This is a genomic window from Roseibium sp. SCP14 (genome assembly GCF_040329475.1).
Taxonomy (GTDB): Bacteria; Pseudomonadota; Alphaproteobacteria; order Rhizobiales; family Stappiaceae; genus Roseibium.
In genome coordinates, this window is the sequence record NZ_JBDZYH010000001.1 from 574290 (window position 1) to 631960 (window position 57671).

The 57671-nt window shown below is 56.3% G+C and carries 53 protein-coding genes (1 of these 53 only partly in view); 20 read left to right on the forward strand and 33 right to left on the reverse strand.

The features are described from left to right. Nucleotides 1–88: 88 nt before the first annotated feature. From ABLQ08_RS02595 to ABLQ08_RS02610, 4 genes are all read right to left on the reverse strand, one after another. Nucleotides 89–484 (reverse strand): GFA family protein, encoded by a 396-nt coding sequence (locus tag ABLQ08_RS02595; protein WP_352939192.1) that lies wholly within the window; start codon nucleotides 482–484, stop codon nucleotides 89–91. Nucleotides 485–487: 3 nt separating this feature from the next. Next, nucleotides 488–1969, reverse strand: a complete 1482-nt coding sequence (gatB, locus tag ABLQ08_RS02600; RefSeq protein ID WP_352939194.1) for an Asp-tRNA(Asn)/Glu-tRNA(Gln) amidotransferase subunit GatB — start codon at nucleotides 1967–1969, stop codon at nucleotides 488–490. Between the two features lie 201 nt (nucleotides 1970–2170). Beyond that, nucleotides 2171–2455: an EscU/YscU/HrcU family type III secretion system export apparatus switch protein gene (locus ABLQ08_RS02605; RefSeq protein ID WP_352939196.1), complete on the reverse strand. Its 285-nt coding sequence runs from the start codon at nucleotides 2453–2455 to the stop codon at nucleotides 2171–2173. Nucleotides 2456–2464: 9 nt separating this feature from the next. Then, nucleotides 2465–4951, reverse strand: coding sequence for a flagellar hook-length control protein FliK (locus ABLQ08_RS02610; RefSeq protein ID WP_352939199.1), 2487 nt, complete (start codon nucleotides 4949–4951; stop codon nucleotides 2465–2467). A 276-nt stretch (nucleotides 4952–5227) separates the two neighbouring features. Between ABLQ08_RS02610 and ABLQ08_RS02615 the strand changes: the two genes are divergently transcribed. Continuing rightward, the gene (locus tag ABLQ08_RS02615; RefSeq protein ID WP_352940502.1) at nucleotides 5228–5470 is read left to right on the forward strand and encodes a DUF6455 family protein; all 243 of its coding nucleotides are present in this window, start codon (nucleotides 5228–5230) and stop codon (nucleotides 5468–5470) included. Between the two features lie 33 nt (nucleotides 5471–5503). On the opposite strand, the gene ABLQ08_RS02620 is transcribed toward ABLQ08_RS02615, so the two are convergent. Continuing rightward, nucleotides 5504–5806: a phosphatidylglycerophosphatase gene (locus tag ABLQ08_RS02620; protein WP_352939202.1), complete on the reverse strand. Its 303-nt coding sequence runs from the start codon at nucleotides 5804–5806 to the stop codon at nucleotides 5504–5506. Between the two features lie 300 nt (nucleotides 5807–6106). On the opposite strand from ABLQ08_RS02620, the gene ABLQ08_RS02625 reads away from it, so the two are divergent. Continuing rightward, nucleotides 6107–6361: a hypothetical protein gene (locus tag ABLQ08_RS02625; RefSeq protein WP_352939205.1), complete on the forward strand. Its 255-nt coding sequence runs from the start codon at nucleotides 6107–6109 to the stop codon at nucleotides 6359–6361. 290 nt (nucleotides 6362–6651) lie between these two features. Continuing rightward, nucleotides 6652–6909 (forward strand): YjhX family toxin, encoded by a 258-nt coding sequence (locus tag ABLQ08_RS02630; RefSeq protein WP_352939208.1) that lies wholly within the window; start codon nucleotides 6652–6654, stop codon nucleotides 6907–6909. Between the two features lie 43 nt (nucleotides 6910–6952). Here ABLQ08_RS02630 and soxR read toward each other — a convergent pair whose 3' ends face one another. Continuing rightward, on the reverse strand, nucleotides 6953–7414 hold the full coding sequence (gene soxR, locus ABLQ08_RS02635; protein WP_352939211.1) for a redox-sensitive transcriptional activator SoxR: 462 nt from the start codon (nucleotides 7412–7414) through the stop codon (nucleotides 6953–6955). A 95-nt stretch (nucleotides 7415–7509) separates the two neighbouring features. On the opposite strand from soxR, the gene ABLQ08_RS02640 reads away from it, so the two are divergent. Further along, on the forward strand, nucleotides 7510–7902 hold the full coding sequence (locus tag ABLQ08_RS02640) for a VOC family protein (protein ID WP_352939214.1): 393 nt from the start codon (nucleotides 7510–7512) through the stop codon (nucleotides 7900–7902). 47 nt (nucleotides 7903–7949) lie between these two features. Here ABLQ08_RS02640 and ABLQ08_RS02645 read toward each other — a convergent pair whose 3' ends face one another. The 8 genes from ABLQ08_RS02645 to ABLQ08_RS02680 form a co-directional block, all read right to left on the reverse strand. Then, the gene (locus tag ABLQ08_RS02645; protein WP_352939217.1) at nucleotides 7950–9191 is read right to left on the reverse strand and encodes an HlyD family secretion protein; all 1242 of its coding nucleotides are present in this window, start codon (nucleotides 9189–9191) and stop codon (nucleotides 7950–7952) included. Then, nucleotides 9192–9701, reverse strand: coding sequence for a hypothetical protein (locus ABLQ08_RS02650; protein ID WP_352939219.1), 510 nt, complete (start codon nucleotides 9699–9701; stop codon nucleotides 9192–9194). 178 nt (nucleotides 9702–9879) lie between these two features. Beyond that, nucleotides 9880–10647, reverse strand: a complete 768-nt coding sequence (locus ABLQ08_RS02655; protein WP_352939221.1) for an SDR family NAD(P)-dependent oxidoreductase — start codon at nucleotides 10645–10647, stop codon at nucleotides 9880–9882. Between the two features lie 165 nt (nucleotides 10648–10812). Then, on the reverse strand, nucleotides 10813–12168 hold the full coding sequence (locus tag ABLQ08_RS02660; RefSeq protein ID WP_352939223.1) for an adenylate/guanylate cyclase domain-containing protein: 1356 nt from the start codon (nucleotides 12166–12168) through the stop codon (nucleotides 10813–10815). Nucleotides 12169–12491: 323 nt separating this feature from the next. After that, nucleotides 12492–13613 (reverse strand): helix-turn-helix transcriptional regulator, encoded by a 1122-nt coding sequence (locus tag ABLQ08_RS02665; protein ID WP_352939226.1) that lies wholly within the window; start codon nucleotides 13611–13613, stop codon nucleotides 12492–12494. Between the two features lie 340 nt (nucleotides 13614–13953). Then, nucleotides 13954–14778 (reverse strand): MBL fold metallo-hydrolase, encoded by an 825-nt coding sequence (locus ABLQ08_RS02670; protein WP_352939229.1) that lies wholly within the window; start codon nucleotides 14776–14778, stop codon nucleotides 13954–13956. Between the two features lie 10 nt (nucleotides 14779–14788). Beyond that, complete coding sequence (locus ABLQ08_RS02675) at nucleotides 14789–15247, reverse strand: cyclic nucleotide-binding domain-containing protein (protein WP_352939231.1); 459 nt, start codon at nucleotides 15245–15247, stop codon at nucleotides 14789–14791. A gap of 92 nt (nucleotides 15248–15339) precedes the next feature. Then, complete coding sequence (locus ABLQ08_RS02680) at nucleotides 15340–17922, reverse strand: ATP-binding cassette domain-containing protein (protein WP_352939234.1); 2583 nt, start codon at nucleotides 17920–17922, stop codon at nucleotides 15340–15342. Between the two features lie 220 nt (nucleotides 17923–18142). On the opposite strand from ABLQ08_RS02680, the gene ABLQ08_RS02685 reads away from it, so the two are divergent. The 7 genes from ABLQ08_RS02685 to ABLQ08_RS02715 are packed head-to-tail and all read left to right on the forward strand — an operon-like array spanning nucleotide 18143 to nucleotide 24929. Continuing rightward, nucleotides 18143–19360: a glycosyltransferase family protein gene (locus ABLQ08_RS02685; protein WP_352939237.1), complete on the forward strand. Its 1218-nt coding sequence runs from the start codon at nucleotides 18143–18145 to the stop codon at nucleotides 19358–19360. A gap of 42 nt (nucleotides 19361–19402) precedes the next feature. Next, entirely contained in the window at nucleotides 19403–20623 is a 1221-nt protein-coding gene (locus ABLQ08_RS02690) for a glycosyltransferase family 4 protein (RefSeq protein WP_352939239.1), read from the forward strand. Nucleotides 20624–20644: 21 nt separating this feature from the next. Further along, complete coding sequence (locus tag ABLQ08_RS02695; protein WP_352939241.1) at nucleotides 20645–21763, forward strand: glycosyltransferase family 4 protein; 1119 nt, start codon at nucleotides 20645–20647, stop codon at nucleotides 21761–21763. Nucleotides 21764–21768: 5 nt separating this feature from the next. After that, nucleotides 21769–22923 (forward strand): glycosyltransferase family protein, encoded by a 1155-nt coding sequence (locus tag ABLQ08_RS02700; protein ID WP_352939244.1) that lies wholly within the window; start codon nucleotides 21769–21771, stop codon nucleotides 22921–22923. Between the two features lie 60 nt (nucleotides 22924–22983). Then, on the forward strand, nucleotides 22984–23784 hold the full coding sequence (locus ABLQ08_RS02705) for a methyltransferase domain-containing protein (RefSeq protein WP_352939246.1): 801 nt from the start codon (nucleotides 22984–22986) through the stop codon (nucleotides 23782–23784). A 22-nt stretch (nucleotides 23785–23806) separates the two neighbouring features. Further along, complete coding sequence (locus ABLQ08_RS02710) at nucleotides 23807–24580, forward strand: polysaccharide deacetylase family protein (RefSeq protein WP_352939249.1); 774 nt, start codon at nucleotides 23807–23809, stop codon at nucleotides 24578–24580. Between the two features lie 43 nt (nucleotides 24581–24623). After that, nucleotides 24624–24929 (forward strand): DUF3088 domain-containing protein, encoded by a 306-nt coding sequence (locus ABLQ08_RS02715; RefSeq protein WP_352939251.1) that lies wholly within the window; start codon nucleotides 24624–24626, stop codon nucleotides 24927–24929. A 217-nt stretch (nucleotides 24930–25146) separates the two neighbouring features. Here ABLQ08_RS02715 and ABLQ08_RS02720 read toward each other — a convergent pair whose 3' ends face one another. Together ABLQ08_RS02720 and ABLQ08_RS02725 are read right to left on the reverse strand one after the other, a co-directional pair. Further along, complete coding sequence (locus ABLQ08_RS02720; protein WP_352939254.1) at nucleotides 25147–25644, reverse strand: peptide-methionine (S)-S-oxide reductase; 498 nt, start codon at nucleotides 25642–25644, stop codon at nucleotides 25147–25149. Between the two features lie 113 nt (nucleotides 25645–25757). After that, complete coding sequence (locus ABLQ08_RS02725) at nucleotides 25758–26657, reverse strand: LysR substrate-binding domain-containing protein (protein WP_352939256.1); 900 nt, start codon at nucleotides 26655–26657, stop codon at nucleotides 25758–25760. 125 nt (nucleotides 26658–26782) lie between these two features. Here ABLQ08_RS02725 and ABLQ08_RS02730 point away from each other — a divergent pair, with 125 nt between their 5' ends. Both ABLQ08_RS02730 and ABLQ08_RS02735 read left to right on the forward strand, forming a co-directional pair. Next, nucleotides 26783–27223: a cupin domain-containing protein gene (locus ABLQ08_RS02730; RefSeq protein ID WP_352939258.1), complete on the forward strand. Its 441-nt coding sequence runs from the start codon at nucleotides 26783–26785 to the stop codon at nucleotides 27221–27223. Nucleotides 27224–27483: 260 nt separating this feature from the next. Beyond that, a complete protein-coding gene (locus ABLQ08_RS02735) occupies nucleotides 27484–28035 on the forward strand; it encodes a GNAT family N-acetyltransferase (protein ID WP_352939261.1) in 552 nt (183 codons plus the stop codon). A gap of 147 nt (nucleotides 28036–28182) precedes the next feature. On the opposite strand, the gene ABLQ08_RS02740 is transcribed toward ABLQ08_RS02735, so the two are convergent. From ABLQ08_RS02740 to ABLQ08_RS02750, 3 genes are all read right to left on the reverse strand, one after another. Beyond that, on the reverse strand, nucleotides 28183–28386 hold the full coding sequence (locus ABLQ08_RS02740) for a DUF2783 domain-containing protein (protein ID WP_352939264.1): 204 nt from the start codon (nucleotides 28384–28386) through the stop codon (nucleotides 28183–28185). Between the two features lie 4 nt (nucleotides 28387–28390). Next, on the reverse strand, nucleotides 28391–30001 hold the full coding sequence (locus tag ABLQ08_RS02745) for an FAD-dependent oxidoreductase (RefSeq protein ID WP_352939266.1): 1611 nt from the start codon (nucleotides 29999–30001) through the stop codon (nucleotides 28391–28393). Between the two features lie 74 nt (nucleotides 30002–30075). Then, nucleotides 30076–30618 (reverse strand): VOC family protein, encoded by a 543-nt coding sequence (locus ABLQ08_RS02750; RefSeq protein WP_352939269.1) that lies wholly within the window; start codon nucleotides 30616–30618, stop codon nucleotides 30076–30078. Between the two features lie 257 nt (nucleotides 30619–30875). On the opposite strand from ABLQ08_RS02750, the gene nthA reads away from it, so the two are divergent. The 4 genes from nthA to ABLQ08_RS02770 are packed head-to-tail and all read left to right on the forward strand — an operon-like array spanning nucleotide 30876 to nucleotide 32961. Then, a complete protein-coding gene (gene nthA / locus ABLQ08_RS02755; protein ID WP_352939271.1) occupies nucleotides 30876–31502 on the forward strand; it encodes a nitrile hydratase subunit alpha in 627 nt (208 codons plus the stop codon). Then, entirely contained in the window at nucleotides 31499–32158 is a 660-nt protein-coding gene (gene nthB / locus ABLQ08_RS02760) for a nitrile hydratase subunit beta (RefSeq protein ID WP_352939273.1), read from the forward strand. Before nthA ends, nthB begins: the two co-directional genes overlap by 4 nt. Beyond that, the gene (locus tag ABLQ08_RS02765) at nucleotides 32145–32501 is read left to right on the forward strand and encodes a nitrile hydratase accessory protein (protein ID WP_352939276.1); all 357 of its coding nucleotides are present in this window, start codon (nucleotides 32145–32147) and stop codon (nucleotides 32499–32501) included. Before nthB ends, ABLQ08_RS02765 begins: the two co-directional genes overlap by 14 nt. Nucleotides 32502–32508: 7 nt before the next feature. Then, nucleotides 32509–32961 carry a methyltransferase family protein gene (locus ABLQ08_RS02770; RefSeq protein WP_352939278.1) on the forward strand — a complete coding sequence of 151 codons (453 nt, stop codon included), beginning with the start codon at nucleotides 32509–32511 and terminating at the stop codon, nucleotides 32959–32961. Between the two features lie 2 nt (nucleotides 32962–32963). Here the strand turns inward: ABLQ08_RS02770 and ABLQ08_RS02775 are convergent, their stop codons facing one another. Continuing rightward, on the reverse strand, nucleotides 32964–33740 hold the full coding sequence (locus ABLQ08_RS02775) for a class I SAM-dependent methyltransferase (RefSeq protein WP_352939280.1): 777 nt from the start codon (nucleotides 33738–33740) through the stop codon (nucleotides 32964–32966). Between the two features lie 98 nt (nucleotides 33741–33838). Continuing rightward, the gene (locus ABLQ08_RS02780) at nucleotides 33839–34729 is read right to left on the reverse strand and encodes a LysR family transcriptional regulator (RefSeq protein WP_352939282.1); all 891 of its coding nucleotides are present in this window, start codon (nucleotides 34727–34729) and stop codon (nucleotides 33839–33841) included. Between the two features lie 100 nt (nucleotides 34730–34829). On the opposite strand from ABLQ08_RS02780, the gene ABLQ08_RS02785 reads away from it, so the two are divergent. Continuing rightward, complete coding sequence (locus tag ABLQ08_RS02785; protein WP_352939285.1) at nucleotides 34830–35117, forward strand: DUF1330 domain-containing protein; 288 nt, start codon at nucleotides 34830–34832, stop codon at nucleotides 35115–35117. Nucleotides 35118–35250: 133 nt separating this feature from the next. On the opposite strand, the gene ABLQ08_RS02790 is transcribed toward ABLQ08_RS02785, so the two are convergent. From ABLQ08_RS02790 to ABLQ08_RS02825, 8 genes are all read right to left on the reverse strand, one after another. Next, entirely contained in the window at nucleotides 35251–35844 is a 594-nt protein-coding gene (locus ABLQ08_RS02790) for a class I SAM-dependent methyltransferase (protein WP_352939288.1), read from the reverse strand. A 65-nt stretch (nucleotides 35845–35909) separates the two neighbouring features. After that, on the reverse strand, nucleotides 35910–37088 hold the full coding sequence (locus ABLQ08_RS02795; RefSeq protein ID WP_352939291.1) for an ABC transporter permease: 1179 nt from the start codon (nucleotides 37086–37088) through the stop codon (nucleotides 35910–35912). Then, nucleotides 37085–38110: an ABC transporter permease gene (locus ABLQ08_RS02800; RefSeq protein WP_352939294.1), complete on the reverse strand. Its 1026-nt coding sequence runs from the start codon at nucleotides 38108–38110 to the stop codon at nucleotides 37085–37087. The genes ABLQ08_RS02795 and ABLQ08_RS02800 overlap by 4 nt, the downstream gene beginning before the upstream one ends. Nucleotides 38111–38464: 354 nt before the next feature. Next, the gene (locus ABLQ08_RS02805) at nucleotides 38465–40351 is read right to left on the reverse strand and encodes an ABC transporter substrate-binding protein (protein ID WP_417714884.1); all 1887 of its coding nucleotides are present in this window, start codon (nucleotides 40349–40351) and stop codon (nucleotides 38465–38467) included. After that, nucleotides 40348–42234, reverse strand: coding sequence for an ABC transporter ATP-binding protein (locus tag ABLQ08_RS02810; RefSeq protein WP_352939297.1), 1887 nt, complete (start codon nucleotides 42232–42234; stop codon nucleotides 40348–40350). The genes ABLQ08_RS02805 and ABLQ08_RS02810 overlap by 4 nt, the downstream gene beginning before the upstream one ends. Before the next feature lie 179 nt (nucleotides 42235–42413). After that, nucleotides 42414–44291 (reverse strand): adenylate/guanylate cyclase domain-containing protein, encoded by a 1878-nt coding sequence (locus ABLQ08_RS02815; RefSeq protein ID WP_352939300.1) that lies wholly within the window; start codon nucleotides 44289–44291, stop codon nucleotides 42414–42416. Nucleotides 44292–44462: 171 nt separating this feature from the next. Next, nucleotides 44463–45641, reverse strand: a complete 1179-nt coding sequence (locus ABLQ08_RS02820; protein WP_352939303.1) for a CaiB/BaiF CoA transferase family protein — start codon at nucleotides 45639–45641, stop codon at nucleotides 44463–44465. Nucleotides 45642–45672: 31 nt separating this feature from the next. After that, complete coding sequence (locus tag ABLQ08_RS02825; protein ID WP_352939306.1) at nucleotides 45673–46170, reverse strand: class I SAM-dependent methyltransferase; 498 nt, start codon at nucleotides 46168–46170, stop codon at nucleotides 45673–45675. A 208-nt stretch (nucleotides 46171–46378) separates the two neighbouring features. On the opposite strand from ABLQ08_RS02825, the gene pepN reads away from it, so the two are divergent. Both pepN and ABLQ08_RS02835 read left to right on the forward strand, forming a co-directional pair. Beyond that, nucleotides 46379–49024, forward strand: coding sequence for an aminopeptidase N (gene pepN, locus ABLQ08_RS02830; protein ID WP_352939308.1), 2646 nt, complete (start codon nucleotides 46379–46381; stop codon nucleotides 49022–49024). Between the two features lie 168 nt (nucleotides 49025–49192). Then, nucleotides 49193–51538 carry an ATP-binding protein gene (locus ABLQ08_RS02835; protein ID WP_352939311.1) on the forward strand — a complete coding sequence of 782 codons (2346 nt, stop codon included), beginning with the start codon at nucleotides 49193–49195 and terminating at the stop codon, nucleotides 51536–51538. A gap of 5 nt (nucleotides 51539–51543) precedes the next feature. Here ABLQ08_RS02835 and ABLQ08_RS02840 read toward each other — a convergent pair whose 3' ends face one another. From ABLQ08_RS02840 to ABLQ08_RS02855, 4 genes are all read right to left on the reverse strand, one after another. Then, a complete protein-coding gene (locus ABLQ08_RS02840) occupies nucleotides 51544–54537 on the reverse strand; it encodes a bifunctional [glutamine synthetase] adenylyltransferase/[glutamine synthetase]-adenylyl-L-tyrosine phosphorylase (RefSeq protein ID WP_352939313.1) in 2994 nt (997 codons plus the stop codon). Next, a complete protein-coding gene (locus ABLQ08_RS02845; protein WP_352939316.1) occupies nucleotides 54491–55948 on the reverse strand; it encodes a sensor histidine kinase in 1458 nt (485 codons plus the stop codon). Before ABLQ08_RS02845 ends, ABLQ08_RS02840 begins: the two co-directional genes overlap by 47 nt. Next, the gene (locus tag ABLQ08_RS02850; protein WP_352939319.1) at nucleotides 55932–56618 is read right to left on the reverse strand and encodes a response regulator transcription factor; all 687 of its coding nucleotides are present in this window, start codon (nucleotides 56616–56618) and stop codon (nucleotides 55932–55934) included. Before ABLQ08_RS02850 ends, ABLQ08_RS02845 begins: the two co-directional genes overlap by 17 nt. 189 nt (nucleotides 56619–56807) lie before the next feature. Then, on the reverse strand, nucleotides 56808–57671 hold the 3' portion of the coding sequence (locus tag ABLQ08_RS02855; protein ID WP_352939321.1) for a Do family serine endopeptidase. It continues 666 nt past the right edge of the window; 864 of the gene's 1530 nt are visible here — the last part of the coding sequence; the start codon falls outside the window, past its right edge — the gene reads right to left on this strand; it ends in the stop codon at nucleotides 56808–56810.

Sequence of the window (57671 nt, forward strand, 5' to 3'; positions counted from 1 at the left end):
ACTCCCCATACCAGATACCATTGGGCTGCTCTCGTTGAGCTGACCAGTTTCTGAAGGCGTTGAGAGTATCAGGCGAATCTTCCGGGACTCAATCCAGAAAAGTCCAGGTGTCCGCGCCGTCGAAATGACGATGACCGATGGTCTCGATGGTTCCCGGCTCCGCAAGCCGAAGATTGACTGCCATCCTGCCCCTGGCCTCTCCGGCAATGGCCTCCCAGTGGGTGGTCGATCCGCAGGTCTTGCAGGTATGAAAGGCGAGTTCCATGTCACCGCGCGAATAGGCCAGCGTCGCCTCCGGCGTGGAGGTAACCTCGATGTCCCCTGCCTCACCATGTCCCCAGACGGTGCCAAGGCTGCGGCAGATCGAGCAGTTGCACTCGACCGCAAAGCGAGGCTGGACCTTCATTTCGTAAGATACAGCACCGCAGTGACAGGAACCGGTGATCGGCAATGGAACCGTGCGAGATGTCTCCTCCCCCGACATCTCCTACTCCAGACCAATCTTCTGTTTCAGCAGCTCGTTGACCGCCTGCGGATTGGCCTTGCCCTTGGAGGCTTTCATCACCTGACCGACGAACCAGCCAACGAGGTTCGGCTTTTCCTTGGCCTGTTCAACCTTGTCCGGATTGGCAGCCAGGATCTCGTCGACCACCGCTTCAATGGCGCCAAGGTCGGTAACCTGTTTCATGCCGCGCTCTTCGACAATCTGCGCCGGGTCGCCGCCTTCGGTCCAGACGATTTCAAACAGGTCCTTGGCGATCTTGCCGGAAATCGTGCCTGCCTTGATGAGGTCGATGATGGAACCGAGCTGGTCGGCGGAAACCGGGCTTTCCGCCAGATCCTTGCCTTCCTTGTTCAGGCGGCCGAAGAACTCATTGATCACCCAGTTGGCGGAAACCTTGGCGTCACGCCCCTTGGCAACCTTCTCAAAGAAGTCGGCAGAAGCCTTTTCAACAACGAGAATGTCAGCGTCATAGGCCGTCAAACCATAGTCGTTGATGAACCGGCTCTTCTTGTCGTCCGGCAATTCCGGAAGATGGCCTGACAGATCGTCGACAAAGGCTTGAGTGAATTCCAGCGGCAGCAGGTCCGGATCAGGGAAGTAGCGGTAATCGTGCGCCTCTTCCTTGGATCGCATTGAACGGGTTTCCCCTTTTACCGCGTCGAAGAGACGTGTTTCCTGATCGACTTCGCCACCGTCTTCCAGAAGAGCCACCTGGCGGCGTGCTTCGTATTCGATCGCCTGGCCGACAAAGCGAATGGAGTTGACGTTCTTGATCTCGCAGCGTGTGCCGAACTCACCGCCCGGACGACGAACGGAGACGTTGACGTCCGCCCGCATGGAACCCTGATCCATGTTGCCGTCACAAGTGCCGAGGTAGCGCAGGATGGTGCGCAGCTTGGTGAGGTAGGCCTTGGCTTCGTCCGAAGACCGCAGATCCGGTTTGGAGACAATCTCCATCAGCGCAACGCCGGACCGGTTCAGGTCGACGAAAGACATGCTCGGATGCTGATCGTGCAAGGACTTGCCGGCGTCCTGCTCCAGGTGCAGGCGCTCCACCCCGATTTCGACCTGCTCTTCAGGCATGTCCAAAAGGATCTTGCCTTCGCCGACGATCGGCTGCTTGAACTGGGAAATCTGGTAGCCCTGCGGCAGGTCCGGATAAAAATAGTTCTTGCGGTCGAACACAGACTTCAGATTGATCTCGGCCTTGAGACCGAGGCCGGTGCGGATCGCCTGGCGAACGCATTCCTCGTTGATCACCGGCAGCATGCCGGGCATTGCAGCGTCAACAAGGCTGACATTGTCGTTCGGGTCCTTGCCGAATTCGGTCGAGGCACCGGAAAAGAGCTTGGCTTCGGACGTGACCTGGGCGTGGACTTCCATGCCGATCACGATTTCCCAGTCGCCGGTCGCGCCCTTGATGAATTTCTTCGGATCGGGTGTGCGTACGTCGACAATCGTCATTTTCGTCAAAAATCCTGTTCTTTGCTATTTCGCGCTGGATGTGGCAGCCGACAAGAATTGCTGCGGCGCGACTTTGTGGTTTCATGACGTAGTCGGGAATTGCCTTGCCTGCAAGGATTTCCTTGTGCGTGGCACCAGCTTTCGCACAATGGACCTGTTTGCACACGGATTTCCCCTGCCGATGGCAATTCCAACCAAATGTCAGCTGTCCGGACCGTTTTGCGCCCTTCCCGTTCGCATGATGAATCCGATTAGAACGGCAACGGCCTGATAAAGCTCGATCGGTATCTCCTGATCCAGTTCAATCTGAGACAAGGCTTCGGCCATCATGGGGTTTTGTTCAATCGGAACACCCGCTTCACGAGCAATCTTTTCGATTTGCTCCGCAACAGTCCCTGCCCCTTTGGCGGTGACGACAGGTGCACCTTCGTTCTCATATTGGAGCGCTACGGCTACTTTCTTTTCGGTCGGGTTTTTCTCAGTCATGCGCTGTGCTCAGGATTGACGGTCAATCAAAGCGCCGTATCTGGCGGCGGTTTTGGGGGGAAGACCTCGTACCAGGCGAAACTCCTGAAGATCCAACCCTGCATCGGCGAAGGCGGCCTCCATCGTCTCGCGAACTGAATTCAAATTGTCGTAGGTTTCCTTCCGATCGACCCAAAGGCTCGCAAAGGTTCCACCGCCCCTCAAACTGATGGCGGCCTCCAGCGGCCCGGTTGCGGTCAAGTCAAGCGCGAACCGCAAGCGCCAGGCCGGTTCACCTTCCTCTTCTTCATCGCGACCACCACCGTCACGGCCAATCTGCATCTGCAAGACCGCGGTTTCCTGACCGAGGGAAAGCGGCAACTCAACCACGACATCCGCTGGGCGAGAGCTTACCTGAGGGCCTTCCTCCGCCATCAGACCGGTATTGGCCAACTGTGTAATCCGCAACCGCGCAAGTGCTGCGTCCGTTTCCTTCAACAGCGATTGTAGATTTTGCTGTGCACTGCCTGAAACATATCCGCCGGTTGGTTGCTGAGCCTGTCCCTGCGGTGCGCCATGTCGCGACGGGGGCGCAGGTTGGTTTGCAGGTCGTGATGTTTCGGTTTCCGCACCAAACTGCTGCAGGAGCGACTTGAACGACAGGAGAGCGGACTTCAAATCCGGAAACCCCGTCGGCTGGCCACCACCCGGCAGAAACGCCTGAGCTTCCCGAAACTGGCCACTCAGGCGCACAGCTTGCTGCACATCGCCGCCGTTCAATGCCTGGGACGTGTTCAATCTCAGACCAAGTATCTGCTGCATTGCTTTGACCACCGGATCGGGAACCGACACCCTTCCGCTCGATTGAGCTGCTGTAAGGTTGCCGATTTGCGTGAAAAGCCCGCTTAATCCAGCTTGCTGCTCTGCCAACGGCTGCTGAAATGTTTGGGCAAGTTGCCGAACCGGGTTGGAAGGTGCGAGAGACTGCACGCCACTGAAATGAGGCTGAGCTCCGGATTGCAGTGCAGGATAAGGCTGCCGGGGTGGGGTCCGAAAACCTCCCGTTTCATTGCCGAGAAAGCGCCCTGTCACAGGGACACCCGGATCGGCTGAAAAGCGAGGTTGTACAGAATTCCCGGTCGAGCCCCCAGACTGTGAACTGGAAGAGGTCACTCCTGATGGCAAAGCCGCGGTCGGTCCTTTCGGGAAATCACCGGCCGGTTTCACATTTGGAGAACTTTGCCCTTGCAAGGTCGGCGTTTCGATAGGCTGTGTCACAGGAGGCTGAGCTGTTGGCACCTGCGTTCCTGGCGATTGCGAAACGGGACCAGCCTGAACCGTTCCCGCCGACTGAGGCAGTTGACCCGGCCCCTGTGGCGTGGGTGCCTGGGAAACAGCGGACTGCGTTGCTGTGGGCCGGGCCGCCGTCGAACTTACAGATTGGCTTGCACTGTTCGAAATTGCCGGGGCTGAGGGCGATGCCGATACCGGTTCTCCCTTGCTGGAAAACTGAACAGAGGTTCCTGCGGGAGATTGAGCTCCGGATGACGAGACCGAACCTGCTGAATTCGGCACGGATCCTTGAGAGATCGCCTGAGAGGAATTGCTCGGTTGGAGCCGGGTTCCGTTGGAACCAGATTGACTTCCTGAACCGACCATAGGTGCCTGCTGCGACACTCCGGCTTTCGGGGGTGTAGAAATCTGCTGCAGAGCCCCTGCCGCATTTACAAGGTGCCCTGAGAGCGTCGACTGCTGCCCCGTACCGGTTCGCACAGCATCGGGGACTGTGGGGCCACTTGTCGTAGAAGCAGCCTGTGTTGAGACGGATGTCGGTTGTCCGCTGGAACCGCCCACTCCTGAAGTCGGCGGTTGAGAAGAACTCGCCGCCGTGGTCGGTGCTCCGGACGAAGTCGGCTTTGGCTGTCCAACTGTTTTGGCCGCAGGTGTCCCGGAAACCAAGGGCGGCGTTTGTGTAGTTGAGGGTTGGGTCCGCAAACTATTGGGCAATGGTTGTGCTGGTGCTGCGGACACACGGCCTGCCTGACTCTCAACACCTGATGTGCTTCCCGGGGAGGAGGGACCTTGTGGTGACGCTTGAGTGGTCCCGTCCAATGCCTGCACCAGGCTGGCAACGATCGGTGCCGGTTTGTAGGTAGCATGGGCTTGAGGTGAAACAGATTGCCCAGCTGTTTCTTGTACCTGTCCCGCTGTCGTTGAGCCGGTCTGCGTTGGTGGCGCCGTTCCCGATTGGGGTGCGGATTGGGCCTTGACCGTTGAGAGCTGGATCTCCGGCTGTTGCTTGGTGCCGGAAACCGTGATCGTGACCTCTGAACCGACCGGAAGCGGTTGGGGTATGCGCAGATCCAGCTTGGCGTCCGTTGTTGCCAGACGGACAACACCACCCGGCAGGTTCGCCTCCACTTTGGCATGAAGCTCGGCGCCAGGTTCAAGTTTGGAAACAACCGCAGAACCACCGGAATTTTGGGGGAGCGGCTGTGTACTGACGGTTTCGACCATCACCCATCTCCAGGTGTCCGGACCCTACCCGGGACCAAATATTTCAGCGGGTATGATCGAGCGCCACGAAAGAATCAGAAGCGCTCAGTATGATCCGTTTCCCTTACCCTGGAAAGACTGCCTGTTGATACTGATCAAAGCCCGCTCTTTCCAAAGACAGCATAGTGTGTGGCAATCGTCGGCTTTGATGAACGCACCGACCGGAAAGAAATCGATAAGAGCTGTGCCGAACTTCCCCGGAACCTGCCCGGTAGAAGGAGAGACCGAGTGAACTGGATGGACCGCCTTAACGAGCGCGCTGAACTGATGGGCCGCATGCTTGAGACCATTGGGGCAATGGAAAATGTACCAGCTGGAACTCAGGCTGACATCGACATGCGGGCAGCTGCCGTGCGCTGCATAAATTGTCGAGAATCCGACACCTGCCTGAAATGGCTTGAAGAACATCCCAATGGAGCGCAAAGGGCCTTGCCCGAATGTCCGAATGCCGAGCTGTTCAACAGCTGGCTCGACAACTGACCCTCAAATCAGCTGAGACGGTTTCGAGCCTTCTCAGCTTCGGGATCGGCGCCGGTTGAGCCAGTAGGTCAGGCTCCCCGCAAGAGCACCTCCGACAAATCTGAAGGGAAACATCGCCAAGGCCCCTGCATCCTGAGAAATCGGGTGCGGCAGCTGAAGCAAACCGACGGCCGCTTCCAGAATCAGGGAAATTACTGCGGCTGCAAAGCCTGCGATCCACAATTTCCGGGAACTGTCGGCGCGCCATCCAAGATATCCCCCGATCAACAGTGCGAACGGGTTAAGCAGGCCGGACAAGCCAAACAGGTCAATCCAAGTATCAGAGAAGGTCATCATGCCCCTCTCTTATAATTGGCCTGCTCAAAAATCGAGAGATTTTCCTTCCTCGTCAAAGGAAAGAAACGGGGCGTAGAGCAAGCCTCTCCTCTCCGACGCGAGTATGACACCGCCAGCACAACCCTGAACTTTGTCCGCAAGTTGTTGTAAATAACGATATTCGTCCAACAACCTGACTTATGGTTCAGCAGAGTAGTGCCCATTTTGTTTTCGAGCACTTTGTGTTAACGTGTTGCGGACCTCTATTTCAGACAATCTGCCGAGAGATGCAGACGTTATTTCAATTAAGTTGTTTTAATCATGGCTTTACTCAAATCACTTCCAACCGACGACCCGACCGTCGATGCACTCAGCAAGTCCGATCGTAGACTGGCTATTCTTTGTGGTTACTGCGGCCGTTTTCGATACATGAACTGCGCTAAGTTTTCCCAGGATCAGAAAGTTTCCGACCTGAGCCAGTCCCTGAGATGCGGAACCTGCGGTTCCGAAGACGTGACGGCCGTAGCCGTTTCCCGAAATCCGGAAAACGGTTACTGGCCCGCGGAGCGAAGTTGATTGCCAGCACGCACAACCTCCTGAGATTGTACCGAAGCCAGAGCGATCAAAGCAAATATGCAACAATGCAGGAAAGCTCCCCTGCCTCCCTTCTCCACCAACCGATCACTGATTGCCCCCGTGGATGCGCCGTGTTATAGGCGCTGCGTCTGATAGAGAGGTTTTATGCGCGGATCACGCGAGTCCCGGTAATCCCCGGCTGATATCAGCTGGGGTCGTGCATTCAGCGCCACATGCGACTTGCTGTGGTGGCTGCGGAATTGCATTCAAAATCAGGCTTCTCAACATCAATGGACATTTCCAAGGCCGAGCAGCGGGTTCTGCACCTGCTGGCTCAAGGCGGCTATATCCTCGTGGAAAAGGACGAGGACGGCCGTATCGTAAATCAGGAAACCGTAACGCGTGACGGTTGGTATTGGGGTGGTTGCTCGACACACCTCTTTCGAAAACTGAAATACAAGCGCCTCATTGCGTCAAGAAACAGCGGACCTTACCGGATAACCCAACTGGGGCTGAAACGCGTTCGTTCACAGCTGGATAACCGCTAAATTCCAACGGCCGGGCTCTTCCCTTGAGGAAAGTCCCGGCCGCTCATTCTTCAATGTCAGGTCTGTCACCAAGCAGATAACGGGGTCCCCTGCCATGCCGGGACGCTGCATCGCCCGAATTATAGAGCTGACAGGACTTCATCGAGAGACAGCCGCATCCGATACAGGCGTCCAGCTTGTTCCGGAGAGCTGTCATACGCTCAATACGCTGATCCAGATGAACGCGAAACTCTCTGCTGATACGGGTCCAGTCCGCTTTCGTCGGAGCCCTGTTTTCCGGCAAGCGCGCAAGTTGCGTTGCAATCTCGCCAATCGTGAACCCGAATTCCTGCGAGACAAGAACGAAAGACAGCCGCCGGATGTCAGCTCGCAGAAATCGTCGTTGTCCGCCCTGGTTTCGGGTCGGGTGAACCAGCCCCTTTTCTTCGTAAAAGCGGATGGCGGAAACCGAAAGTCCTGTCCGCTCGGCAAGTTCTCCGATGGTCAGAAGATCACTGCCCTTCATAACCTTTTTCAAAATTTGATACTTTCCCTCTTGACCTCAACTTAACTTGAAGAATTATCTCCAGTGTCCGGCTTAAGTCAAACTTGAGAGGACAAATGATGAGCACGACTTTTCTGGAACATGTAAACGTCACCGTAAGCGACCCGGCGGCCACAGCGCGTCGGCTGAAGGACTGGTTCGGCTGGGAAGTTCGCTGGAAAGGTGCAAGCCTGGGCGGTGGCACGACCTACCACATCGGCAATGACACCAGCTATATCGCAGCGTATTCACCGGCACACTCGACGACGCCGGTCAAGGGAGAGAGCTATAGCCAGCATGGCGGCCTCAATCACATTGCAGTGGTCGTCGATGACCTGGACGCTGCCGAGGCCCGCATCAAGGAAAGCGGTTATGTGACCCGAAACCACGGCGACTATGAGCCTGGACGCAGATTCTATTTCGATGACGACGACGGTATCGAATTTGAGGTAGTGGCCTACGAATACTGACAAGATATGGGCGGCTTGCTGCCGCCCATTCTCGTTCTGAAGGCCCGTTAATGACCCGTCAGGACCAATGCCTGGATTGGATACAACAATGCCTGAATACGCAAAAGCATTGCATGTACCAGGCCAACGGTATCGACCACGTGAAGGAATACGAACTGCCCGGTACTCAGCGGTTCTCCCGATGTCAGCCGATCATGGTTGCTTGTGTAGGCGTTGACAGTACACACCGCTCCGGGAGGAAGAAGTTCAAAACCATCCGGATAAAGCGGTTCAAGGATCGTGGTAATCGTTGAAGGCTTTACGGCTTCGCTGGTGTCGTAGAGCTGACTTCCGGCGCTGACCTGACCGGAGGCAATTTGCGTCTGCACCTCTGTGACAACGAGCGGAATGATTTTGAAGGGCATCGCCGGACAAAACGCTTCCGCAACCATGCCACGCTTCAGAACCTGCGCTTCGATCTGTCCGAAGCCGGCAACAATTCTTTCTTGCTGAGCATCGGCGGGAATGAGAATGCCAGCCGGTCGCATCAACGGGTTGACGATGTCTCCCGGTCGCAGGACAAACTGGCTTATTGAGCCATCAACGCCCGCGTACACGGTCATTTTTCCAAGCTCGACTTCCGCCTCGTCGAGGCGCGCCTCCGCGCTGCTCAGGCTGGCAGGCAGCGAAACGTTGATTTTGGTTTCTATCAGCTCCTTGTTTGCCTGCGCCGCTTCAAGGGAGCTTTGCCGGGCTGCCACAGTATTTTCCAGCTTCTCGATATCCCGCTCGCTGACAACGTTCGCGTTCCGGTCCATCAGCTCCTGACGCGTGTCGAGTTCATCCTGCGCCTGCTTGAGCGAAGCCCTGGCTTCCTCGACCTGGGCCTCGGCTACCGCCAGCTCTCCCTGAGCCAGGGCAATTTCGCCCTGAACTTCGGCAATTTGCTGTTTGGCCGTGGTAACGTCGGCTTCCTGTCGGCCACTATCCAAGCGAAAGATCGGATCGCCAGCCTTGATTTCGGTCTCCAGCTCGTTGGCAACGAAGACTTCTTCCACGCGGCCCGAACCTTCCGGCAAGATCGGGATAGTGCGGAAAGCGGAAACCGCACTTGTCGCAGTCGGGTGGAAGTAGAAGATCAGCGTGATCAGCGACACCGTAAGCATCAGGCAGGTGACGATGCCGTAACGCAGCTCGTACCAAACGGAATAGAGCGTAATCTCCCGGCCAATCCGCTTGCCCTGCACGTAGCGGCGGATCAGATAGTCAGGCAAGACAGTCAGAAGAGAACAGAAGATAAGTTCGAACATCTATCCGTCCTTCTTCTCAGGTTCTAAGGTGTTCGCCCCGGAGGGCGCCTGCGCTTCAGGAACGGCTTCGGCGACAATGGACGCTTCTGTGGACATTCCTTCCTGCGTTGCCTCAACATCAATCTCAATCTCTTGTTCTACCTTGTCCTGACGCTCGGTACCGTCATAGCGGTTCGCTATCCGGTTAAGCGCGTTTGCGATTGTGCCAATGGGGGTCGCGAAGTCAGGTAGCTGAATGAATGCCAACAGGAGTGCCGCCACCCAAAAAATGTTGTTGTGCGTGAAGAGTGCCAGCAGCCCGAGGACCGCAACCAACTCAAACTGCATTCGTCCATGTTTATGCGCCAGTCGCTCCGGCAGGGAATGCAGGTGCAAATAGAACGTACCGAGCAGCACGACGCCCAGAAGCAGGGCAGCCAGCATGATCGTCATCAATGGATCGCTGCCATCCGCAGACGGGACGAATATCGGTAGGTGATGTGGCGCAAGTTCATGCGCTTGTTCAGCCATTCCCTTCTCCCTTCAAGCTGTTTCGTGCGTCCAGCTCAACAAGATTACGTTACGTCAGCTTAAAGGGGAACAGGAGAGAACTAGAGAAAATTATTACTTCAATGAACTTTAATGGCACTGGCAGCGCCGCATGCCCGGACCGCCGCCAATGCCCTAAACCTTGGCCGCTGCCCGGTTCTTACCGGGGCGCCATACGGATGGCGCCGTCCAGTCTGATGGTTTCGCCATTGAGCATGTCGTTCTCGCAAATGGCCTTCACGAGTTTTGCATATTCGGTGGCCTTGCCCAGGCGCGACGGGAACGGCACCTGCTGACCAAGTGAATCCTGAACTTCCTGCGACAGACCGAGCAACATGGGTGTTTCGAAAATTCCAGGTGCAATGGTCATGACACGAATGCCCGACTTGGAGAGGTCCCTGGCGACCGGCAATGTCATTCCTGCGACCCCTGCCTTGGAAGCAGCATATGCGACCTGTCCGATCTGACCATCGAATGCCGCAACCGATGCCGTCGATACAATGACGCCGCGCCCTCCGTCGCTTGTGATCGGGTCGAGTGCGGCCATTCCAGTTGCCCCAATCGACAAACAGCGGAATGAACCAATCAGGTTAACTGCGACGACCTTTTCAAACATGTCGATGGGATGCGCTTCGCCGCGTGAGGTCGTCTTGGCAACCGGTGCAATTCCCGCACAATTGACCAGGATGCGTTCTTGTCCGTTGGCGCTTCGCGCCTTTTCAAAGCCTGCCTCGACACTTGCTTGATCGGTCACATCAACATCGGCAAACACACCGCCGATGTCATCGGCGACAGCGTTGCCTTGTACTGCATTGCGATCAAACAGCGTGACCTTGACCCCCTCACCAGCCAACATGCGAGCTGTCGCGGCCCCGAGCCCGGATGCTCCTCCGGTCACAATCGCGGAAAGTGTCGAATCCAGCTTCATTCACGCCTCCTCAATGGCAATTCATTGATTTCAATGAATTTTATTGCGTTAATTGACGATTAGGTCAATTTGAGTTGCAACTTGGCTGAGAATTGGTGCCGGGTCAAGCGCATTCGCAGATCGATTTCAGCGAACACCCACTGGCAGCACTGACTGTTCAGACGCTCAACTTGCAAGAACAACAAGGTCGACCGGATTGTGCATGCCGGCGACGACTGTGCTCGGCCGGTCTTCGATATCTTCAACCTGATAGCCCTGGGCACAGGCCAGGTCCCAGGTAAATCTGTCGGTCAGCGAGGAGGAGTTTTGCTCCTTGTTGGCGTCTTCCAGTTTCGCCGCACGATTGACGGCATCTCCGATGACGGTGAATTCAAGCCTGTTCTTGGAGCCGATGACACCTACCGTCACCGGGCCTGCCGCGACCGCGGTTCCAATGCGCAGCTGGCCCGGCCAACCGGCTGCCCTGAAGCGGTGCTGGTCAGTTTCAACGCTTCTTACGAGCCTCGACGCTGCCCTCAAGGCGTCAGCCGCATAAGTATCGGACGGATGAACTGCGCCAAAGGTGGCCAGGATGCCGTCTCCCAAAAATTTGTCGACCCGTCCACCTTCCTGGTTGATCACCTCAACGGCGAGGTTCTGATATTCGGCCAGGACAGCCAGGACGATCTCAGGCGGCAGTTTTGCCGAGGTTGAGGTGAAGGAGCGGATATCGGCATAAAATATTGCTGCTTCCCGCTGGCTCCCCTCACCTGCCTGCAATTCGGTATCCGCATCCGTTATCGAGGCTGCAACTTCGGGTGCAAAGAAACGTCTGAGGTCGGACGCTGCGGCATGATCCCGCGTCGCCTCAAACAACATCGACCTGCCGCGGTAGAGAGCTACAGAAAGAATGATGGTCACAGTGAAAATGACCATGGTCTTGTCCAGTTCGGCGCCGATGAGGATCGAGTTTCCGGTCAGATACTCAACGTAGTTCCGGGTAACCCGCATGTGGTCCATATCGGCAAAGGCCGCATAAAAGACCAGTCCCAGCCAACCGGCAACTGCCACGAGCCCTGTTGTCAGAACGAAGCGGGGATCAAACCTGAGCGCTCTCAGTCCGATGAAAATGAACACATACATCAGCGTCGGGGTTTTCAGGTAGAATGCCGGGTGCTGATCATACTGGATGTGAAAGGAGAATATCAGACCGACCAGAAGCGCCATGTCGACACCAATGGAAATCAGAAGATACCATTGCGGCAACTCGAACCGGTAGGAAAGAACCAGCCGCAATACTGTGAACAGAAAATACGCTCCAAGCGCGATAGGCACGAAATTGAATCCGGAAGAACCTTCAGCGCGCGGTGCGATCGCGTAGAGCGTTGTGAAAAACAGAACCAGTCCAAGCTGAACCCAGCTGATCAATCGCTCAGAGGATGCTTCTCGTGAACGGATCTCGGCGCGAACCCTGTCTGGAATTCCGGTTTCCGGTGGGCCGCCGTGGAGGATAAAGCGCAAGGAATTCCTTAGTGTGCTCATAGTGATCCAAGTTGGTCGTGCTTACGGTTCAAATTGCCAGGACTGCAACGCTGGCACCTCGGGCTCCAATGGCTTCTCGTTTCGAAGCGATCCGGCGCGCGCTGCTCTTCCCAGTGCAGCAAAGACGCGACAGGGACGCATTCCCGGAACTTGACGCTTGAATTGAAACACCCTGCCTCCAGTCAACGATCAAATGCGAACGTTGAACAGACCCTGGCTCCCGAAGGTGACTGGAGTTTCACCTGTTGAGCCGAAATGCGCAATAAGGTGCGCGCGAATGTGACCACTCGTGATTGACAACCGGCTTTCAAGACCGATTGGCACTAAAACGCAACACGCTGACGAAGCTGCTCAACCTTGCGAACAAGCTCGCTTTGCCGACGGCACCCGGATTTCGTCAATGCAGACTTAACCTGATTTCTCACCGTGTAAACACTGACTTCGCGACTGTCAGCAATCTCGGCCGGCGTCTGTCCTTCAGAAAGCATAAGAACGGACGAGGCCTCGGCCCGGCTTAGTCCAAGCTCTTTTTGTAGTTTTTCCTGGAACGTGCCCTCACTTTCGTCGGGCTTGATCGCCAGAAGAACCGCTGAGATGGACTTCGTCATAAACGCACCGAAAGGCGTATCATCCAGATCTCCAAGGCGAACGCCCATTGCCCGGCAAATCCAGCTTTTTCCATTTTCATCTGTCAGTCGCAGATTTTTGAAGACGTTCGTTTTATCGCGCAAGTGCTCGCGCGTGAACGCGGTAAATTGACTGTGAGCCTGTTCAGAACGAAATTGCAGACGGCGATTGATCACGCTGCCGACCAGGGATCCTTTGGCGAGGAGTTTTTGCGCTTCCGAGCAGGCGAAATGGATAATCATGGTCGGGTCGACCACAAAGATCGCCGTACCTGAGCCGAGCAAATGTCGCTCAGCAGCCCATTTCTCGAAGGACAGGCCCGAAATCGTCCGGTTGATTTCCAACGATTGACGAATGACAGGTGCCAGTCGAACGCAGAGTTGCAGCCATTCCTGCTCGTATTTTTCCTGATCCTTCGCACGCAGGTTTCCGCCAATGAGGAACATACGGTCCGCATCGAAGGCAAGCATCGATCCACCTCCGCCGTAAATGTCCTCCATGGGCCGAAGCAGGTCGGCATAAAAGTCCGTTTTTTTGAGAAGCTTTGTTTCACACAACTCGTCAGCGGAAATCGCACCGCCGATCGCACATTTCGAGAAATTCGCGGCAAAGGGGTTCTTGTCCGCATACTCCGTCTCATAGAGCTGCAGGATCGAGGGGTCGTAACCGGAGGAATACGCCAAGGGAGCAGCCTTGGTAAGCTGATCGTATCCAATGAGCTGAGTGCAGATTCGGGTTCCCAGCACGCGACCCAACTCGTCCAGAAACCGCTGCCATTTAGTGGGATCCATGGCGGCGGCAACCGCCAAATTGGTCAAATGAATATACTTTTCCGCAGCAACGACCACTTTTCCCCCTCGCGGTCTGATTAAATTGCAGCGCTAAAAGGCGTTTTCCCGCCTGCAACCGATACTTTTATGTCAGACATAGTCCATATGGACCATGCAATTAATGTATACACCTTGTAAACAACTATTGATCGTATCCGGCGGCTAATTGTGACGTTTTTTCAAGTCGCAAGAGGCCGATTTACGGATGCTCCTATAGGAACCCCGCATTCCTGCATCCGGCGGCGATCAATTTTTTAACCGTATAGATTTTTTTGGCGGCCATTTGGGCCGCCCTTTTTTTGCGTGAACGTGCGGAAGAAGAATTCGCCTATGGCTTCAGGATCATCCCTTCGCTTGCCACGAGTGTGCCGGGATATGCGTTCTGGGCAGCAAGACCGATCTCGTCGAGCTCGTCATCCGAACGCCGCGGATCATGGTGAAAGAGAACCGGCGTCTTGACGTGGCCTTCTCTGGCAAGCTGCACTGCCTTTTGCCAGGTCGAGTGTCCCCACCCCTTGTAGGCCTTGTATTCGTCGTCGGTGAACATGGCATCATAAATCATGATGTCTGCCCCCTGGACGAAATCCGGCAGTTCTGAATCAATCTCCGGATCGCCATGTTCGTGATCGGTGATGATGCAAATCGATTTATCTTGATATTCGAAGCGGAAACCGCAAGCCCCTCCCGGGTGGTTGAGCCGGGTGGTTTTGATAACAAGATCATCATCGCGCGGGATCTGTCCGCCAGCGGTAAATGTCTTGAATTCGACTGCCTTCAGGGTTTTCGCAGCGACCGGAAAAATAGGCGGAGACATGATCCGGCTGACGATATCAACCAGGCTCGTCTCGTCCTGGAAATGCCCTGCCCAGGCGGTTACCTCGAAATTCGGATCGTAAGCAGGTTTGAAAAATGGCAACCCGCAAATGTGGTCCAGATGAGTATGCGTGAAAAGCAGATCGAAGGATCGCGCCTTGCACTTGCAAAGCTCCATTCCGAGGTTTCGCGCACCTGATCCGCAATCCACCAGAACCAGTGCATCACCGGCCCGGATCTCGAAACACGAAGTTTCGCCCCCATAGCGCAGCGTGCTTGCTCCCGGTGTCGGTGTCGATCCTCTTACGCCCCAGCAACGAAGCGAAAATTCATCTGCCACGTGTTACTCCCTAACCGCCGGCTGCTCCTCGTCGTGCATCAGCCAGATCACGGGTTGTGCGCTCCAGTCTTAGTGCCAAAGTCCGCATAACTTCCAGTGATATATCCGGAAATTCTTTCAATAGTTTCAAGAAATCGTCTTTTGATACGGTGAGAACATCCATGTTGTTCGCAGCGACAAGTGTCGCGGTTCTCGGCACGTCGCAAAGAATGGCGATCTCACCAACGATGGAATTCTCGGAGACCTGCGCAACCTTCTTTTCGCCTTCCGGTGTGTTCACAAGAACGTCTGCGGCTCCGGACAGGATGATGAACGCACAGTCGCCCTCCTCCCCCTGAGAGCAGAGACGTTCGCCTGAAGGATACTCTGTTCGGTCGCTGATAAAGGCCAGGAGCCGCAACTTGGTTTCGTCAATTCCATGGAAAAGCGGCACCTTTCGGAGGGCTTCGACTTCGGTTTCAAGTGTCATGTTATCCTCCCTGCTTCTTCTGGCATATTCTCATTGGACCGAGCAATTGGAGCCCGCAGCTCCCCTGCTTCTCCAAGCATTCCTTCATGTTACTATTCCTTATCTGAAATCCTGCCCTGATCCAAAACAAAGCGCTGATCGAATTCGGCAGCAATATCGGCGTTGGATGTGCCGTATAGGAAAGTTTTTCCAGACAAGATTTGCCTTAAATCATTGCGCAAAACTTTGTCGTCTTCAGTCATTCCCGTAGCAATATCATCCAATATAGTGATTTTTGCATTCTTTAGTAAGCCGCGCACCAGCGCAATTCTACGACGTTGCCCTGCTGACAACCTGGAGCCGGACACTCCCACGTGATATCCGAATCCGGCATAGATGATTGGGGTTCGAAGCCCAGTTTCCTCAACGATGGTGCGAATAACGTCGTCGATGCGGCGCCGTGCGTCGCGCCGGTCCACCCTGGCCCGGCCGAACAACAGATTGTCTTCGATCGTAAGCGGTGGCAGGTAAACGTCCGGATCGAACGCGACGAAGTTATCGCTGTTTTTGACCACGCCTTCCAGGAAGCGTTTGCGCGCGCCGATAATCTCGTCCTTGAGCTCGTCTGTCATGACGCCGAGACGATGGCGGGCGGGAACCAGTTTGAAAGCCAGTCCTGTGAGCCGTGACCGGTCGGCATCTGTCAGCCCTGGCCGTTGCTGACCGGACTTGGCGATGCGGACAATGCGCTCGAATTCGGGCAACTCGTCCTGATTGATGAAGGAATAGGCGCCGAGCAACCCGCTGTCACCCGATACGTTGGAGAACAACTCGAGCATGGTTTCGGCAATTTTCAGACCGATCTGCTGAAGTTTCTGGTCAAATCCCGTCTCGGACAGGAAGGCTTTTACTTCCTCCAGATCCGGAACCTGATCCATGGTGATTTCCGGATCAGACGGGACTGCGAAGAACAGGTTGTCCGCAAGGCTTGCACTGGCATTGAAACGGTCTCGATGCCAGAGCTCGACAAGTCCGCTTAGCGCCGGTTCGTCGGCGATTCTGCCTGCAAGACTTTTGCGAACGCTCAGTATCCGTTCCGCGAACGTGTCGTTCATGGAGGGGTCAAACCGGGATTGCAGACCCAGCCGATAGATGTCGTTGTCGAGCTTTACCGCCTCAAGCAGCTCCAACGCCTTTTCGTCCAACCCAGCTTCATTGGCAACTCCAGCCGCCTGAAGATCATCCCAATCGGCCGCCAGATCGTAAACGGGGTTCATCGTCTGCTTTGCTTCGTTGACGCGCCGCTTGTACATCTTCAGCTCTTCGCCGTCGCGCTCTGGCGCAACCAGGGGCCTGTGGCGAAGGCCGTAGTAAAGATTGTCCCGGATCGTACCTGTCCAGATATGAACGGCGCCACCGACATAGGCAATCTCCCGTCCCAGCGTGGCATCGGTGAGTTTGTCGAGATCGTGTTCGCCGATGAAGACCTTTCCGGACGATGCAGAGACAAGTCCCGCCGCCAACTGCAATACTTCCGACCGGCCAGAGCCGTCCGGCCCGACAATAGCGCAGGCCGTGCCGGCTGGCACCGTCAGACTGACATCCATTACTTCCTGACCTGCCGCACCACCGGAGAAACTGACCTGCTCGAACTTGACGTCGCCGCTCAGCTCGACCTGTTCGTCAGATGTCAGGCGTTCCGTATCGTATATGTCCTGCGGGTCGAAGTTTTCGACAACGGTCTGGTACTTCACGCTGACATCGGCCGTCATCTGATAGAAGGAAAGGAGCAGTTTCCAGGGACCCGCCAGGTCCTTGTAGGCCGCAATCACAGCCAGCAAGGCACCCATGCTCAGATTGCCTTCGATCACCAGGTACCCGCCGATCAGGTAGAAAAAGAACGGCGTCAGCTGGTTCATGAAGTTGTTCAGGAACTTGATGAGGAACTTCCGGTTAAAGATCTCGTAGCGGATCTTGAAGTTCTCATAAAGGCGGTCGGATACGTCTGCAGAGTGCCACGCAGCCGCATCATTCGCGTGAATTTCCGCGACACCGGTGATGCTCTCACCGACCTTGTCAGCAATCAGCCGGACATTCTTGACCCGCTTGCGCGACAGAAGGACAACCCTCTTCTGCAGCATCGGAATGACGTATCCCTGAATGGGATAGGAACTTACCGCAGCCACTCCCAGAAGCGGGTCCTGCATGAAAATGAAGCCGAGCTGAACCAGCAGCATGCCACCCTGGTAGGCCGGCAGCGCAAACGCCTCCCCGATGTAACCGCCGACATCTTCCACTTCCGAGGTGATCATCGGGATGATTTCTCCCGAGCTCACTTTGCGGAAATGCGGCAAGCGGAACCTCAGAACTCTTTGGAACAACTCGAATCGCAAACGCCGCAACATGCGCTCGCCAAGTCGCCCCTTATAGACGTTCAGAAAGTACTTCAGACCGTTGGAAACGACGACGAGCCCGAGAAAGGTGAAACAGAGCAGCACCAGATAGGGTATCTGATCGAAGTCAAAACCCAGAACATTTCGCGGAAAATTGTCGCCCTGCACCGCGTCGTTGACGATCAGTTTCGGCAACTCGAGCAGGAAATAGACCACCGGATAAGAAAGCACGGTGACCATGAGTATGAAGATCTGCTGACGGGAACTGTACTTCCAGATAAAGCGAAAAAGGCTTTTTTCCATTAGTTCATCCAAACAGATAAGGATCAATTATGTTCAAGCAGATCATTTTAGGTATATTAACGATCCCAATTCGATGCGCTAGCCGGGATTAGCATTTGCCACAAGCACTTTGAAACCGTTCCTTGTCAAAAGTCATGTCCCAAATAATTTCTGGGCGTGACAAAGGCCAACAACTTGAGACATAAGCTCCGCGGAGCATCTTTACAAATTTAGGGGCAGTATGAATTCCAAAACGCCGAAGATTCTGATTTACAGCCATGACTCGTTTGGTCTTGGCCATCTCAGACGTTGCCGTGCGATTGCCCAATCTCTTGTCGGCGACTTCGATACGCTGTCGGTCCTGATTCTTTCAGGCTCACCGATTATCGGCAGTTTCGAATTCCGCTCCCGTGTGGATTTTGTCCGCATCCCCGGGGTGATCAAACTGCGCAACGGCGAATACACACCCCTATCCCTGCATATCAATATCGACCAGACGCTCGCGATCCGCTCCTCCATTATCGAACACACCGCCAAAGTCTTTGAACCCGACATTTTCATCGTCGACAAGGAACCGCTCGGTCTGCGTGGCGAGGTACTCGGAACCCTGGAGTCTTTGAAAGACACCGACACACGTCTTGTTCTCGGCCTGCGTGATGTCATGGACGATCCGCAGGTCCTGCGAGAAGAATGGGACCGCAAGAACGTCTACCCGGCTTTGAAGGACCTCTATGACGAGATCTGGGTGTATGGCCCGGAAGGGATTTGTGACCCCTTGGAGGGCCTGACGCTTCCGGACGGCGTTTCGCAGAAGCTGCGTTACACCGGATATCTACGACGGGATCTGCCACAGTCGATTGCAGAACAACCAGCGCCAACGCCTTTCGGCGAAGAGCCCTACATTCTGGTCACGCCAGGCGGCGGCGGTGACGGTGTTGAAATGGTCGACTGGGTGATGCGCGCCTATGAGGCCCGGCAACGCCCCCTGTTTCCGGCTCTGATCGTTCTCGGCCCCTTCATGCCGGCTGCCGCGGCCGCGCAATTCAGCGAACGTGCCGAACACCTGCGGGATGTTGAAATCATCCGTTTCACTCCGCAGATCGAACCCTATCTTGCCAACGCGACTGCAATCGTCGGCATGGGTGGCTACAACACGTTCTGCGAAATCCTGTCCTTCGACAAACCGACGCTGATGGTTCCCCGGATCATGCCGCGCCGCGAGCAGGCAATCAGGGCGGAGCGCGCTGAGCAGAGCGGTCTCCTGAAAGTCCTGCCAATCGACCGCTATCCCGATGCAGACCTGATGGCGGTTGCCCTGTCCGAACTGCCCGGAACTCCTTCTCCCTCTGCCGCCGGTGTTGAAAACCTTCTCGGCGGGCTTGATGTTATCTCCACCAGGGTGGGTGAAGTCTTCGAGGAGCATCAGCTTGCGGACGATCTCAAACTGGTGAACTTCTAACCGGCCGCTTTCCGCTTCTCCTCTTTGTTCAAGAGCTTCTCGATGTCCCGTATCGCCGTTGTGGTCAAAGGCTATCCGCGCCTGTCCGAAACCTTTATTGCCCAGGAGATGCTTGGTCTTGAACGCCGCGGCGTCGACATTCTCATCGTCGCCTTACGCAAACCCTACGACCCTTACATTCATGAAGTGCATCGGCAGATAAGCGCTGAAGTGATGTACCTGCCGGAATACGTGAAGGATGATCCGGCGCGTGTTGCACGGGCAAAACGATGGGCTGAAAGCCAACCGACCTACAACACTGCCAAGGCTCTGTTCGATGCGGACTTCGCCCATCAATCCAACGCCGATCGTCAACGCAGATGGGCACAAGGCTGTGTCTTTGCCCATGAGCTGCCCGAGGATGTGACGTGGATCTACACCCACTATCTGCACACGCCTTGCTCAGCAGCCCGCTATGCTGCGCACCTTTCAGGCAGGAAGTGGTCATTTTCAGCCCATGCGAAGGATATCTGGACAAGCCCGGAGTGGGACCTCAGGACCAAGATCAACGACGCGGCCTGGGGCGTCACCTGCACCAGCGTCAACGCGCAATATCTGCAAGAGCTTGCTGACGATCCGAAGAAAGTCGAACTGCTTTATCACGGTCTGGACTTTTCCGGCTTTCCATTCCCCAGTGATGCGCCTTCCGAGCGTGATGGCAGCGGCGATGCGGTCCGTATCGTATCTGTGGGGCGCGCGGTGGAAAAGAAGGGCTATGACGACTTGCTGTCAGCGCTGGCGAAACTTCCCGCCGACCTCAACTGGCATTTCACGCATGTCGGTGGTGGCGAGCTGTCGGACGCCCTGAAATCCACCGCAGACGAACTCGGTCTTTCGAAAAACATTACCTGGCGCGGAGCCCAACCTCGCGAAGAAGTCATTTCCACCTGCCGGCAAGCAGACTTGTTCGTGCTGCCCTCCAAGCTTGCAAAGACCGGAGACCGTGATGGCTTGCCAAACGTGCTGATGGAAGCCCAATCGATGGGGCTCTGCTGTCTGTCCACTCGAGTTTCCGCAATTCCGGAGCTTATCAAAGACGAGGAAACAGGAATTCTGGTTGAACCGGGTGCTGCGGAAGAACTTGCCACGGCGCTGGACGCTCTCATCAGGGACCCTGGGCGACGCCGAACACTCGGCCTCGCTGCGGCAGACCTGGTCCGAAAAGAGTTCTCCACCGACCCCGGACTTGACCGCCTGGCAGCAAAATTTCGTAAGGTGCTCTGACACAAACGTTCGGGGACACCCATGAAAATTGCCTTCACCGCTCCGATGAAGCCACTGGACCATCCGGTGCCGTCCGGTGATCGGACCATGGGTAGGCTGATTGTCCGGGCTCTGGAACGTGCCGGCCATGAGGTTCGCATTGCCACCGACTTTCGCTCCTGGCGCAAGGAAGGCAGCGACAACATTCAAGGTGCGGTCAAGCAGGAAGCGCTTCTGGAGGCTGCCCGGATCACCGAAGCGTGGCAAAAGGAAAGCTACAGGCCCGACCTCTTCCTGACCTACCATCTTTATCACAAGGCTCCGGACTGGATCGGTCCATCCCTGGCAGACGGATTTGCAATACCTTACGCGATTATCGAGGCCAGCCGCGCACCCAAGCGCAAATCCGGCAATTGGGCATTCGGATTTGCTGCCGCGGATGACGCGCTAAGCCGGGCAGATGCGGTTGCAGCCATTCATCATGCCGATGCCGAATGTCTTCGCGCCGTCGTTGCACCTGACCACCTTGACGTTGTCCTGCCGTTTCTGGACGCGGCGCCCTACCAGCTGTCAACAGCATCGAAGCGTCAATCGGCTCAGACACCGCTCAAATTGCTCACGGTCGGAATGATGCGCGAAGGCGACAAGACCAGATCATATGAAATGCTCGCGAAAGCGCTCCTGCTTCTTCAAGATTACCCTTGGCACCTCACAATCGTTGGAGACGGCCCTTCCAGGGACCATGTGCTGAGCCTGTTTTCACCCGAAAGGATCAGCTGGCTGGGCGCACTGTCTCCCGAAGCCCTCCCCTCTCAATATGCCAGTCACGACCTGTTTGTATGGCCGGCAATTCGCGAAGCGTTCGGGTTGGTCTTTCTCGAAGCGCAGGCTGCCGGAACCGGGGTGGTGGCCGGCGATGCCTTTGGCGTGCCCGACATCGTAGTGGACGGAGATACAGGTCTTCTTTCACCGGAAGGGGATGCCGAGGCTTTTGCGGCCAATCTGAAACGCGTGATCGACGCTCCGGAGACAGCGGACCGGATGGGTCTGGCCGCTTCAAACCATATTGAGAACAATCACACATTGGCTGCCGGAGCTGAACGACTCGACGCTCTTTTGCAAAAGGCAATCGGAAACTACCTGCAACGGAACAAGGCGTAACGGGCATGAGTTTCAAAGCCTTCATTCACGTACAGCACCTTTTGGGCACAGGACACGTTTTCCGCGCAGCCGCGATCGGCAAGGCGCTTGCGGCAAACGGTGTCGAAGTTACGCTCGCCAGCGGCAACAGGATTCCTCCGACACTGGACACCGGCCCACTCAAGATCGTCGAGCTTCCTGCCTGCAAAAGTCCGGACGCTGATTTCAAGCGTCTTGTCACACTCGACAACCAAGATATTGACGAAGCTTGGAAAAAAGCGCGCGTTAATGCATCGATTCAAGCTTTTGAAGCAGAGGATTACGATCTCCTGCTGACGGAGACCTACCCCTTTGGCCGACGCCAGTTGGACTTTGAGCTGACGCCACTTCTCGAGGTTGCGAAATCCAGGTCAAAGCCCCCACTCATCGCGACCTCCATCCGTGACATCCTGGTTCGCAAGAAGGAACTCTGGAAGGAAGAATGGATGGCGGACCAGGCATTGAGATATTACGACCGCATTCTGGTTCACTCCGACCCGGAGTTCATCCAGCTCGCCGACAGCTTTCCGTTTTTGGAACGCGTAGAGCATCTGGTGCGCTACACTGGATATGTGAACGGAGAAAATCGACCGCCGGTCGACGGATCAGATGGCGAAGATGAAGTCGTCATTTCCTGCGGCGGCAGTGCTGTCGCGGAAAACCTGCTCTCGGCTGCACTTGAGGCCCGGCCACTGTCTCGCCGGGCAGAAGACACGGTTTGGCGCGTTCTGATTGGTCACGGCATATCCGACGATGCATTCTCCATATATGCGAAGAACGCCGGAGAAGGCATGGTCGTCGAGCGGGCGCGGCGTGATTTCCCGGAGCTTTTGAAGCGAGCGCGACTTTCCGTGAGTCAGGCCGGATACAACACGGTGCTTGATGTCCTGATCGCCGGTGTGCCGGCTGTATTCGTGCCCTTTGCGCAGGCAAACGAGACGGAGCAGACCCAGCGCGCTGAGGCTCTTGCCGCTCACGGCCGCGCCGTGATCTCAACAGAGGCCGGTCTGTCTCCCGAGCGGCTTGCAGCAGCCATTGACGATGCCCTCTCCCTGCCACGCAAGCCGGCTCCGGTGAAACTGGGCGGCGCGGAAACGGGGGCCGAACTTCTGCTGCGGGATTTGCGAGATCGCATCGATTGATCCATCTTGTGCTGGCACGATGGCGATGCAATCCATTTGTCGGGAAAGGGCAAAGTATCGATGGAACTTCGCAACTTCAAAGCGCTGAACAACTTGGCCGACACGTCGGACTATGTCGCCATGCTGGAGGCTTTCGACACCATCCCTCAACTGCGAGAGTTGAAAGAGATTGCGCGCGAGCGCGGAGGCATTGCCAGCGGAAAATCCGTACTGGACATCGGATGCGGCTTCGGCCTGGAAACCCTTCGTCTTGCAGAGATCGCCGGACCCGAAGGCCGTGTCAACGGGCTGGACAAAAGCGACGCCTTCATCGCAGAGGCAAGGCGCCGTGCAGAAGCGGCCGGACATCCGATCAATTATCAGATCGGAGACGCAACCAGTCTCCCATTCGAAGATTCTTCATTCGATTGCGTTCGTGCGGAACGTCTTTTGATCTACCTGAAGAACTTCCAGTCGGTCATTGCCGAAATGAAGCGCGTTTTGAAGCCAGGTGGTCATCTGGCGCTGATCGAGCCGGACATTTCGACAATCACGATCAACGTGACCGATCGCGCGCTTTTGCGAAAGGTGATCGATTATGAAATTGCTCATGCTGTAGAGCAAAGCTGGTTGCCGGGCCCCTTGAACACGACGCTTCAGGACCTCGGGTATCAGGACATTGAATGCGCCTCACGAGCTCTGATCTTCCGTCAGGATCTGGGTGCTGCCTATTTCAAAAGCCTCGGCGTTCACGCCGAAGAAGCCGGCGCGATCACCGAGGCGGAAAATCGGGAATGGCAACAGTCGATTGACAGGTTGCGAGAGAAAGGCCAAATCTTCGCCACAGTCGGTTACTTCCTCTTCACCGCCACCCGTCCATGACTTCCAGCCGGATTGCGATTTCTTGACCAGGCCTATCCCTGCTGCCGACCTGCAGCGTTTCAAAGACGATTTGACGTCCCATCTGGACTGGTTTGCCGAACGCGGCCGCAAGGTCCGGTTCTGGTGGCGGGACGACGATGCCGTTGAACCGACACCCCTGCTCGACAGGATGCTGGAAATCGCCAACAGCTACGGTGTCGACATTGCGCTCGCGGTCATCCCGAAAGATGCAACCGAAGCTCTGGCGGAACGATTGACTGACGAGCCGCATGCCTGGGTTCTGCAGCACGGTTGGCAACACAAAAACTTCCAGCTCAAGGAAAGGCGCGAAAAGGCCGCCGAACTCGGTTCACGACGTGATCCGGACGAGTTGATGGCACAGCTTGCGGAAGGCAAAGCCCGGCTTGAAACATTGTTCGGCGACAAGTTCATTCCGGCCATGGTGCCACCGTGGAACCGGATCGATCCGGAGATATCCCGCCGCTTGCCCAGCATCGGCCTGCCGGGGCTTTCCACCTTCACCTGGCACAACTTCCCGCGCGATCATCAGATCCAATCCCATATCGATATTCTGAAATGGAAGAAGCAGGTCCGCTTCATCGGTTGGGAGAGCGCGCGACTGCGCTTCGACCTGCAGCTTACCCGCCGGCGAAATATCCGCAAGGAACCCGTGGGCCTGCTCACGCATCATCTGGCACATGACGAAGGCTGCTTCGAGTTCCTGGAAGAGTTCCTGGCAATTGCCGCCCATCACGAGGGAGCGGAATGGCCGGAAGTGAGGGAACTGTTTGATTAATAACTGACTTCTGCCACACACACCTTCAACAGGGGGATTTCAGTTGCGTGACACGCTCTACCTGCTGGAGCCCGGTTTCGAAGACCCGGCTTATCCCGACAAAGTTTTCTACTGCTGGCATTGCGCGCTCATGGAAGGCGTGCTTGCGTCATTTCCGGATCTTGCACAAAAACTTGACGTAAAGCGGATCGGCTGGTCCCGGCCACGTCAGGAGATCGTCAACCTTCTGGGTAAAGACAACCAAAGCCTTCCGGTGCTGGTTCTTGCAGAGGGAGGCTTCATCAACAACAAGGATGAAATCCTGCAAGCCCTGTCCGCACGGCATGGTTTTCCATTGCCGCATCCTTAGATGCGCAGCGCCTCTTATCGATCTCTTTTCAACTGCCTCCAGTCGCTGAAGACAACCAGCCACCTCCCTCTTTTCGGGCGCCTCCAGGTTGTTATCCCGGACGCAGCACAGCGAAGATCCGGGGTCCAGTACGCCGCGACAGTCGAATACCAATTGCGGTGAGTGCGTTTACCGGATCCCCGCTTTCGCAGGAATGACAACCCAACTCACATGCGTCTCATTTCTGCATTGGGAATGTCGAATTCAGCACACGCCCAAACTCCCTCCGCAACATCGCAAGCTTCGGATCGATGTAGGTCTTGCAAAAGGGGCGATCCGGATTGGTGGCGTAGTAATTCTGAAAACGCTCATCCGAAGGTTTGAAGGCAACAAAGGGGAGCACGCTGGTTACAAGTGGTTCCTCAAACCCGGACTGTAAATCACCCAAAATGCCCTCGACCTTATCGTTCGTTTCAGCCTCGAAGACATAGACCGCACTGCGATACTTGCCGCGCATCTTGTGATGTGAGGTGCTGGAATGGGTTCTGAGATGGATTTCGATCAGCACTTCCAGAGGAAGAACGGCAGGGTCAAAAGTCACGATCACAGCTTCGGACCAACTGTCTTCCGGTGGATTGGAATGGATGAAACCCTGTTCGACATTCTCCACGCTGGAAAGCGCCTGAAAGACGGCTTCAGTGCACCAGTGGCAGCCTCCGCCCAGTCCGATTTTCATTGTCGTTCCTGAAATCATGTTTCTTTTGCGCCAGTCACTCATCGAACAATGCCAGCCCTCGTCCTGCTCTCGCCTTGTAACGTGACTTCGGAGTGGCAAGGCAAATCACTTTCTCAGGATCTGCCCGTGTAGGTGCTGCTGGATATCATCCACTCTGCCACCCGGCGAACGGGAGAATCCGGAGCCTCCTCTTCTCGAAAGGTGATGAAATATCCGCGACCGGATCCGGCTGAAACATCGGTCAGCCTGACCAGTGCGCCGCTGTCCAGAAAAACGTCCAGCAAACCGGCCCAGCAAAGGCACACCCCCTGCCCGGCGAGCGCTGCATTGACCATCAATGCGTAACTGTCAAAGTCCAGTGTTCGCAGCTTGGACCGCGCCGGAGACCCGACCGCATCGAACCAGGTTTCCCAGTTGTACCAGGCACCGGCGTCACGATGCTGGCCCAAGAGACGTTCGGATTTCAGGATGTCCACTGTCAGCAGCTTGCCTGACTTTTCGACAAAGGCGGGACTTGCGACCGGAAAAACGTCTTCCCCAAGCACCACACCTACTTCCAGACCCGGCCAATTGCCGTCACCGAACCTAATCTGAACATCCGCCGTTGCAGTTTCGTCCGTATGCGCCTGACTTATAATCTGAATAGACGTGTCCGGCAGCGCCTGCTCCAGCTCAGGCAGGCGTGGTATCAGCCAATAGGCCGCAAATCCGGATCCACAACTGACACTGACACTGTCGCTTGCTGCCGCATCCCGCATTCGCTCGACCACGGCTTCAATCCGCGCAAGTCCTGACCTCAATACATCGTAGAGCTCCTGCCCTTCTGCGGTTAACTGCAAGGGCCGAGAGCTCCTGTCGATGACCTTGCAGCCGAGATCTTCTTCCAGCAAAGCAAGGCGCCGACTGACCGCCGGCTGAGATACGTTCAGTTCCAGGGCTGCCCGGGTCAAGGTACCGTGCCGCGCGACTGCGTCAAAGGCGAACAAGCTGGAGAAAGGTGGCAGTCGGCTCATACTATAACCTCAGCGTATAGTGTCATGAGATTTTCCAATATTGCACAAAGACAGACTTTCGAGGAGATTTCCAGCCATCAATTCAACAATCGGATGTCGAACCTCGAATGGACGGAGAAAGTCTCATGCACATCAGCGACGTTCTTGAAGACACGCAGCAGGGCATCCTGGCCACGGACTTTTGCCGTCTTCCCCGTGGGTTTGCCGAACATGTGGACCATCAGGCCGTTGAAGGCGGAACGGACCCCGTCTACGGCTCGGTTGAATGGCGAACGCTGATTTGCGCCAACAAGACACCGTCGAGCGGACTTGTCTTCGGAGTTGCAAACTTTCCGCCGGGTGGATGTCTCAACAGACACCGGCATGCGCCAGCCGAATTCTATTTCGGCCTGACCGGTTCAGGGATCGTGACGATTGAGGGCGAACAGCTGCGGATCGAACCGGGTGTTGCAATCTACATTCCGCCAAACGCTGAACATGGGGTGGTGGCAAACGCGGATGGTCTTTCAATCGCTTACGGTTTTCCATCAGACACCTTTGATGCCATTGACTACGAGTTTGCTTGAATGGCCGGCTCGCTCCGTACCCGTAGCGACCTCAATGCGAATGAGTTTCGGTTTGACAAGCTGCTCGCTATGAGAGAATGTCCCCGCATGATCAACTTTCAGATGACTATTCTTGTGACCACACATACCGCCGTTCCTGCAGGGGACGCGGCATGGTCGTCATGGGCAGACATCTGACCTGATCACCATTGCACCCCTGCTTCGAGGAGCAGGGATTGCAATCAACCTCTGCTCTCTCGAACAACCCAAAGAGAGCCGGTATGATATCCGAGAGAATTCCGCCATCCGAAAGTGAAGCTGCATCAAGCGCCCGTTCCTGGCCTGAAGGACTGCACATCCGTGCTGAATCGCCCGCCGACGCGGAAGCGATCACCGCGCTGCAGAACATGCCCGGCTACCGGGCCGGGACGATGCGTATGCCTTATCCGCGCGAAAAAGACGTCAAAAGCCAGATTGAAAACAGGTCGGGAGAGGTTGTTTCCCTGGTTGCGGTTCAAGAGGGGATCATTGTTGCGAGTGCGGGATTTACGCGGTTCTCCGGGCGGCGCATCCACGCGGCCATAATGGGAATTGGCGTTCACGACGACTACACCGGGCGCGGGATCGGGCGTGCACTCATGTCCGAATTGCTGGAGGTTGCCGACAACTGGATGAATATCCGCCGCCTCGAACTCACCGTGTTCACCGACAATGTGCCGGCAATCAGGCTTTATGAACGCGCCGGTTTTGAGATCGAAGGCACCTTACGTTCGTTCGGATTCCGCAACGGTGAATATGCAGATGCCTACTCGATGGCCCGCATCCGCTGCTGACAACAGGAACACATGACAGCATTGTTCTCGGACCCGCTCGCCGTTACCGGAGCTGCTCCGGCAATCCTCTCGCTAACCGGTCGGCGGGACAAACAAACTCAAAAGGGTAACCAGTAAATGAAATGGGCGGCCGAGGCCGCCCACTGCTCAGGCCGCGGCGGGCTTGGGGTCAGCTGCAAGATCAATCGCGGCCTTCAGGGTCTCCATGTCGCCGATCTGGTTGGACAGGATCAGGATCAACCGCGTGTTCATACGGTTGGCCTCGTCATCGCTCATGTGACGCTGGCTGGAAACCAGATGCTCATAGAAGCCATCAGGATCTGCAAGGTTGGGTTTCAGATTGAGAGGCATCGAATCACGCAGCTCCTGTTGCTGTCTTCAGCGCGGCTTGCACCTTGTTATCGTTGAAATTGCGCCAGCGGGCAGCGACATGCTGGTCCGGCCGGATCAGATAGACAGTGCCCGGCTTGCCGTCATAACGATCTGCCAGCGTACCGTCTGCATCGTCGATATCCGTGCCGACACGCAGAACGTGAGCCTTGATGTTTCCGGCGCTGACGTCTTCAGCTTCTTCATTACCGAATACCAGCAAGGCGAAACCGTCCCCGATCTGGTTAAGGAACCAGGCATCTTCTCCGCCGACCCTGACCGGTGCATCCGCACAGCAGGTTCCCGGTGTCATCGCCCCCGAAAACTCATCTTCATCCTCGGTGTTGAGCGAGCTTTCCACATAAGGCGTTGGAGCCGACAGACGTCCGGAGTTCACCAGTGGCTTGGCGAAATCGCTGACTTCGGAAAGGTCCAGAACCGCATCGCGGAACCGGCGCGAGGCTTCGCTCTTGGGCGTGATGAAATCGGTCGATCGTGTCGAATTCAGCAGATTGTCGTCAGCCGCAAAGGCCCGCTCTTCGTGATAGCTGTCGATCAGGCTTTCCGGAGCCTCGCCGTCCATGACGAGTTTCAGTTTCCAGGCCAGATTGTCGATATCCTGAACACCGGTGTTGGCCCCGCGCGCGCCGAATGGCGACACCTGATGCGCGGCGTCTCCAGCAAAAAGCACCCGGCCATAGCGGAAGTTGTCGATCCGACGGCAGGCGAACTGATAAACGGACGCCCATTCCAGTTCGAATTCCGTTTCTTCGCCGAGCATTGCCTTGACGCGTGGAATGATGTTTTCCGGTTTCTTTTCCTCTTCAGGATCGGAATCCCACCCGAGCTGGAAGTCCAACCGCCAAACATCATCGCACTGCTTGTGAAGAAGCGCTGACTGACCGCGGTGGAAAGGCGGATCGAACCAGAACCAGCGCTCGGTCGGGAAATCCGCTTTCATGATGATGTCGGCGATCAGGAAACGGTCCTGAAAGAACTGACCCGAGAAACCAGCACCTACCATCTTGCGGGTATCGGAGTTGGCGCCGTCACAGGCAAGCACCCAGTCAGCCTCCATGGTGAAGACACCATCGGGCGTTTCCACGGTCAGCGATACGCCATCATCGATCTGCGTGAGGTTGATCAGCTTGTGCTTCCATCGCAGGTCGATGAGGTTCGATTTCTCGCACTCCTCGACCATGTATTCTTCCAGATAGTATTGCTGAAGATTGATGAAGGCGGGGATCTTGTGGCCGTCCTCGGGCAGCAGATCGAACGTGTAGGTAAGATCGTCCTGGAAGAAGACCTTGCCAATCTTCCACTTGATCCCCTTGTCGACCATCCGCTCGCCGCAGCCCAGCCGGTCCCAGATCTCGAGCGGACGCTTGGCGTAACAGACCGCCCTGGAACCAACGGAGACAGTGTTGTTGTCATCAATGACGATTGTGGGAATGCCCCGCTGCGCAAAATCAAGCGCGGCGGTCAATCCAATCGGCCCGGCGCCGATCACCACCATCGGATGGCGTTTGACTGCTCCTGTCCGCTGCTCTTCCGATTGCCGGTAGTCGAATTCCGGATATTGGTAGGTTTGAAACATCAAGCTCTCCTCCCAGCCCTGATGCGAGGTCTTTGATTGCGCTGCATTTGCCGCAGCGGACGCATTTTTCGCGCTTACACATCTGCCAGTTCTTTGGCGTGCAGCCACTCGGCATGTTTCGGTGCCCTCTTGGTCTTCGACCACTCTTCAAGCATCTGCCACTTCACATCGTTCAGCTTGGCAAGGAGCTCTTCTTCCTTCGGATCCGGGCAGGCCAGCTCGACCCGGTGTCCGTTGGGGTCAAAGAAGTAAATGGAATGGAAGATCGAGTGGTCGGTAACGCCCAGAACCTCGACGTCGTTTGCCTCAAGATGATCCTTGAATGCGATCAGCTCGTCCCGGTCCTTCACCTTGAAAGCGATGTGCTGCACCCAGCGCGGCGTGTTGGGGTCGAACCCCATTTCGTCCTTGGTCGGCAGCTCGAAGAAGGCGAGCACGTTGTTGTTTCCCGCGTCCAGGAAGATGTGCATGTACGGGTCAGGCTCGTGAGTGGAAGGAACATGATCCTCGGCAATCGCCAGGACGAAATCCATATTCAGCATTTTGCCGTACCACTCGACCGTTTCCTTGGCGTCCTTGCAGCGATAGGCGACGTGATGCATCTGCTCGATTTTCATGTGTGCGCTCCTCCAGAATTAGTTACATCTGTAACTATATCGGCAAACTAACACGGCACCTCGACAAAGGTCAATTGGTTACATATGTAACTAACTATTACTACGTAGCCGTTCTTCATATGACGGGAATGGTTCAGACCGGCAATTCCAAGACTTTCACGGACACCGGCGACCTGATGACTGGACACGCAATTGTTTGATTTGACAGGTCTAATATCACCACGTCATATGTGTTTCCGCATATTTCAGGAGCTTTCATGTCCCACGACCATGACCACGATCATTCCGAGTTGTCCGACATCGAGCTGCGCGTTCGGGCGCTGGAAACGCTGCTGACGGAGAAGGGCTACATCGACCCTCCTGCCCTGGACGAGCTGATTGAAACCTATGAAACCCGGATCGGTCCGAAAAACGGTGCAAGGGTCGTTGCCAAGGCCTGGACCGACCCGGCATATCATGCGCGCCTGATGAGCGACGCCACTGCGGCGATTGCCGAACTGGGGTTCACGGGCCGCCAGGGCGAACACATGGTGGCCGTCGAAAACACTGCCGACACGCATAACATGGTCGTTTGCACCTTGTGCTCCTGCTACCCGTGGACCGTGCTTGGCCTGCCGCCTGTCTGGTACAAATCCGCTCCGTATCGTTCGCGTGCCGTGCGTGACCCGCGCGGCGTGCTGGCCGAGTTCAACGTCGCGCTGCCGGAAGACACCGAGATCAGGGTCTGGGATTCTACAGCAGAGGTTCGCTATCTGGTCATCCCTCGCCGTCCTGAAGGAACAGATGGCTGGAGCGAAGAAAGGCTTGCTGAACTGGTGACCCGGGACAGCATGATCGGAACAGGACTGGCGCTTGATCCCTCTCGTCAGGAGGATGCGGCATGAACGGAGCACAGGACCTTGGCGGCCAGATGGGTTTCGGCCCCATCGAGCTGGAAGAAAACGAACCGAACTTCCATGCAGACTGGGAAGAGCGCGCCTTCGCGGTGACCCTTGCCATGGGAGCAACCGGCAGCTGGACCCTTGATGCCTCGCGCTTCGCCCGTGAAACACTGCCTCCCGCCGACTATCTTTCGTCCAGTTATTACAAGATCTGGACGATGGGTCTTGAAAAGCTGGTGGTGGAAAACGGGCTCGTTACACCTGAGGAACTGAAGCAGGGCCATGCCCTTTCACCTGCCAAACCGGTCAAGCGTGTCATGAAAGCCGAAGACGTTGCCGGCATCCTGGCAAAAGGCGGTCCGGTTGACCGAACCGAACAGCAACCGGCAAGGTTCAGGATCGGCGACAGGATCCGTACCAAACGCATGCATCCAGAACATCACACGCGCCTCCCCCGCTATGCCCGCGACACCGTTGGCGAGATCGAAGCCATACATGGCGTGCACGTTTTCCCCGATACCAATGCGCATGGCAAGGGCGAGCAACCGACTTGGCTCTATGGTGTTGCCTTCAAAGGCACCGACATTTGGGGGCCTGACAGCGATCCAAAACTGAAGTTACGCATCGACCTTTGGGAGCCATATCTTGACCCTGCATGAAGATGTTCAGTCGACACCCCGGATCCCGCTTGACCAGGATGGTGGTCCGGTCTTCAGCGCACCTTGGGAGGCACGGGTCTTTGCGATGACACTGCAGGCCCATGAGGCCGGTGTGTTCAAGTGGAGCGAATGGGCCGAGACCCTGGGGGCTGAGCTTGCAAAAGACGGCGACGGCAGTGGCGCAACACTGGACTATTACGATCACTGGCTGAACGCCTTTGAAAAGCTGCTGACTGAAAAGAACGTTGCAGCTGCTCAGCAGCTTTCCGAACTCAAAAAGGCCTGGGACGAGGCCGCCCGGGCAACGCCTCATGGAAAACCGATCGTGCTCGACCGGTCGTGAGGCAGATATGCATCTGAAAGTTCCACCGGTCGCCGTCTTCCTGATTGCCGCGCTGCTGCTTTACGCCGGCGCGAAGCTTCTGCCGCAGCTTAGCCTTTCCTTTCCCGGGCAGTCCCTGATCGCGGCGCTTCTTGTGTGTGCGGGCATCCTGCCAGGTGGTCAGGCAGTACTTGCCTTCATAAAGAACAAGACCACGGTAAACCCGACAGCGCCGGACCGGGCGACGACGCTTGTTACAGAGGGCTGTTATCGGTTCAGCCGCAATCCGATGTATCTGGGATTGCTCTGCCTCCTACTCGCCATGGCGGCTTACTTCGGAACCCTCACGGCACTCATAGTTGTCCCGGCGTTCATCTGGTTCATGACCGAGTTTCAGATCAAACCGGAAGAAGAGGCACTGCAGAACGTGTTCGCTCAAGACTATCAGGCTTACCTGGCACGCGTCCGTCGCTGGATTTAAAGTTATCGTTTCCGAAGCAATCCTTGAAGTGCCTGGAAGGGCATGACCACGTCGGCCGGATATTGCTGCCAGATTTCGGTCATTTGTTCCTCGGTCAAGAGTTCCCGTCGAAACGCTCCATGAGACGTCGCCTCCGTCCATTCCAGCATCGCGGTTACATCGGCAAATTCCAGAGCAAGCAAAGGCCAGTTCAGAAACTCGATCGAAAATCCGGCGGCATCAATCTGCTCTCGCCAGATTTCGTCTGCCTGAAACGTGTTTTCCTGCATGATTTCCTCAAACTTGGGCATCATGGCAAGAAGTTCAACGATCTTGCGAACCGGCTCTCCGACACATTCGAAAACCATCCTGCCACCCGGCTTCAACACACGATAGGCCTCCGCCAGAAAGGCGGGCATGTCGGTGATCCAGTGAACCGCGTAGCTGGAATATATGAAATCGAACCGGTCTGACTTGATAGTCCCCAGGTCTTCTCCTCTTGCCTGCAGAAATTCAATATCAAGCCACTGATCAGCAGCATTCTGACGGGCAATTTCAATTCTTGAGATATCGGGATCGATTGCGACAAGCTCCCCTCCCGGCAATAGCCGCTTTGCAAGGTCACAGGTCTGCTCTCCGGTGCCACAGCCGATGTCCAGCGCAATTTCACCAGGTTTGGCGGCAGCCAACTCAAGCAGCTTGCGAGCGCGATCCTCCTGAAAGCTTCGCATTCTCGCGTAACAGGAAGCGAGTTGAGCCGTGCTCCGTTTCGACCCCATCGGCAAGTCTGTTTCCGTCATCGATGTCTCCGTTTTTTCCTGAAACTCCGGTTGTTATTCAGCTTGACCAGGCCGGGAAGCTGAAGCGTCAGCGCGCCATTCAGCGAACTGGCTTTGCACTATTGCCCCAAATAGAGGCCACTTTTGGCCTTGAAGGCATCTGCCGCGAAACGCATGAAAGTTCTGATCCGCGCTACGTTTTTCAGATCTGGATGTGTCAGTAGCCAGATATCGAAATATCGTGAGGGTTCAAACCCCGAGACCCTGACCAGATCCGGGTCCGGATCGCCGAGGAAACATGGCAATCGGCCGATACCCATTCCAGCTTTCACAGCCGCATGAAGGGCTATCATGTCATCTGCCACCAGGGAGATATAGGCGTGAGGATAACGGGTTCGAATTTCCTTCGGCACACCCTCCCCCCACCATTTGAATGTCACACAGGCGAGAGGCGCAGCGTCATGGCTTACATCCATGATTTTGCGTGTTCGGCGGGCGAAGTCTTTTGACATGTAATATGTACGGTTCTGACCGCACGCCAGGCGACCGAACAGGGTTTCATCCGGAGTGTCGGTGACCCTGATCGCAACATCCGCCTCTCGCCGGTGAAGGCTCAATTTTTCATTGGCCGCGATCATCTCGAGTTCTATGCGCGGATGCCGTTCGGAGAACTGTTGCATGATCTCCGCCAGTTGCACCTGGAACAGCAGTTGTGCAGCTGTTACGCGCAAAGGCCCTTCCAGCTCCGCATCCTGCGCGGTAATGCGCGTGTCGAGAGCCAGAACTTCCGCTTCCACACGTCTGGCCGATATCACCGCCTGCTCTCCCGCAGCCGTTGGGACAAACCCCTCCGGCATCCTTTCAAAGAGGCGTGTACCCATCCGCTCTTCGAGAGACGACAGGCGTCGTGACACGGTGGAATGCGTTACACCAAGCCCACGCGCAGCTTTGGCGAGCCCACCGGCATTGGCGACTGCCAATACAAATTTCAAGTCATCCCAGTTGTCCATAGCATGCGCATTTTTGCACATCCCTGTTTCGAAATTGAAGAATTTTTCGCAACACCATATTCGGTTAGCCTCACGGCATCTCATCACAAGGAGATTCAAGATGCCTGTTCAAGCTATTGCAATGATTACCGTAACCGACAAGGAGGTGCTGGGCGCCTACCGGGAAAAGGCAGCCGATGCACTTGCCAAGCATGGTGGCCAGCTGGTTGCAGCCGATCCCGAGCCACTCGTTCTGGAGGCCGCGAGCGATGCGCCGGATATCACGGCGCTTTTGTCATTCCCGACAGCCGAGGCGGCAAAAGCCTGGCGGGAAGATCCTGAACTCGCCGAAATCCACGCCCTGCGCAACAAGGGCGGTAAGTCGACGATTGTGTTGTTGCCGGCGTAACAAATCCGAAAACCGGTTTTCCAAACGACGACCTCAAAGGTTGGGCTGTCCGCTCAAATGCAGCCCAACCTTTGGTGTAATCATGCACCCATCATGCAAATGACGTTGCTCTTACTGGTTTCGTCTCCACGTGTCACTTGACTGGCTTTACCAGCCGCATGCGCCAAGTGACGCCCTTCTTGTCCGAGACCAGTCGGTAGTCATCAAGGACTTCCCACTTGCTTTCATCATCGGTTGCCTGCCACAGGCTGTTGATCAGCTTGTTGGCACCCGACTCCGGCCTCTTCGGGGAGTACATGGAAAGGGCAATGACGCCATCCTGCTTCAGGAACGGTACGTAGCGGCTGACAACCGCTGCGGGGTCGTCCGCGAAATGCAGCACTTCATTGAAGACGATGGCCGAGAATGTCTCGCCTTCCTTCGGCTCGAACGAATGCATGTCCCCTGCCCGCAACGCGGCGATGGCCGGGTCCACATTGGCGATTTCAAGCGATGCAGGAGACAGGTCCATGCCGACATAGCGCTTGATACCCATTGGCTGCAGGCGCTCGTAGAGCAGACCTTCTCCGCAACCGATATCAAGCACTTCATCCATGGATCCCGTCAAAGATAGCCACATGCCGATGATGCCATAACGGCCGCTTTCCGGCAGAGAGCGCAAGAAAGCCCAACGACCGGCTTCGTATTCCTCATCCCAGCCTGCAGCGGTGGTAGCGTTCTTCGACATGATGATTTCCTAACAGCAAAGACGGGCCGAAGCGGCCCGCCGAACATTTTTCTGATTTCCGGTTATCACTTATATGGATCGGCCGCGTCGCGCAAACCATCCCCCAGGAAATTAAAGGCAAGAACCACAATGATAATCGGCAGGACGGGTGCCATCAGCCATGGGTAGACCGTCACCACGGAAATGTTCTGAGCCTCGTTCAGAAGGACACCCCAGGAGACCGACGGGCGACGCAGACCCAGATTCAGGAAAGACAGCGCCGTTTCTCCTAAAATCATCGATGGAATCGACAGGGTCGCCGAAGCGATAATGTGACTGGTAAAGCCAGGCAACAGGTGCCGCCCGATCACGCGACCGGGCTTTGCACCCATCAGAACAGCTGCCTTCGCATATTCCTCTTCACGCAGCGAGAGCAGTTTGGAACGAACGGCACGTGCAAGTCCGGGCCAGTCAAGAAGGCCCAGAATGATGGTCAGGCCGAAATAGATCCAGACCGGACTCCAGGTTACGGGCAAGGCGGCGGACAAGGCCATCCACAATGGCAGTTCGGGTATGGATCGCAGGATTTCGATCATGCGCTGGATTGTGCTGTCGAGAATTCCGCCGAAATAGCCTGCTATGCCACCGAAAAAGAGCCCGAGAACGATGGAAATAGTCACGCCGACGAGACCGACCGTCAGTGACAAGCGGGCACCGTAGACCAGGCCCGAGAACTGATCACGGCCCAAACGATCCGTTCCCAGCAGAAACAGCGTTCCGCCCTTGGCAGGACAGAACAGATGAACGTTTGACGTGAAAAGCCCCCAGAACTTGTAGTCTGAGCCGCGACAGAAGAAGCGGATCCTCTGTACCTTGTTCGGATCGTCCTTGAACACCCATTGAAGGGTTTCCATGTCGATTTCCGAGTTCATGCCATAAACAAAGGGTCCGACAAACTTGCCGTCATGAAAGAAATGCACCTGCTGCGGTGGGGCATAAAGATGGAGGCTGTCACGCTGGTTTGCCGTGTAGGGCGCAATCTGCTCTGCGAAGGGAACACAGAGATAAAACAGGATCAGGACAACACCCGACCACACTGCAACCTTGTGGCGTTTGAACTTCCACCACATGATCTTCCACTGCGAGGCCTGGTAGAAGCGCTCCTGCTCGGGCGTCATCTTTTCGGCCACGGTCGGGTTGAATGGGGTTGGGTCGACGTAGTGCTCGACTGAACGTGTCGGCGTGTCTTTCATATCCGTGCTCATGACGAGGCCCTCCCGCCAAGACGTATACGAGGATCAAGAACCGCCAGCAGAAGATCCGATATCAACATTCCGATAAGCGTCAACACGGCGACAAACAACAGGATGAAGCCGGCAAGAAACTGGTCTTGCGACTGAAGGGCTGACAAGAGCACCGGACCGACAGTCGGCAAACTCATGACAACCGACACGATCACCGAACCGGATACGAGCGACGGGATCAGGTTGCCGATATCGGCGATGAAGGGGTTGATCGCCATGCGAAGCGGGTATTTCACCAGCAACTCCCCTTCCCTCAATCCCTTGGCACGGCCAGTGGTGACGTATTGCTTGTGCAGCTCGTCCAGCAGATTGGCACGCAACCGCCTGATCATTGCCGCCGTGCCCGACGTTCCGATAACTATGGTCGGAATGATCAGATGAGCCAACACCGACAAGGCCTTGTCGAGACTCCACGGCTGATTGATGTATTCAGGTGCCATCAGGCCGCCAACAGACAAGCCGAACCAACGGTTGAACAAATAGAGAAGTATGAGTGCAAGCAGGAAGTTGGGCGTCGCGAGACCGATGTATCCGAGGAAGGTGAAGCCGTAGTCCGCCCAGGAATACTGGCGTGTCGCGGAAAAAATTCCGATTGGAAACGATACGACATAGACGAAGAGGATCGTTGCGAAATTCAACACGATGGTCAATGGCAGGGTCGGACCGATGACCTGTTCCACGGGCTTGTCGAACTCGAAAGACCAACCCCAGTTGCCCTGCAGAAGTCCGTCGAACCCATGGGGACCGGGCCACAAGCCGATCCAGATCAGGTACCGTTCAAAAAACGGACGGTCGAGCGAGAACTCCTTGCGCAGAAATTCCAGCTTGGCGACAGAGGATTGTTCACCGGCGGCCTTCAGTGCTGCAATCTGATTGCTGATGTAGTCGCCCGTCGGAAGCTCGATAATCAAGAACGTCAAGAAACTGATCACCAACAAAGTCGGGATCATCGTCAATATCCGACGAATTACATAATAGAGCACCTAAACTCCCCTTTGCCCCTATTCTTTCAGCAATACGGACTATCTCCCTGAAAACAGGAGACCGATTACCGTTTTAATATTATGTTGCTTTCAATACGAGAGTTAGTCCGTGAGAAAACGGAAAGCTCCCTTCCCCTCTTCGCATTCAGTCTATTGATCAGAAGAAGAAGTCGTTGCACTTGTTTCCGCGGCGCACGCAAAACAGCTTTCGCAAAAGTCTGCGTGTACCAGCGAAGTTTTTTTGAGGAAGCAGGATCCTGGGTGCCCTGGCGGCGAACATGATCGATCAGGTCCGAAGTCATCTCCAATCGATCAGTCATCACTCCTCCTGGGCATTCCGAGCCGCTTCTCAGCTTATTTCACCATGTAAAATTCATCCATACGGTGAATGCCAAAATGCGCGCCTGGATCCCATCCGTAAATACCCTCCAGCGGAACATTGTCGACATTCTTGACGACAACCGGTTGGCGAACGCCGGAAACAAGCCCGATGTGGATCGTTTCGTCAGCGTGAATCTGCAGCATTTCATCCCAGATCTTTGTCCGCTCTTCCGGCGTCTTTGACACTAGCCAGGCTTCATAGAGTTCCATCAGCCGTTCGGCTGGTGCCCAATCTGGTTTTTCACCGCCTTCGCCGTCGGTTTCGTAGTAGTCGCCCCAAGCGTGCCACGACAGAGAATCGCCGCGGACAGGCGCCAGATCTTCAGGCGGCATCTCGGAGGTGGGGATACCATTTTCAAACCCGGACCAAACGGACATGACAAGCTGACCGGTGATCGCTCTTTCACGCAAGTTGTCGCGCTGACTCGGTTTGGAAAAGAGCTTGATACCGATTTCCCGCCACATCTCGGTAACCAATTCCAGAGCATCTTCCTGCACCTGCTGTTCACCAGCGGTCTCCACGATGATTTCCAGCGGCCGGCCGTCGGGCAGCAGCCTGATACCATCATCGTCACGCTCAGTCAGGCCGATTTCATCAAGCAGGGCGTTAGCCTTCTCGGGATCATACTCTGCCCACTTGGTGGTGTATTCGGGCTTGTAGAGCGGGCTCGCGGCCAGAACCGTGTCATTGCCCGGTGTTCCGAGACCAAAAAACAGGACCCGGTTCAGAAGATTGCGATCGATACTGAGCGAGAGAGCGTGACGGAACCGCGTATCTCGCAGCAGTTCACGCCAAGCCGGATCCTTGACCGTCATGTTCGGCAGGATCGAAATTTCCGAGCCCTTGGTGTTCGACCACAATGCCGTGACGTAGTCGTTTTGCTTTTCACCCTTCTTCAAGACGGTGATGTCGGAAAAACTGAGATTTCGAGCCTGAAGGTTGCTTTCACCGGCTTGCGCCTTTGCCGGTATCAGTTTCCCGTCGGCAACAGTCATCACGACCTGATCGATATAGGGCAGCTGCTGCCCGGTGATGTCGACCCGGTGATAGTATGGGTTCCTTTCCAGGACAAAACGCAGATCGCTGTCGTCACGTTCGCGTATCCAGGGCTGCAACGTCGGCAATTCGACATTGCGTGCGTTGTACATATCGTCCTTCTTGGCGTGCAGCGGTGCCCAACTGCGCGCTTTCACTTTCTTCGCTTCCTTGGCGAGGAAATCCGGATCGCCGTATTTTTCGTGAAACTGCTTGAGGTAGTGCGCCGGGCGATAGATGAACGGCGGTCGCGATTTCGCCAGTTCCGGAAGGAACAGCGGATTCGGCTCGTCCCAGGTGAACCGAACGGTGGTGTCATCCAGAACCTCGAACTTCGGTCCCTTGCCGTTCACTTCCAGAAACGGTGGCAAGCCCGATGGGGTCAGCTTTTCATTGCTTACCACGTCTTCGAAGTAATACCGGATGTCTTCCGCACCAAACGGATGGCCATCCGACCATTTGTGACCTTCACGGGTATTTAGAGTGAAGATGCGGCCGTCTTCGACTTCCACACTCTCCAGAATATCCGGAACCAGCTCCAACGCTTCGTTGTAACCAACAAGGCGAGCGTAGCCCCAGACATTGATAAGCCGTACATCCTTGGCGCGCCCGATCAAGGTATCAAGCGTTCCACCGTGCTTTCCGACTGTGCGACCAGTGGCTTCGAGATCAACGACAAGGGGCTCGGTCGGAACACGCTCCGCCACAGGTGGCAAGGAAGAATCCAGACCAGGGGTCTCCTTGAGTTCGAGCGCAGCCAGAGGCCCCGCCAACATGGTCGCCGCCAAAAACAGGCCGACCTTCAGTGAAGTTAGAGTTTTCATGCTGCTGTCCCCTCAAGTACCCCGGCGTTCTTCAGGCCAGGTGCACAGACAAAGTGACCCGGTTCCATTTCGACCAGCGACGGGTCCATGCCGTCGATCAATCTAAACGGTTCCGGCCAAAGTTGCGGCTCCGATGCTCTCTTGTCATCGAGCGCTGCAAAATCGAGAGGCGCTGACAGGTCCGGCTCGGGAACTGCAGACAACAGCGCCTTGGTATAAGGATGAAGTGGATTGCCGACCACCGTCCGGGTCTCTCCGATTTCCACCAGGCGGCCCCTGCACATGACGGCAATCCGATCGGCGACATAGTCAACCACCGCCAAATTGTGGCTGACGAAGAGATAGGTCAGATTGAGATCGCGCTTCAGATCCTGCAGCAGGTTCAGAATCTGTGCCTGGACCGAGACATCAAGCGCTGAGGTCGGCTCGTCGCATAATATGAACTCAGGATTGAGTGCCAGCGCCCGGGCGATCCCGATCCTCTGCCTCTGCCCACCTGAAAACGAGTGCGGATATCGGCGCAGGAAACGTGGATCCAGACCGACGAGGCTCATCAGGTTCCGCGCCCGTTCAGCCCGTTCCTTCGGAGTTCCGATGCCGTGAACTTCGAACGGCTCCATCAACGTGTCGTTGACCGTCATGCGCGGATTGAGAGACGAAAACGGATCCTGGAAAATCAGCTGCACCCGCCGTCTGTAATCCATCAGAGCGGGTCCCCGGAGATCGGTGATATTCTCCAGCCCCTTGCCGCGGTTGTAGAGGATATCGCCGCCCTCGACGTTGATTGCGCGCAGGATCGCCTTCGCCGCGGTTGTTTTTCCAGAACCGGATTCACCAACCAGCCCCAGGCATTCGCCGCGCTTTATGGTCAGATTGACCTGATCCAGAGCCGTCATCGACTTGGATCTCGTGCCGAGCAAGGATCCCTTGCGCAACGTGAATTGCTTGGTCACGTTGCGCATTTCAACGAGTGGCTCCCCTGGCGCAACATCGCATTGCGGGCGGTTGCTGGTCAGGTCTTCGGATTTGAGCTTGATCGGCCGGATCGGGACAAGCCGCTCGTTTTTGTCCATGTGGAAACTGGGCACAGCTTTCAAAAGTGCTTTCAGGTAGTCGTGCTGGGGATTGGAAAAGAGTTGCTGTGCCGTTCCCTTTTCCATGATGCGGCCATGATAAATCACGGCGATTTCGTCTGCCATGTTGGCAACCACTCCGAAATCGTGAGTGATCATCAGCACCGACATGTGAAGTTCGGATTGAACTTCCTTGATGAGCTTGAGAATTTCCGCCTGGATCGTCACATCCAACGCCGTGGTGGGTTCGTCGGCGATCAGGAGAGCAGGATGGCAGATCATTGCCATGGCGATCATCGCGCGTTGCCGCAATCCGCCGGAAAGCTCGAAGGGATAAGTGTCAAGCGCTCGCTGCGGATCGGGAAAATGAACGAGACGCAGCATCTCTCGGGTCAGTTCGCGTGCCTCGGCACGAGAGACATTCCTGTGAAGGAGCGCCGCTTCACCGATCTGGTCACCGATCGTATGCAGCGGAGACAGGGAGGTCATCGGCTCCTGGAAAATAATTGCGACACGGTTTCCGCGCAGGTGGCGCATTTTCGGCCCCTTGCGCTCAAGCGCAGCGATGTCGACAGGTGGCTCTGCGCCGCTCGGGTCCGCCAGGATCACGTTTCCGGACGTGATCGACGCCGCATTGGGCAAAAGGCCCATGATGGTTTGAGAAATTACGGTTTTGCCCGACCCGGATTCACCCACAAGCGCGACCGTCCGGTTTTGTGGAACGACGAAGGATACGTCATCGACGGCCCGGACCCGGCCTTCAGCTGTATCAAAATCTACTGTCAGTCCCTCGATCGAGAGAACATTCACTGTGCGTTTCCTCCCCGAAACGGATTGCCTGCGTGAGCCTTACTAAGCCCTTATTGCAACAGAAAGACAATCAAATTCGCCTGGCGATAGCAATGCAGAAATTGGCGCCAAGCATCTGTGATCTATATCACATCTTCAAAAATTCCCTATTCGCATCGGAATGCAGCAAGAAATCGAGGTTATTCTGCTGCAGACACCGGGACGTCGTCGGCGGTGTCCAGTGGTTTGTTGTCAGGAAACGGCTCCAGCCAGAACACTTCCATAAGCTCGCGCCGCCCGCGCAAATGGTGTTTCCCAACCGGCCTGAGATGCTCCTCACCGGGCAGTTTCGCCACCGTGTTCGCGCTGGCAAGTATTGTGACTTCCGGTTCTCCGTCCGCTTCCTTGCCAAGGGTCTGCAACCGCTCGGCGGCATTCACCGTGTCACCGACAACCGTGTAGTTCCAGCGATCCAGTGCGCCGACATTGCCCACAACTGCCGGTCCGGTGTGAATGCCGATTCGCAAGGATATTTCCGAACGCCCCTCAGCTTTCGCCTGCAAATTCGCTTCATGCAGGGCCGAGGCAATCCGGCGAGCAGTCTTGACCGCTGCCTGGGCGTGGTCCGGTCTTTCGTCAGGTGCTCCCCAAAATGCGAGCATGCCATCACCGAGAAACTTGTCGACCGTCCCCCCTTCGGCCTCAACCGCTTCCACCAGAATTGCAAAATGATCGTTGAGCAGGCGAGCGGTTTCCTCCGCGCTCAGATGTTCGGATAGCGCAGTAAATCCGACGATGTCGGTAAAGAGAATGGTGAGCTCTGCTTCTCTGGCCTCCGCGGCTTCCTTGCCACCCAGGCGCATCAACTTGATGAACAATGTCCGCGGAACATAGGTGTTCATCGCTTTCAGCCCCTCAACCATGGAGTTGAAGGCCAGTGCGACCTGGTCGATTTCGGCCACTCGGCTGCGCGGCAATGGCTCGACTTCGTTGAGAGACAGAGTTCCCACACGGCGGGATTGGACTGCCAGGTTTCGCAAGGGCCGGGCAACCCGGCGCCCGAGCCAGAACGCAATCAAGACGGAAACAATGAGCGCGCCGAGCCCGACAAACATCGACCCGGCCAGACGCCTGACTTCTCTGGAAACCGTGGTGCTCAGAAAATACTGTCCAATGGTCCAGGGACGGTCGCTGAAGCCTTCCACTTTCGCCTTCATCAGGACGTACTCTTCACCACTGGCCTCAACAAACGAGACATCGACGCCAAGTTCAGCGGCTTTCCTGAATTCCTCGATCGGCTCCTCTTCGTCCATTGCTGCCAGAACGGGATCGCCCAAGGTCTTCCAGGAACTTGGCAAGTTGTCCTTGATGTTCCCACCGGTCTGCAACAATTCGGAATCGGAATGCATCACCACCTGACCATCATCGGCCAGGATAAACACCGTGTTGTCGACACCTTCATCCTGCGCCGACACGATGTGCGTCAGATCTTCCATCGAGCTGGCAGCAGTCAAAGTGCCGATGAATTGTCCATCGTGAACGAGCGGCACCGAAACATTTGCAAACACACCAACGTCATGACGAACCAGTGCGCCCCAAGTCGGCGGGCTGTCAGGCGCCATCTGCGGTATTTCCTGCACATCCATACCGGGAGGTGGGGCGTCGGATTCGATACGCCACAGCTTGCCGCTGGACGCCCGGTAGATCCCCAGTCTGCGACCCTGGGCATCAATGACCAGAAGGGTCGTGATGTCGCTGTTCGATTTCAGCGCAATCGACAGGTCCTCAAGCGTTCTCTCAGGGTCCTCGAAACCAATGGTGCCGTCATCGAAATAGGGCTTGAGACCGACAACCGCATTTTCAACGGAGGCGAAATGAGTGCGCAGCTGTGTTTCCAAAGCTTGCGTGCTCAAGATTGTTTTGTCGTTGAGCAGCGAAAAGGTGTTGCTGAAGTTTGCGGAAACAGACAGTCCCAGCACCAGACCGATGGCAATGGCGACAAACGCGCCGAAGCCCAGCCCGACAATTGTCGTCAGGGGCAGCATCATGCGCCGGCCAGTGCGTTTCCACCACTTCATCCGGTGTGATCCTCTGTTGCTCCGAATAGATTACCTGCCAAAGAGTTGGCGTCAAATTAAGGCGGGTCGACTGTATTTAATGTTAATCGTCCCCGCGGCAACTCCCCAATACTCAATCGGGCAGTTGCCGTCGTATCCGCAAATACGTTTGGTTGTGATGCAAGCCGAAGATCAGCTCTCAGCCTTCAGCCCCAACTCGCGCAGGATTTCCTCAGTATGCTCGCCGAGAGACGGTGCCGCGCGGTCCAGAACAAGATCGCCGTTGGCAAACTTGATGGGCGTGCGAACGGAGGCAACCGTGCCGCCGTCAACGCCGCTTGCCGGCAACTCGACCTTCAGTCCCCGGTGCCGAACCTGCTGGTCGTTGAATACATCTTCAACGGAGTTGATCGGACCGGCGGGAACACCTTCCAGTTCCAGCGCCGCCAGAAGATCGTCTCGCATGCGCGTCGCCGTTTCCGCGGTCAAAATGGGGATCAGCTCCGAGCGGGATGCCACACGGCCTGCATTGGTCTTGAACTTCGGGTTCTGCGCAAGATCCGGCAATCCCAGAACACTGCAAAGCCGCTGATACTGACTGTCATTGCCCACAGCTATGATCAGATGGCCGTCTTTCGCCGGGAAGACCTGATACGGCACAATGTTCGGATGGGCGTTACCAAGACGTTTGGGAGCGTTACCTGAAACAAAGTAGTTGAGTGCCTGATTGGCCAGAACACCGACCTGCGCATCGAGAAGGGCCATGTCGATCCACTCTCCCTCGCCGGTCGCATCCCGCCGGCGCAAGGCGGCCAGAACGCCGATAACGCCGTAAAGCCCGGTGAAGATATCTGCAAAAGCCACGCCGATTTTTTGAGGATCGCCTTCAGGATCTCCGGTCAGATCCATGATGCCACCCATGCCCTGGATCATGAAATCGTAACCGGCCCGGTGTGCGTAAGGACCATCCTGGCCAAATCCCGTCACCGAGCAATAGATCAGCCTCGGATTGATTTGCTTCAGGCTTTCATAGTCGAGACCGTACTTGCTCAGACCACCCACCTTGAAGTTCTCGATCAGGATATCAGCTTCCGCAACAAGCCGGCGGACGACTTCCTGCCCTTCTTCGGATCGAAAATCTGCTGTGATGGAGCGCTTGCCCCGGTTACAGGCGTGAAAATAGGCGGCGGACTCGTTTTCGCCTTCCTCATTCCTGACGAAGGGAGGTCCCCACCCTCTGGTGTCATCGCCCTGCGGGCTTTCGACCTTGATCACATCCGCGCCGAGATCAGCCAGTGTCTGCCCAACCCATGGCCCGGCAAGAATGCGGGCCAGCTCGACAACTTTGATGCCTTTCAGTGGCGCGGTCATATGTTTTTCCTTCAGATCAAAGGGGCCAGCCTCAGGCTTCAGAGGCTTTGCGATAGATGTGATAGCGCCCAGGATGAATGCCATCAGGTTTATCCAACGTCTCGAAATTCGGCAGATCGAGCTCGAGCGCCGTCAGGACAAAACCACCGACCGCCATGCGCTCATTGACCAAGGGCGCAAGCCAGTTGACAATCGCCAGATCGTTGGTCGGGTCTGCTGAACCTATGTCGATATGCGCGAAAGACGCCTTTGCGCCGACGCGCGGACCACAGAAGGCAAGCGTCTCTCGGATGTCGCCCAGGATCATGTGATCTGCGTCAGGAGCACAGCTCGGGTGACAGTTCATCGCAAAATCAAAAACGAAGATTTCCTTGTCTGGATAGATTTCCCGCAGATGATCGTACGTACGACCATTTCCAAGCCCAAGTTCGAGCACCGGACCTTCAACGGCGTTGACCTTGTCCACCAGATATTCAAGCAAAATTTTCTGGGAAGTCATGCGGCGAATAAAACTGTCCAAACGGCTCATACAAAAAGGTCCCTGTAACTGTCAGCGTTCATCACATAGACAAAGCGCTGGCCAAGGTCAAAACCCCATCTCCAATTCGGGGACCTCTGTGCATCATTGCCGCAATTTTTCGAGAAACTGAAACAGGACTTTGCCTCATTCGGCTATCATGATAACGCGTAATCAGAAGCCAAACCCTGCTTGTCCATAGCAAATTCAGGAGACATCGATGCGTTCCGAAACGGCGCCGGCCATCCGGCTGGAAGATTATCAACCGCCAGCATACCGCATCGAAAAGGTTCATCTGGACATTCTTCTGGACCCCACAGCTACCAAGGTGACGGCTACCTTGACTGTTGTCGGGCAGGACGGAACCGAAACAGGAACGCCTCTGGTTCTGGATGGCGACGAGCTGAAGCTGACCGTGCTAAGACTGAATGGCATCGAACTGCCTGAAAGCGAATTCGAAGCAACAGCTGACCGGCTTGAAATCCGGAAGCCACCTGCGACCTCGTTTGAACTGACGATCGAGACAGAAATCAATCCGGACACCAACACCAAGCTGATGGGTCTCTATCGGTCTTCGGAAACTTTCTGTACGCAATGTGAGGCGGAAGGCTTCAGGCGGATTACCTATTTCCTCGACCGCCCTGACGTTCTGGCGATCTATACCACACGGCTTGAAGCTCTCAGGGCAAGCTGCCCGGTCCTGCTCGCAAACGGCAATTTGATCGAAGCCGGCGATGTTTCTGAAACGGATCGACACTATGCCGTCTGGCATGATCCACATCCCAAACCCGCATATCTCTTTGCCCTTGTGGCAGGCAACCTTGCCCAGGTTCCTGACGAGTTCGTGACTTCTTCCGGCAAGCAGGTGGAACTCAACATCTTTGTGGAGCACGGCAAAGAGAACCTGTGCGGCTGGGCCATGGACTCGCTCAAGCGCTCCATGCGCTGGGACGAGGAGGTTTTCGGCCTTGAATATGACCTCGACGTTTTCAACATCGTTGCCGTCTCCGACTTCAATATGGGCGCAATGGAAAACAAGGGCCTCAATATATTCAATGACAAATACGTCCTGGCCGATCCCGAGACGGCAACGGATCAGGACTACGCAAATATTGAAGCCGTGATCGCCCACGAATACTTCCACAACTGGACAGGCAACCGGATCACCTGCCGCGACTGGTTCCAGCTCTGCCTCAAGGAAGGCCTGACCGTTTTCCGCGATCAGGAGTTTTCTTCGGATATGCGGTCACGCCCGGTCAAGCGCATAGCAGATGTGCGACTGCTGAAATCCCACCAGTTCCCAGAAGACGCCGGCCCTCTTGCTCATCCGGTTCGACCGCGCGTCTATCACGAGATCAACAACTTCTATACGGCGACCGTTTACGAGAAGGGTGCGGAAGTCGTGCGCATGCTCAAGACGGTATTGGGCGACGAGAAGTTTCACGCCGGGCTCGATCTTTATTTCAGGCAGCATGACGGCGAAGCCACCACAATTGAAGCATTCCTGAAATGCTTTGAAGAGGCTGCCGCCACCGATCTCAGTCAATTTGCCCTGTGGTACGAACAGGCAGGAACACCTGTCGTGTCCGTGAAGACAAGGCACGACCCGGTGCAACAGACTTTCACCGTTTCGCTGAGCCAGGAAATTCCACCTGTCCCGTCGCAGAAAACAAGTAAACCCGCGGTCATTCCACTTCGCTTCGGCCTGATCGGCCCGAACGGTGACGACATCGCCTATGAGGCGCACACCGGTGCCAAAATTTCCGGCGACGTCATGCTGCTGGACAAGGCACGGCAGGAAGTCACGTTCAATAACATCTCAACGGCGCCCGTTCTGTCACTGCTGCGCGGCTTTTCCGCTCCCGTCCGGCTTGATCAGCACCTGAGTGCCGAAGACCTTCTCTTCCTTGCGAGCAAGGACAACGACCCCTTCAACCGTTGGCAGGCGGTACAAAGCCTGGCGATGCAGGACCTGGTGCGCTTGACCGCGCTCATCCGGCAAGGAGAGCAAAGCACGCCTTCCGACGATGTCATCGGCGTTTTCGGCTCGGTGCTTTCCGATCCGTCCCTCGACGCAGCGCTTCGTGCGCAGGCGCTCACACTTCCGAGCGAAGCGGATATCGCACAGGAAATCGGAAAGAATGTCGATCCCGATGCCATCCTGATGGCCAGAAGGATGCTCCGGGAAGCCATTTCCCGCTCGCATGCGACTGCGATGCTGCCCTTTGTGACGGAAATGGCGCCCGGAGGAACATATTCACCCGATGCGGAGACAGCCGGCAGACGCGCACTCTCCAACAGGGCACTGCATTATTACGCAGTATCAGCGCGTGATGACTCGACACAAATCGTGTGGGAACGTTTCGCTTCCGCCGACAACATGACTGATCGACTTGCCGCCCTGACGCTCCTTGTACATGACGACATGGAACAGAAGGACGCCGCGCTTGAGATGTATCGCAACCGGCACGAAAAGAGCAGTCTTGCAATGGACAAGTGGTTCATGACACAGGCGACCGCGCCTGGAGCGAGGACCCTGCAAAGAGTGCGCGATCTGATGAATGATCCGCTCTATGACGCCGGCAACCCCAACAGGGTCCGCTCATTGCTGCAGTCCTTTGCTACAGGCAATCCCACTCAATTTGCGCGCACAGACGGCCAGGGATTCGAGCTTGTCGCGGAGGCTGTCCTGCAACTGGACAAACGCAATCCGCAGGTTGCTTCCAGACTGTTGACCAGTTTCCGATCCTGGCGGGCACTTGATCCACAGCGATCTGCCCTCGCGGAAACCGCTCTCTTGAGGATTTCTTCATGCGAAGAACTATCAAGAGACAGTCGAGATATCGTCGACCGGACCCTGCAATAGTCGGAAGTACTGGAAAAGGTTAACAAGTCAGCAGAAAAACGGCGCGCACGTTAACCATTTTCTTCTTTAGCGGGGGTAGACAAAAACAAACGTTTTGATTCAAATGGAAGTGATTCGGAGCAAGCTCCGACAGGCGGATTTTGAGGCACACTTCCTATGGCGCGAGCAATGGCTGGCGACGCTTCCACGCGGCGCGGCGACAAGGAGTCGATTCAGAAAAAAAGCGCGGGCAACTTCAGCTCGTCGTTATATGCCGGTCTTGGTGCCTTTCGAGACAGCTTCTTGCGGTCCGACAGCCTCATGCGGCGCATCATTCCTGTCCTGGCCATCCTGTTCATTCTAATTCTGGCGGTGTTCCGCACAGGCGACCTGGCTTCCGAGTATTCCGAAACCCGCAAAACTGCACAGACGACACTTAGCCTGATGGCAACTGTGGTCGCTACCAGGCTGAACGCAGAGGAAGAAGCCCTACCCGAACGTGGCTATCAAACGACGCTCAAGCGCCTGCTGGCAGACAGCCTCCCTCCTGGAGCAACGAGCAAATCCCGCATATTCCTCGTCGCAGATCAATTTGGCACCATCGTCGCCTCCGCACCGGCCCACCCAACCCTGGAAAGGCGCCCGATCAGCGATCTGCTCGCCCCCTCCCAACCCCTGACCGTTTTTGGCGCGCGGGCCGGCGTGCTCTCCGTCCCTGTCGACCTTGGCAGCATTGATGGCGAAGAACAGGTTCTGGCAACCGTGCATCATCTTGACGGACAACTGGGCATGGTTGCCGTGCTGCAACCTGAAAGCGCGATCTACTCCAACTGGCGCGACGATCTTTCAGCCAATGTCACCCTTTTCGTCGGGACTTCCCTGGTCCTTCTGGCGGTGGTCTACGGTTTCTTCAGCCAGGCTACACGAGCTGAGCATGCTGATGACATGTATGCCGCAACACGGGCCCGCATCGATACCGCCCTGACCCATGGTCGCTGCGGATTGTTCGACTGGGATCTTTCCCGTGGCCGGATGTTCTGGTCCTCATCCCTTTACGAATTGCTGGGACGGGAACCAAAGGACGACATCCTGAGCTTCGCCGACGTTTCCGACATCACCCATCCGGATGACATCGATCTTCTGGGCCTGGCCGAGCATCTACTGGAGAGCGGCGAGACGCTCGTTGATGAAACCTTTCGCATGCGTCACGCCGATGGCAGCTGGATCTGGTTGCGTGCCCGGGGTGAAATTCAGTCTGAGCCGGGACGCGCAGAACCGCACCTGATCGGCATTTGCATCGACATCACCGAACAGCACCAACTGGCCGAGCAAAGCCGGATGGCAGACCTGCGCCTGCGTGACGCCATTGAAACGATTTCCGAGGCTTTTGTTCTGTGGAACGCCAGGAATGAGCTGGTGATCTGCAATTCGAACTACCAGTCCCTTCACAATCTGCCGAATTCCGCAATCAAATCCGGCACGCCATACAAGGACGTCATGGCGGCCGCTTCCAATTCCGAGGTTGCGCCACAACCGGTAACCGTCACGCAGCGCGGCGGGGCACCTGAAGGGTCCTATGAAGCTCAACTTGAGGACGGTCGCTGGCTGCAGATCTCGGAGCGCCGCACCAAGGACGGCGGTTTCGTGTCCGTTGGCACCGATATCACGGCGCTGAAGAAGCACGAAGAAAAGCTGATGGAGTCGGAAAAGCGTTTGAAGGCAACAGTCACCGATCTGCAAAAGTCTCGCAAAACACTCGAAGTCCAGGCACGGCAGCTGGTCGATCTGGCGGACAAGTATCAGGAAGAAAAGACCAACGCGGAAGCCGCTAACAAGGCAAAGTCCGAATTCCTGGCCAATATTTCCCACGAGCTGAGAACTCCCTTGAATGCGATCATCGGCTTCTCCGACATCATGACCCAGGAGATGTTCGGCCCGATCGGCACTGACCGCTATTCTGACTACTGCAAGGACATTTATTCCTCAGGCACCTACCTGCTCAATGTCATCAACGACATTCTCGATATGTCCAAGATCGAAGCAGGCCGCATGTCGATCGAAACAGAAATCGTCAATGCGGCGGAATCTGCAGCCGATGCGGGTCGCATCGTCACTGGGGCCGCCACAGAGAAGAACATTACGGTCACGGCCGATGTCGGCGAAGACGTCCACGTTCATGCCGACAAGCGTGCACTGAAACAGATCCTGCTCAACCTGCTCGCCAATGCGGTGAAGTTCACCCCGGACAACGGCACGGTGGCCTTGAAGGCACGCCCACGCGGCGACAGGTTGCGCTTCGAAGTCACCGATACGGGCATCGGCATTTCGGAACGTGACATCGAACGCCTCGCCCAGCCCTTTGTCCAGGTTGAGAACCAGTTCACCAAGACCCACCAGGGTTCGGGTCTCGGTCTCGCCATCGCGCGCTCCCTGGTCGAACTGCACGGCGGCAAGCTGAATATCGAGTCCGAGGTCAAGAAAGGCACGACGGTCAGCTTCACACTGCCCCTGGCGGACGAGAATCAGAACGTCTAACACGTTCAGCCTTCGACCGCCTCCACCTCACCCACAAGCCGAACGAACGTTGCACGCACTTTTGCCTGAAGCTCCACAAGCTCGGTTTCGAGATGCTTGAACGTCGGACTTCCGGACGCCTGGACAAGCAGGTCCAGCACCCCGCCCGGAGCCTCAGCCGGATTGAATTTTCCAGACAAGGCGAGCCGCAGCACCTGCGTGAGACGCTGGTAAAGGCGCAGCGCCTCCAGGAGCAACTCGGCATCTCCGAGATCCAGGCACGACGCATCCCGGAGGTGCTCCAGGGCCTGTTCCGTCCCCTGGGCCAGGACAGACGGGTTCTCGCTTGCGTGCACCAGCTGCAGGAACTGTGCGAGGAATTCGATATCCACCAGACCGCCTGCGACCTGTTTCAGGTCCCAGATGTCTTTGGTGCCCTTCTCCTTTTCGATCCGCGCCCGCATGGCGCGGACTTCATCAGCCAGTTTCGACTTGTCGCGAAGTTGCGTCAGAGTTTCCTGTACGTTCTCTGAGATCTTTTCTGCGAACTCGGGTGTTGTCGATGCAATCACCCTTGCGCGCGTCAGGGCCATGTGTTCCCAGGTCCAGGCATCCTTCTTCTGGTAGGAGATGAAACCGTCGAGATTGGTTGCCAGAGGCCCCGCATTGCCCGACGGACGCAAGCGGAAATCCACCTCATAAAGCGAGCCTTCCGCGGTTGGCGCGGAGAGCGCTGTCACAAGTCGCTGAGTCAGACGGATGTAATATTGCGATATCGCCAGCGGCCGTTTGCCATCAGATTGTTTGGCATCTTCTGGAGCTTCATAGAGCAGGATCAAGTCCAGATCCGACGAAGCGGTCATTTCCCGTCCACCGAGTTTGCCCATGGCCACGACCGCGACATTGCCCCCCGGCACGACACCGTGGGCTTCGCCGACATGAGAGATTACCTGGGTCAAAAGACGACCAACGACGACTTCGGCCAAGCGCGCCAGTGCAAAGCCAACGCGGTCCGCCGTCAATGTGTCTGAAATCAACCGCAAGCCGATAAGAAACTGCTGCTCCTGCGCAAAAATGCGCGCCCTGTCCAGCGCCTCTTCGTAGAACCGGGCCTGCGCCAGCGTCCGATCCAGTCCTGCCCGAAATTCCTCCACGCTCGGCATCGCCCCGAAGAAGGCCGGATCCAATACCGCATCCAGAACATGCACCCTCTTGGAGACGGTTTCAGCCATCCTTGGCGCTGCACCCATGGTCGTTGCGAGCAAGGTCAGCAATTGAGGATTGGACCTCAGCAAAGCAAAGAGCTGCACGCCCGCCGGCAATTTCGACATAAAGCTGTCAAATGCAAGAAGCGCGGCATCCGCATTATCGGTCGCGGCCAGTGCACCAATCAGAGCCGGATGCATCTCGGTGAGACGTTCACGGGCCTTGGTTGAACGGGTGCATGGATAACGCCCGAAATGCCAGGCCTTCACGATGCTCGCGGCTTCCGCCGGTTGCTTGAACCCCAGTCCTGCAAGCGTTTCCAGCGTACCGGGATCATGATCGTCACCAGTGAAGACGAGATTTCCTAGTTCGGAGGACAGAGCCGGCTCATCCTCGAACAGTTCTGCATAGTGATGCTGGACTTTTCTCAGATGTCCCAGAAACTCGCTTTCGAACGCTGCGAGGCTTTCAAATCCCATCAATGCGGCGATGCGCATCAATCCCTCTTGGTCCTTCGGCAGAAGCTGTGTCTGTTCGTCGTTGAGCATCTGGATACGATGTTCAACGTCTCGCAGAAAGCGGTAAGCCTCTCTCATTTCGTCCACTGCCTGCTGGCGTATCCAGTCAGCCTGGCATAGCGCTTCCAGCATCTCCAGTGTGCGGCGCCCCCTGAGAGCAGGGTTTCGACCTCCGGCGATAAGCTGCTGTGTCTGGACAAAGAATTCCACTTCTCGGATACCGCCGCGCCCAAGCTTGACGTTGTGTCCGGCAACGGCAATTGCGCTGTGGCCTTTGTGCATGTGGATCTGCCGCTTGATCGACTGCACGTCCGCGATAGCCGCAAAGTCCAGGTATTTGCGCCAGATGAAGGGAGCAATTTCGTGCAGGAATGCGTTGCCTGCCTCCATGTCGCCAGCACAGGGGCGCGCTTTGATCAATGCGGCCCGCTCCCAGTTCTGACCGAGAGATTCATAGTAGACCAGCGCAGCCGGCAAGGACATTGCCAACGGTGTGGCCCCCGGGTCCGGGCGGAGGCGCAGATCCGTGCGGAAAACGTATCCCTCAGCCGTTCTGTCTTGCATGATCTTGACCAGCCGCCGGGTCAGGCGAACAAATTCCACCGGTGCCTCGGCGCCTCCTGCCATTGGTGCTTTCGCCGGGTCGTAGAGAACAATCAGGTCGATATCGGACGAATAGTTCAGCTCATTCGCGCCATGTTTGCCCATGGCCAGCACAATCAGACCGCTGTCGAGTTCAGGTTTTTCCAGATCATGCGGTGTGAACTTGTTTCTACGCCGCAGATCGCTGAGACAAAAGCGAATGGCGGCAGTAAGCGCGGCATCGGCAAACCCGGCCAGCGAACCTGTCACCATGTCCAGATCAATCGCACCGGAAATATCGGCCAGCCCCAAGGTCAACGCAAGGTCCTGCTTGAGGAGCCTGAGCGCGCGCATTGTCCCGGCCTCATCGTCCGTCCAGGAAACGGGAGCTTCGGCAAGGATGCGGTTGATACGCGTTTCCGGCGCTTCGCTCAGCAGGCTCAACAATCGAGGCGGATCCGCAAGCATCAGGTCACGCAGATACGGCGAGTTTCCAATAATGCCGCTCAGGAAACCTTTGAGGTTTTTCTTGGTCTCGATAAGGTCACCAAGCGCGGCCCCGGCCTCCGGGTGCCCAGTCAGATCTTTTAGGAAAAGCCCTGCCCTTTCGGGCTCAGGTGTTGTCGGCACAACTGCAATCCGGTCGACCAGTGCTCCTGTCGCACCGTCACTCCCTGTTCGGTTCTTCTTTATGCCCTGTGCCGGCTTCTGCATTCCCGCTCCCGCTGCTTGCCGGTTTCACCGGCGCCAGATCAATCCAGGCACAAAGTCCCGGATCTTCATTTTTGAAGCGCAAGTCTCCTCCATGCAAGCTCGCAACTGCCTTGACCAGGCTCAATCCCAAACCTGTCCCCGGTTCGGAACGACTTTCTTCCAGGCGAACGAAGCGGTCTTTCACCCGGGCCTGGTCTTCTTCCGGAATTCCCGGGCCATTGTCTGAAACAAACAGGATCACACGGCCATCGTCCTCCTTGCCTCCGAGACGGATTCGCAAGGCACCGGTTTCCGGGCGGCCATATTTCAAGGCATTCTCGATGAGATTGACCATCACCTGACTGATCAGGTCCCTGTTGCAGTCGGCATGAAGATCCGGCGGAACGTCAATTTCCAGCGTTCCACCTTCGTCCTCGACCAGAGGTTCATAAAGTTCAGCGACCTGGGCGATCAACTTGTTCATGTCGGAAGGTTCCATGACGGATCCCGGCGCCATGGACTCGATTCGTGCAATCCTCAGCAAGGCATTGAAAATGCGCAACAGTTGATCGGTTTCATCGAGTGTCGCCTCCAGAGCGCCGCGATAGCCTTCCTCCCCCTTTGCTTCCCTGAGTGCGATCTCGATGCGGGTTTGCAATCGAGTCAAAGGGGTCTTCAGGTCATGGGCAATGTTGTCGGTGACGTCCTTCATCGACTGCATCAGCAACTCGATCCGGTCCAGCATGGCGTTCAGATTGACCGCCAGCCGATCGAACTCGTCATTATTGCCGGCAATGGTCAGACGTTCCGACAGGTCGCCATTCATGATCATCCGGCTCGTTGCCGATATATCGTCGATGCGCTTCATGACCCGGCGGCTGACGAACAGCCAGGTAATTGCCGCCATCACAACAACGACAACAAGCCACAAGCGAAGAGCGTTGCCCAAGAGATTGGCGAAATGCAGCTGCTCTCCAAGGTCCCTGCCGACGAGCAGGCGGAAGCCGCCACGCAGTTCGAACGTGCGCACCATGGCCTGACGCTCTATGTCTTCGGTATCCTGGCCGAGACGGGTGTATCGGACCCTTCGCAGGCCGCCATCGGCTTCTTCAAGTACGACGGTCGGCAGCCGGGCGATGTTGCCGACAAGCGCATTACCGGAAAAATCGGTGAGGAGATAGAGACTGGCGTCCGGGTGTCTTGAGCGGCTGTCGATCGTCTGGACAAGGTCCCGGACACCTCCGCGGACATAAACATCCGACAGGCCTTTGAGTTCGGCGTCTACGGCCTGAACCACCTGCTCGGACATCAGATGATCGGTATTCTCCGAAACATAGACCAACAGAACGCCGGACATCACCGTAAAAACGGCGATGTAAAGCAATGACAGCTTGAATGCTGTCGTTCTTGTAAACCTAGTGAGCCGCGTCACGGATCGTGTATCCGGCACCTCGGATGGTGTGCAGCAGCGGTGTATCGAAGCCCTTGTCGATCTTGCCGCGCAGGCGCGAAATGTGAACATCGATCACGTTCGTCTGCGGATCGAAGTGATACTCCCATACATTCTCCAGCAGCATGGTGCGGGTCACAACCTGACCGGCATGCTGCATGAGATATTCAAGCAGACGGAATTCGCGCGGTTGCAGTGGAATATCGGTTTCCCCACGGCGGCAGGAATGCGCCATGCGATCAAGCGTCAGATCACCGACCTGATAAGTGGTCTCAACCTGATTGGCGGATTGCGGCCGTCTCGCAAGGGCTTCCACACGTGCCTGCAATTCCGTGAAGGCAAAGGGTTTCGGCAGATAATCATCACCACCCGCCTTGAGGCCCTTGACGCGATCGTCCACCTGGCCGAGTGCGGAGAGGATGAGGACGGGCGTGTGATTGCCGTCCCTTCGCAGCTCCTGAATGATGGACAGTCCATCCATTTTCGGCAGCATGCGATCCACGATCAGGATGTCGTAGTTGCTGTCAAGCGCCATCTGCAATCCGGTCTGACCGTCTGCAGCGTGGTCGGCCGTGTGACCGAATTCACTTAACCCCTTGACGAGATAGCTCGCCGCCTCAGGGTCGTCTTCGATAACTAGAATTCGCAACATGACATCCTTTTTACCTTGAGTTGCTCCAAAAGAAAATGGCTGACGGCGGCGATGGATGTGAGGCGCCGCCGCCAGACCATCAGGGTTCATCTCCAAAACCCTGGGACAAGACCGGCCCGTCGGGGTTGGGGGCAGAGGGCAAGCCGGTCTTGTCGCTCAGGTTCCAGCTCTTGCTGAACCGGTTCCTGATCAGGCCAGGTTCATGGGCAACGCCACGAACCGTGTGTTGTTGTTGCTCTCGATCCGCATCAGAACCGCCTTGCGGCCATCCTTTTCAGCCTTGTCGAGCGCTTTCATTACATCCGCCGGGTCATTGACCTTCATTCCGGCGATCTCGAGGATCACATCACCAGTGCTCAGGCGCTTTTCGGCAGCCGGACCATCTGGGTCGATTTCGGTGATAACAACGCCCTCACCTTCCAGACCCGCTTTTGCCTTGGTGGTTACGACGAGACCAAGGTCATCAAGACTGGTCTTGCCTTCCTCGACCTGGGGCTGAACCTCGGCGACCTTTTCCTGCTCCTGCAGACGGCCGAGCGTCACGCTGACGTCCTGCTCCTCACCGTCACGCCAGATGGTGATGTCCACCGACGTATCCGGATCATAGGCGGCAACTATCTTGGACAGCTCACGCGGACCTTCCACGCTGGTGCCATCGACAGCCAGAATGGTGTCGCCCGAGCGCAGGCCAGCCTTCTGTGCCGGGCTGTTTTCCTGCGCTTCCGCGACAAGTGCGCCGCGGGCCTCACCAAGGCCAAGGCTTTCCGCGATGTCATCGGTGACGTTCTGGATCTGAACGCCTAACCAGCCGCGAACAACTGTTCCGTCGTCCTTCAGCTCCATGATGACATCTTGCGCGGTCGAAGCCGGAATTGCGAACGCAATACCGACATTGCCACCGGACGGCGAGAAGATCGCTGCATTCACACCAATCACTTCACCCTTCATGTTGAAGGCGGGGCCGCCGGAGTTGCCACGATTGACCGGAGCGTCAATCTGAATGAAATCGTCGTAGGGGCCAGCTCCGATATCGCGCCCGCGAGCGGACACGAT

Coding starts and splice junctions, on each gene's coding strand:
- ABLQ08_RS02595 (WP_352939192.1), bottom strand. CDS start 484: ATGTCGGGGGAGGAGACATCTCGCACGGTTCCATTGCCGATCACCGGT.
- gatB (WP_352939194.1), bottom strand. CDS start 1,969: ATGACGATTGTCGACGTACGCACACCCGATCCGAAGAAATTCATCAAG.
- ABLQ08_RS02605 (WP_352939196.1), bottom strand. CDS start 2,455: ATGACTGAGAAAAACCCGACCGAAAAGAAAGTAGCCGTAGCGCTCCAA.
- ABLQ08_RS02610 (WP_352939199.1), bottom strand. CDS start 4,951: ATGGTCGAAACCGTCAGTACACAGCCGCTCCCCCAAAATTCCGGTGGT.
- ABLQ08_RS02615 (WP_352940502.1), top strand. CDS start 5,228: ATGGACCGCCTTAACGAGCGCGCTGAACTGATGGGCCGCATGCTTGAG.
- ABLQ08_RS02620 (WP_352939202.1), bottom strand. CDS start 5,806: ATGATGACCTTCTCTGATACTTGGATTGACCTGTTTGGCTTGTCCGGC.
- ABLQ08_RS02625 (WP_352939205.1), top strand. CDS start 6,107: ATGGCTTTACTCAAATCACTTCCAACCGACGACCCGACCGTCGATGCA.
- ABLQ08_RS02630 (WP_352939208.1), top strand. CDS start 6,652: ATGGACATTTCCAAGGCCGAGCAGCGGGTTCTGCACCTGCTGGCTCAA.
- soxR (WP_352939211.1), bottom strand. CDS start 7,414: ATGAAGGGCAGTGATCTTCTGACCATCGGAGAACTTGCCGAGCGGACA.
- ABLQ08_RS02640 (WP_352939214.1), top strand. CDS start 7,510: ATGATGAGCACGACTTTTCTGGAACATGTAAACGTCACCGTAAGCGAC.
- ABLQ08_RS02645 (WP_352939217.1), bottom strand. CDS start 9,191: ATGTTCGAACTTATCTTCTGTTCTCTTCTGACTGTCTTGCCTGACTAT.
- ABLQ08_RS02650 (WP_352939219.1), bottom strand. CDS start 9,701: ATGGCTGAACAAGCGCATGAACTTGCGCCACATCACCTACCGATATTC.
- ABLQ08_RS02655 (WP_352939221.1), bottom strand. CDS start 10,647: ATGAAGCTGGATTCGACACTTTCCGCGATTGTGACCGGAGGAGCATCC.
- ABLQ08_RS02660 (WP_352939223.1), bottom strand. CDS start 12,168: ATGAGCACACTAAGGAATTCCTTGCGCTTTATCCTCCACGGCGGCCCA.
- ABLQ08_RS02675 (WP_352939231.1), bottom strand. CDS start 15,247: ATGACACTTGAAACCGAAGTCGAAGCCCTCCGAAAGGTGCCGCTTTTC.
- ABLQ08_RS02680 (WP_352939234.1), bottom strand. CDS start 17,922: ATGGAAAAAAGCCTTTTTCGCTTTATCTGGAAGTACAGTTCCCGTCAG.
- ABLQ08_RS02685 (WP_352939237.1), top strand. CDS start 18,143: ATGAATTCCAAAACGCCGAAGATTCTGATTTACAGCCATGACTCGTTT.
- ABLQ08_RS02690 (WP_352939239.1), top strand. CDS start 19,403: ATGTCCCGTATCGCCGTTGTGGTCAAAGGCTATCCGCGCCTGTCCGAA.
- ABLQ08_RS02695 (WP_352939241.1), top strand. CDS start 20,645: ATGAAAATTGCCTTCACCGCTCCGATGAAGCCACTGGACCATCCGGTG.
- ABLQ08_RS02700 (WP_352939244.1), top strand. CDS start 21,769: ATGAGTTTCAAAGCCTTCATTCACGTACAGCACCTTTTGGGCACAGGA.
- ABLQ08_RS02705 (WP_352939246.1), top strand. CDS start 22,984: ATGGAACTTCGCAACTTCAAAGCGCTGAACAACTTGGCCGACACGTCG.
- ABLQ08_RS02720 (WP_352939254.1), bottom strand. CDS start 25,644: ATGAAAATCGGACTGGGCGGAGGCTGCCACTGGTGCACTGAAGCCGTC.
- ABLQ08_RS02725 (WP_352939256.1), bottom strand. CDS start 26,657: ATGAGCCGACTGCCACCTTTCTCCAGCTTGTTCGCCTTTGACGCAGTC.
- ABLQ08_RS02730 (WP_352939258.1), top strand. CDS start 26,783: ATGCACATCAGCGACGTTCTTGAAGACACGCAGCAGGGCATCCTGGCC.
- ABLQ08_RS02735 (WP_352939261.1), top strand. CDS start 27,484: ATGATATCCGAGAGAATTCCGCCATCCGAAAGTGAAGCTGCATCAAGC.
- ABLQ08_RS02740 (WP_352939264.1), bottom strand. CDS start 28,386: ATGCCTCTCAATCTGAAACCCAACCTTGCAGATCCTGATGGCTTCTAT.
- ABLQ08_RS02745 (WP_352939266.1), bottom strand. CDS start 30,001: ATGTTTCAAACCTACCAATATCCGGAATTCGACTACCGGCAATCGGAA.
- ABLQ08_RS02750 (WP_352939269.1), bottom strand. CDS start 30,618: ATGAAAATCGAGCAGATGCATCACGTCGCCTATCGCTGCAAGGACGCC.
- nthA (WP_352939271.1), top strand. CDS start 30,876: ATGTCCCACGACCATGACCACGATCATTCCGAGTTGTCCGACATCGAG.
- nthB (WP_352939273.1), top strand. CDS start 31,499: ATGAACGGAGCACAGGACCTTGGCGGCCAGATGGGTTTCGGCCCCATC.
- ABLQ08_RS02770 (WP_352939278.1), top strand. CDS start 32,509: ATGCATCTGAAAGTTCCACCGGTCGCCGTCTTCCTGATTGCCGCGCTG.
- ABLQ08_RS02775 (WP_352939280.1), bottom strand. CDS start 33,740: ATGACGGAAACAGACTTGCCGATGGGGTCGAAACGGAGCACGGCTCAA.
- ABLQ08_RS02780 (WP_352939282.1), bottom strand. CDS start 34,729: ATGGACAACTGGGATGACTTGAAATTTGTATTGGCAGTCGCCAATGCC.
- ABLQ08_RS02785 (WP_352939285.1), top strand. CDS start 34,830: ATGCCTGTTCAAGCTATTGCAATGATTACCGTAACCGACAAGGAGGTG.
- ABLQ08_RS02790 (WP_352939288.1), bottom strand. CDS start 35,844: ATGTCGAAGAACGCTACCACCGCTGCAGGCTGGGATGAGGAATACGAA.
- ABLQ08_RS02795 (WP_352939291.1), bottom strand. CDS start 37,088: ATGAGCACGGATATGAAAGACACGCCGACACGTTCAGTCGAGCACTAC.
- ABLQ08_RS02805 (WP_417714884.1), bottom strand. CDS start 40,351: ATGAAAACTCTAACTTCACTGAAGGTCGGCCTGTTTTTGGCGGCGACC.
- ABLQ08_RS02815 (WP_352939300.1), bottom strand. CDS start 44,291: ATGAAGTGGTGGAAACGCACTGGCCGGCGCATGATGCTGCCCCTGACG.
- ABLQ08_RS02820 (WP_352939303.1), bottom strand. CDS start 45,641: ATGACCGCGCCACTGAAAGGCATCAAAGTTGTCGAGCTGGCCCGCATT.
- ABLQ08_RS02825 (WP_352939306.1), bottom strand. CDS start 46,170: ATGAGCCGTTTGGACAGTTTTATTCGCCGCATGACTTCCCAGAAAATT.
- pepN (WP_352939308.1), top strand. CDS start 46,379: ATGCGTTCCGAAACGGCGCCGGCCATCCGGCTGGAAGATTATCAACCG.
- ABLQ08_RS02835 (WP_352939311.1), top strand. CDS start 49,193: ATGGCTGGCGACGCTTCCACGCGGCGCGGCGACAAGGAGTCGATTCAG.
- ABLQ08_RS02840 (WP_352939313.1), bottom strand. CDS start 54,537: ATGCAGAAGCCGGCACAGGGCATAAAGAAGAACCGAACAGGGAGTGAC.
- ABLQ08_RS02850 (WP_352939319.1), bottom strand. CDS start 56,618: ATGTTGCGAATTCTAGTTATCGAAGACGACCCTGAGGCGGCGAGCTAT.